Below are 50,197 nucleotides of genomic sequence, written 5' to 3' on the forward strand. Positions count from 1 at the left end.
GCTCGACTTGCATGTATTAGGCACGCCGCCAGCGTTCGTCCTGAGCCAGGATCAAACTCTCCAAGAAAGTTGATTAGCTCATTTGTTACGTTGGCTCATGTTCTAACTATATATAATAGAAGAAACACGATTAATATTGTTTGTTTGCACGATTTTGTTTGTTTAGTTTTCAAAGAACAAGCTCATTACTCCGTTAGAAGCAACTTTATTACTATATCATTTCAGCGAATCGTTGTCAATGTTTTTTAGCAATATTTTAAACACCAACAAGTTGTTAACTTGTCATTAACGACTGCTTTAATATAATACCACCACGCCTATGCCGCGTCAACAAAAACCTAGAATTATTTTTCCATTTCCGACTTTCTTCTATAATATAAGTAGAAAAGCCGGCCCAGTTACCAGGGCCAGCTTCCTTTTACTTTGTAATCTTAACGATTCCTTCTTGCTTCAATTCCACTTGACCCTGGTTATTAAGTACAACTTTTTCACCTTCGGCTAAGTTCGTGAAAACAATCGGAGTTATTGTAGATGTTGCATGTTCTTTAATGTAATTTAAATCAACTTTTAATAACGGCTGCCCCTGTTCAATGATGTCATCTTCAGAAACTAACGTCTCAAAACCTTGACCTTTTAAATTAACAGTATCAATACCAACATGAATTAGGATTTCACGCCCTGTATCAGATAAGATACCAATGGCATGTTTAGTTGGGAATAGGTTGACGATTTTTCCATTTACCGGTGAAACCACCGTTCCTTCAGCTGGTACTATCGCAAAGCCATCGCCCATCATTTTTCCAGCAAACACCTGATCAGGCACTTCAGTAATTGGCTTTATTTCCCCTTTAAGTGGTGCTGCAAACACTTCATTCTCACGCGCTTTTTCAATTGCATCTGAATTCACATTACTTTGTTCCGGACTTTTTTCCGCTGTATCAACAGAAGTGGTACGAGGTCTCTTACCGGACATAATATCTTTCATTTGACCCTTAATGGTTTCAGAACGTGGTCCGAAAATTGCTTGAATGTTATTTCCTACTTCTAAGACTCCAGCTGCACCAAGTTTTTTCAATTCAGCTTTGTCCACATTTTTAATATCATTAACCGATACACGAAGACGTGTAATACACGCATCTAAATGAGCAATATTATCTTTTCCACCCATTGCATCTAAAATATTAGCTGCTAAATCACCTGAACCTGATTTTCCTGTTGCCGCTTGATCTTCTTCTTCCTCAAGTTCACGACCTGGAGTTTTTAAATCAAACTTGCGAATCGCAAAACGGAAACCGAAGTAATAAATAACCGCAAAGACAAGACCTACTGGAATAACGATCCAAGCATTTGTTTGTGGGTTGATTAATCCAAATAAAATATAGTCAATAAGTCCACCTGAGAAGGTCATCCCGATTTTTACATTTAACAAGTGCATAGTCATAAATGATAATCCAGCAAAGATTGCGTGGATACCAAATAATACTGGCGCAACGAATAAGAACGAGAATTCAATCGGTTCGGTAATACCAGTAAGGAAAGAAGTTAACGCCGCAGAAGCCATTAAGCCTCCCACAAACACTTTCTTTTCTGGACGAGCTTCATGATAGATCGCTAATGCAGCAGCAGGAAGTCCAAACATCATGAATGGGTATTTACCTGTTGTGAACGTACCTGCAGTTAAATTTTGAACACCATCTTTAATTTGTTCCATGAAAATACGTTGGTCACCACGAACAAGGTCACCCGCAGCGTTTGTATAGCTTCCAAATTCATACCAGAATGGCGCATAGAAAATATGATGCAATCCAAATGGAATTAATGAACGTTCAATCACCCCAAAGATAAAGGCAGCAATCGTTTTGTTCGCATCAACCATATTCGTAGAGAACGCATTTAAGCCTGATTGAATTGGCGGCCAGATAAGGATCATTAACAATCCTAAAAGAACAGTACTTGCAGCAGTTACAATCGGAACGAAACGCTTACCAGCAAAGAAACCTAGATATGATGGCAATTCAATTTCAAAGAATTTATTATACATGTAAGCGGCAATTAGACCGACGATGATACCTCCGAAAACACCCGTTTGCAGCGTAGGTATTCCTAGTACAGAAGCATAACTTTGAGGATGCTTCGCAAGTGCATCTGCATCAATGCCCAATGCAGTCCCCATTGTTGCATTCATAATAAGGAAACCGACAATCGCAGCAAGCCCTGCTACACCTTCTCCCCCTGCTAGTCCAATCGCAACCCCAACAGCAAATAATAATGATAGGTTTCCGAATATGACACTACCAGCTTGTTCCATAATCCTTGCAACCATCGCAATCCCGCTATTATCTAAGAATGGGGCGATGTCAATTAGTGTTGGGTTTTGAAGCGCATTACCAATTGCCAGTAAGATCCCAGCAGCTGGCAGAATCGCAACTGGTAACATTAATGCTTTACCGACTTTCTGTAAAACACCAAAAGCATTTTTAAACATATAAAGTCCCTCCTATTTTTTGTTTAGCTCATAAAGCGGTTACATATTTGTTAGAAGTAACAACAAAAAAGGCATGAGTAAAGGTCCAATTGAATAAAGCTATGGGTATAGATTACCCCAATAACTTGAGTTCAATTATACTTTTTACTCATGCCTGATCGAATCAGTAACACGTAAAAGAATAAGTGCTATTTATATTTTTTTTGAAGTCGTTGTAAATGCATCGTTAGATATACTGCTTCTGCATCAAAGACTTTTAATTTTAAGGTTTGTTGCATCACTTTTATGAGCTTCCATGAAAGATTATAGCATATAGGATATTCATCTTTCAATAGGGAAGAAATTTTTTCTGGCTCATCCACTTTTTCACCGTTTACAACTCGTTCAATCGCAAAACGGAGATGGCGAACAAGTCTCATATAATCGATTCCTTCTTTATCTATTACTAGCTCCAACTGTTCTTCAACCATATCGACCAGTCTGCTGACAAGTTGGGAATGTTGGTTTACATCAGATAGGTCTTTATTGGTTATTGCACTGTGAATATGCAAGGCGATAAAGCCAACCTCACCGATTGGAAAGCTAATCCCAGTGTTATCCTTAATAAGTTGGACAACTTCTTTAGCCACTTCATACTCATGACGATATAGCGCCTTTGTCTCCACTAAGAAGGGATTTTTCATTTCCATCCCCTGGGAAGCCCGTGTTAAGGCAAACATTAAATGATCAGTTAAGGCAACATGAATATGTTCATTTAACATCGAATTTGTTCGTTGCTTGATTAACTCAATCGATGCGATGATCACCTCTAAGAAATCGTTATCAATAAAAGGGAGCAATTTAAGATAATTTTGTTGCTCCTTTTCATTTTTTAAGACAAAGAGCTTTTCAGCAGAGTCCTTCTCAATTAAATCACCATGTTTGCGATTAAAGCCGATCCCCTTACCAATCAAAACTACTTCACCATAGGAAGGATGTTCAGCAATCAATACATTATTATTTAAAACCTTTTCAATTTTCAGCTGCGCCATTCCCTTTTTCCCCACTTCTCCCATTTTACCTTTGTAATTACAGAATAAAAGACAGAAAACAGGAAGTCAACGACAAAGTTCGACAACATTATGTCCTACTAGTTGGTAAATTATTCGAACGATAATTTTTGACAAAATAAAAGGAACTGTGGTGCGCCCACAGTTCCCTTTAACATTATTTTAAGAAAATAAAATATAGAACAAAGATTACAAAGAAAAAGTACATAACTGGGTGAATTTCTTTTGTACGACCCTTGATCATCATTGTAATTGGGTAAAAGATAAAGCCAACCGCAATACCTGTTGCAATGCTGTAAGTCAGCGGCATAGCAATCATTGTTAAGAATGCAGGAACAGCAATTTCAAAACGCTGCCAATCAATTTTCCCTAGTGAAGATACCATTAACACCCCAACAATAATTAACGCAGGTGCTGTTACAGGTGCAGTAACCACTGATAATAACGGAAAGAAGAACAGCGATAAGATAAAGAATCCAGCTGTTACTAAGGCTGCAAATCCAGTTCTAGCACCAGAGGCAACCCCTGCAGAGGACTCAATGTAAGATGTTGTAGTTGATGTACCTAATACAGCACCAACAGTTGTTGCAATCGAATCCGAAATTAGCGCGCGTCCAGCTCGAGGCAGCTTATTGTCTTTCATAATTCCCGCTTGGTTTGCTACTGCAACAAGGGTACCTGCATTGTCAAAGAAATCAACAAACAAGAAGGTAAGAACAATTCCAAGCATGGCTGTTGTATAAAAAGAGCTATCTCCGAACGAAGAGAATGCTGCACCAAACGTCGGTGATAAGCTTGGAACAGAATCAACTACTTTAGTCGGCATATCAATTAAGTTAAAGATCATTCCTACGATTACTGTGATGACCATACCATAAAATACAGCTCCGTTAATACCTCTAGTCATCATAATTACTGTTACGACGATACCAAAAATAGCAAGTAGTGTAGGCCCGGCTGTCAAATCGCCTAATCCAACTAGTGTTGCATCATTATTGACTACAATCCCAGCATTTTGTAATCCAATAAAAGTAATGAACAAGCCAATCCCTGCACCAACAGCATGTTTTAAATCAACTGGAATCGCGTTAATGATTTTTTCGCGCAGGCCAGTAAGAGTCAATAAGAAGAAAAATACACCTGAGATAAGAACTGCTCCAAGGGCGTGCTGCCAAGGAATTCCGCTCCCTAATACCACCGTATAAGCAAAGAACGCATTCAAGCCCATTCCTGGAGCTAATGCCAGCGGATACTTCCCAAGGAGTCCCATGACAATTGATCCTAGTGCAGATGCAAGAGCTGTTGCCACAAATACTGCACCATAGTCCATTCTTAAGGCATCAGGATAGTCCTTTATGGAAGCTAATGATAATGTTAATGGATTAACAACTAGTATATAAGCCATTGCTAAGAAGGTCGTTAGTCCCCCAATAAACTCACGGCGATAATTTGTCCCATGTTTCTCAAATTCAAAATACTTATGCATTCTTTTGCCCCCTAAGGTTCTTTCTTTATTGTTTATGCAAAAAAGCTCCGGTTTATTCTACCGGAGCTGACGTAAGGCAAGTGCAATAAATAGAGGAAAAGAAAACATACCTCTTATATTAAACACTGCCTCGTAGTCAAGCCATTTACGGTGGCTCGGTAGAAACTTTTGGGCCATATCCCCAAGATTATACGATGCAATTATTATTACCTTCTCTTAACACGTTTTTTATTTTAGCAGGAAAGAAACCTCTTGTAAACAAAAAATACGAACGATATTAAAATAAATTTTAACATCGTTCGTGAATATGGATGTTCCTGATATAATTAGTCGCTTTTTCCAAAAATAAATAAGAACTGGAACCAATAATCGGTTCCAGTTCTTTGCTTTTCTTATTGTCAGCGCCTAGGCGCTTCCGCTTTTCTTATTCCCACTCAATCGTTGCTGGCGGCTTACTTGTAATATCATAAACGACCCGGTTGACATGAGCTACTTCGTTAACGATTCTTGTTGAAATGACTTCTAAAACATCCCAAGGGATCCTTGCCCAATCGGACGTCATTCCATCAATGGAGGTCACAGCACGAATTCCAATCGTGTAATCGTACGTTCTTGCATCCCCCATTACACCGACGCTGCGAATGTCCGGTAGTACAGTGAAATATTGCCAAATTTCTCGGTCGAGACCGGCCTTTTTAATTTCCTCGCGAAGAATCCAATCCGATTCACGAACAATCTCCAGTTTATCCTCTGAAATGGCCCCAAGCACACGAATGCCAAGACCTGGTCCAGGGAATGGCTGTCTCCAGACGATATCATCCGGAATTCCCAGCTCAGTTCCAAGTGCCCGGACTTCATCCTTAAATAAGGTGTTTAGCGGTTCGATTAGTTTAAATTGCATATCTTCCGGTAATCCGCCTACATTGTGATGGGACTTAATGGTTTGTGCAGTCGCCGTACCACTTTCAATAATATCGGTATAAAGCGTACCTTGGGCCAAGAACTCAATACCTTCCAGTTTTGTCGCTTCATCGTCAAATACATAAATAAATTCATTACCAATAATTTTTCGTTTTTTCTCAGGGTCAGAAACACCTTCTAACTTCGATAAGAAACGGTCTTTGGCATCAATTTTGATAACATTCATGTGGAAGCCTTCTGAAAAAGTCTTCATCACGCTGTCAGCCTCATTTTTCCGAAGCAAGCCATGATCGACAAAAATACAAGTAAGTTGATCACCGATTGCCTTATGAATCAGCACAGCAACAACGGATGAATCCACCCCGCCGCTTAAAGCACAAAGAACTTTTTTATCGCCAACCTGCTCACGAATCTTTGCCATTTCCATTTCAATGAAGTTACCCATTGACCAATCGCCAGTGCACTCACACACGTTAAAAACAAAATTTCTTAGCAACTCATTCCCATAAACGGAATGACGTACTTCCGGGTGGAACTGAACAGCATAAAGTTTTTGCTCTTCATTACTCATTGCTGAAATTGGACAGGTTGGATTTGTGCCATCAACAGTAAAACCTGCAGGAGCTTCGACAACAAGATCACCGTGACTCATCCACACGGTTTGCTCATTTGGCAGTCCGGCAAATAACGCTGATGGATTCTGTACCGTCATCGTTGCTTTTCCGTATTCACGTTCTTTCGCTTTTTCAACTTTCCCATTAAAATGGACGGTCATTAATTGCATCCCGTAGCAAATACCGAGGATCGGCAGACCCATTTCAAAAATGGCTTCATCACAGCGGAAAGAATTTTCATCGTAAACACTATTTGGCCCGCCGGAGAAAATAATCCCTTTTGGGTTTAACTTGCGGATTTCTTCAGCTGTAATCGTATGCGGATGTAATTCACTGTATACCCCGAATTCACGGATCCTGCGGGTTATTAACTGGTTATATTGACTTCCAAAATCTAATACAATAATCATCTCATTCTTGCCTGGCAAAGCATCCACCTCAATTTTCTCAAGTTATAGTTATTATGAACCTTTACAGCAAAGGATATAAAAAAAACTAGAATTCTCCCCTCCAAAAAATATCAGGAAGGCAGAATTCTAGTTTTCTCGTAAAAAGACCACAGAAAAATCCTGCCTTCATAGTCAGGTCATTATACGGTGACCCGGTAGAGACTCTCGAACCAAATTTTCGAGGATATATGAAGGAATCGTACTATATTTTGAATAGTACAAGCATCTTTTTAGGCAGGTGCTTGCGCTAAACATGAATTAGTACATATTGTAACAATAGGTGGTTTTTCCGGTCAAGCAATTGTCTTTTTGATTAAATTTTCCCATAATTCATGCGATTCTTTCCAAGTGCCCTTTGGCAATTGCTGATGATACAGATAATTTTCATAAATAGCCGTTAGTTTTGACATTTCTCTTGTCGAAAAGAAGGAATCAATGTAACGGGCATAGTTTCGTAGGGTTTGGTTTTCCTTCCGCTTTAATCCGTAGCGTTCAAACTGTTCCAACAAAGCTAAGTAGGCAGCACTGATGTTTTCGTCCTTTTTCTTAAATCGGTAAATGACTAACAGTCCATATGGAAACCACTTACCGCGACTGCGGTAAAGAATACCAACTACTGCAGCCACTATTATGATTATGAAAACCATCCGCTTCCAATTGTTTTTCACAAACAATTGGGTCTCTTCCCAGACCCTTTTAACATCAAAGAAAGATTTCGAATCATTTGCTTTATTAGGATCCTTAATCTCTTTCTGCTGAGGCTTCTTCACTGGAGCTGGACTGGCTTCTTGATTATTGGATGATGTTGGGCCATTCGTTTCGTAATTGATGATAATTTCATTTGAAAAGCCCTTGGTTGGCTCAAATGGAACCCAGCCTTGGTTCGGAAAATAGACCTCAACCCAAGAATGGGCATTATTATTTGTTACCTCATACACTTGAGTCCCTGAAGTCTCATCACTATATTGGAGGAAATCTCCGCCTGTGAACCCTTTTACCCAGCGCGTTGGAATCCCGAGTGTTCTCAGCATCACCGCCATCGAAGAGGAGAAATTGTCACAATAACCCCTTTTTGTCTCAAACAAAAATTGATCCACATAGTCATCTTCGGTGTCAGGCACCGCAACATTTTTCTGGTCATAAGTGAACGCAGATTTTCCAAAATAACTTTCGATCGCTTTTGCTTTATCAAACCAATTGGTTTTTGTGGCCGTAATCTCTGCTGCTAATTCTTTCACTCGTGGCGGAAGATTCTCCGGCAGGAGTGTATATTTTTGATAAAATTTCTCGTTGATGATAGTTGGGTCATAGCTCGTTGTTTGGACTAAGTCTGAAGCTTTATACTTTGGTTTTTTATATTCAACAGTAAAGGCCTGCGGTACAGCAGGGACATTGTCAATAGCTAATAGGCTGATTCGCTCATTCGTCGTATCGATTTCATATTGACTGCCCTCTGGAAGCAGCTTTAACACTTTGCTAATTCCGGCTGGATACATAAGAAAATTGAAATGATAATCTGGACTTGTCACCACCCGCGAAGTCTCTATAATGGTCTCTACGGTGTCAGGCACCGAAAAGACAGGCACAAGGTCTTCCTGACGGAATGAAATAGGTGTGGTGCCAGAGGCCAGCCAGCCTTTTCCTGTATACACGTCCTTCGTTTCCATCTTCCAATAATTTTTTCCGTTCCCTTCATACTGAAAGACTCGGTTGTTATCCCCTATAAAAGGACCGCCTAGTTCCGCATCATTGGTTCCATAACCGATACGATTGACACTTCTGGCCTTGTCTTCAGGAACCTTATCGTTATTGGCTGTTAGATATGGAACTGGGTCCGGCCAAATCGGCGCAGCTTTCGGTGCAGCGATGCCAACTAACACACTTAAGGAAATCATAACCGCCAACGGCACCATCCACCTGCGCAGAAACGTAGGTTCAGCGCTGACATTTTCTTTTTGAATAATTCGGAAGTATGTCAGCATACCCATTACTGCAAAACCAGCCACCACCGTTCTGACAATGGCATATTTAGCAACATACGGTGTAAATGTATCTAAAACCGTAATATAGACTAAGGTCATAAAGAAAAATATAAAGATTCTCTTTCGGTTTAAGATCCAATAATTGATTAAGTAAACCATTAGCCACAGCAAGATAAAGAATAACAATGTCCTGAACTCATTGGATAAGTCATTCCAGTTCCTTGCTGCAAGCACACGAAGGTTATCAAAGATATCTTTAAAGAAGGCCGTAAACCACGTTGAATCAAAAAACCCTTCTTCATAATGAAGCTGGTTAATGGCAAAGAAAATAAAGATCGTTTTGAAACTATAGTTCCAAATCCATTTCAAATGAAAGTAAGATACAGCAAACGAAATCACGATAAAGATAAAAAACATCTCAATATGATTGGTTTCTGTTAATTGTTCAATCGGACGCAGCCATTCACTTAATAATAAAAAACTAAAGGCATATAACAAAAAGGATGAGAAATCTCTTTTGATCAACGGAAGTTCACCTCCGAAAAGGCTGCCGTGAATTCGCCTTCCTGAACCAAGACAACCCGTACTCCACGGGCATTGGCAATTGCCATCAGTGAGCGTTCCTCATCCATCGGCGCTTCTTTCTCCCCTTTAATTAGAAAAAGCGTAATTGTTCCTCCCTTTCGCTGACCTAAGAAGCTTGCTTTTTCAATCAGTGGTTTCGTAATTTGTGCAGTGATTAGCATAAACGAAACCGTTTGCTGAATGAGAAGACCGTCGGTATCTAACACCTTTTCAAATGGTAAGGTACATTTCGCCTCTATTTTTGCCAGATGAAAAAAAAGATGCTGGAGATGCTGTTCTCCGCCGCGAATCGGGAAAGAGGCTCGCTCGTTGCTCATTGTTAACAGACTGGTCTGGGCACCCTTTTTCAAAATAGCCCGCAATAACGAGGCTGTAAAGGAGACAACTGGCTCAAACTGCTTCGTGGGTACACAGTCCATGACCACAAAGACATCATGTGATTGCCGCTGTTCGAATTCCTTTGTCATGAGGATATTTCGTTTGGCGGATGCTTTCCAGTTGATCCAAGAAAAGCGATCACCCGGCTGGTAATCCCTCACCCCAGTCGCCATGGATGTATCGCGCTGGACACGTTCCCTTGAAGCCGTCAGGCCCGAATCATAGTGATTTTCAAATGACCGGTATAATAGCTCTGTATACGCCGGATAGACAATGATTTTGCCCTCCATGGCAGCCTTTTTTTCCTTTTCAAATAAACCGAGCGGATCTCCAATTCTTAAAGTAAAAGATTCGAAAAAATGTTCTCCGCGCGGCAGCTCATCAATGATATATTCATAGGAAAATTCCTTTTTTAAGCCCGGAAGAAGCAGGGCTTTCGCTCTCTTTTGCTGAGGAGCAAATTTCAAGGATTCATCTAACTGATCCTCAATCAATAAATAAAAAAGCGGAAATGATTTTGCTCTTTTTACTGTAACAATTACCTTTAAAGGCTCTCCGGCATTAAAATCTGTTTTTGGCAATATTCTTGTTACTTCAAGTTCGTTTAAGGAGTAAAAAAAGATGGCCACACCATAAATGGCAAAGGGAAGAAAGCTATAAAATAAAAACCAACTTACAAATCCTCCTTGAAACATGGCATAGGAGAAAGCTAATAAAATCAAAAAAAGCAGCAGAATAAACTTCCAAACTTTTTTCAATATCATCCTTGTTTTTTTCATTTATTTCACTAACCTTTGAACTGGAACCGGTACTCTGGCAACCACCTGGTTCACTAAATCTTCAGCCGAAATCCCTTCAAATTTTGCCTCCGACTTTAAAATAATCCGGTGGGATAAGACAAATCCTGCTAAATATTGAATATCATCTGGGAGAACATAATCGCGGCTATACATGTACGCATAAGCCTGTGCTGCTTTCATCAAGGCAATTGAACCCCTTGGACTAGCCCCAAGGTAGACACTGCCGTGGCCCCTTGTGCGGTTAACGATATCAACGATATAACGCTTCATCGTATCATCAACAAACACATCTTTGATTTCTTTTTGTAAATCAAGAAGGCCTTCAAGGTCAATAACAGGAGTTAACTCCTCAATCGGCGGGACCTTTTGTGCTCTGTTCAACACTTCCATTTCCTCTTGTAAGTCTGGATAACCCATTCTCATTTTTAATAAAAAACGGTCCAATTGGGCCTCGGGAAGCGGATAGGTCCCTTCGTATTCAATCGGATTTTGCGTCGCCATAACAAAGAATGGCTTGTTCAGTTGATGGGTCACACCATCAATGGTGACACTTGCTTCCTCCATCCCTTCTAAAAGGGCAGACTGGGTCTTCGGGGAGGTCCGGTTAATCTCATCGGCAAGTATGATATTCCCCATTAACGGGCCGGGGCGAAATTGAAATTCCATTTCTTTTGGATTATATATAGAGACTCCGGTTACATCGGATGGCAGAAGATCCGGAGTGAATTGAATTCTACGGAAATTGGCATTCACTGACTTGGCCAACGCACGGACCATCATCGTCTTCCCAACACCTGGTACGTCTTCTAAGAGGACATGGCCCCCAGCTAAAAGGGCAACCAAGCTAAGTTCAGCAACGTCCCTTTTTCCAATCATAACCTTTTCTATGTTTACTAGTATCTTTTCTATCGTGGGATTCTTTTGATCAACAGACAAGGTGACTCCTCCTCGGACGGGTTATACCTATTTTGGGCCATTCCATTTATGTATTCTATAGATTCCTAAAATATTCCTTTATAGCAGACGAACAATATTCAAAACTAGTTAAAAATTAGACGGAGATACTAAAAAATGTTTCTCTAAGCAAAAAAGCCTCCTTCAGCAAATGAAGCAGACTAAACAATTTTAAGATTGGGCAGGTTATATCATGAATTTCACTTCTGTTTTACATCATAATTCTCCTGAATAAACTCCATTTCTTCCTCAGGTGAAGCTTTGCCGTTGGCTTTTCCAACCGTGCCGCCCTGCAGCTCCCAAATGGCATTGTGATTCATAACCACGTAATCGAAATTGCCTTTATCCCAAGATTTTAATATAGTTAAATAAACATCAGCATTCTCATATTCTTTTTTATTGGCTTCGACCACTTGTAGTAATCTTTTCACCCGCTCAGGCGTTAAAGGCAGTGCGCCCCACTTTTTGTCAGCTAATACCTTTTGGTGTGACATATTATGTATGGCTTGCTGAACATCGTTTTCACTCATGCTAAACGGAAATCCACGTTCAACCTTTTTAGTTTGTTCATGGACTTGAACTACCTTTTCACCCTTCGGTGCAGTTCCTACGCTAACAGAGACATTTTCCTTATCAAAATATAAATAACCCCCTATCAAAACACACGCAAGTATAACTGGTATCCATATTTTTTTAGGTATTTTTTTCATCGTTTCCCCTGCTCCTCAAAATGAGAGGTTTGGAGCATCCCTCCGCACCTCCAAGATAGGCTTAGATTTAATAATTCCACATTTCCCCTATATTTCCCTTTAAAACCTCTTGAAAAATGGTAATCTATCATAAAAAAGCCTACTCTATAAAAAGAGTAGACTTATCGTTACATTCCTTCTCTTAAATTGGATTATCTGGAAATTCATTATAATATTTATCGATTAACTTTTTATCATGTTCATCATCAGGTACTTCTCCTAAGTACTTATTTTTCCAAATAATCATTTGGTCACTAAAACTATATTCTGTATTAAACCAATTTGTATAATCATAATGCATCTTAAATTTCCCATTACTCTCAAGAGATAACGTAAATGAATACCAAAGTTCCTGCTGATTTTCTTTAAAAATATTTCTCAATTCATCGCTCAATGCAAACAGCTTTCTTTTATTCTTTTTAAATTCTTCTTTATTAATAGCATAGTTAAATGGGATTTTCACACTATAATGAAAGGATTGTTTACTTTCTGGTGTATTATAAAAAAAATAAGTTCCCCCTCCAGATTCTGATATTTGAGCATAAAAGTAAAATTTCTCCCATTCTTCCGGAATCATTTCATTAACTGTTTCGGCTATTTCTCTATATAACTTATTCATTTCTTTTTCCACTTCGAATCAACTCCCCGCACCATTTCTAATCATCTTCTCAAATATCCCTTTTCCTTCTATTTCATAGACTATCTCAAAAAAACTTGGTCTTAGTGAACTTCCTGAATAAACCGGCTCAATTTTTACAGATACTTTTTTCGGTGGAATTTCTTTCAAAGCTTTTGCCCATTCCTTCTCCACTTTATACCACTCTCCACCCGAGCGATTGATTTGTCTATTCTGAGCAATTAAATTGTCAATATCTCCAGATCCATGGAATTGGGTTCCTATCAAGTGCCCGCCATCGTCATCCAATAGCCTGTCTTCTCGGCCCGCTGCCACTTGCATTCCAGGTTTTCGTGTGGAAGTAGGAAGAGTAGTAGACTCAGCAATCACCCAAGCGAAAAACTTGACCCCGCCGCGGAGAATGGGCTTTTCGTTCCATCTTTTATTGCTGCCGAAGCACTTTTCAAACGTGTAACTGTTAGCTGACCAGCAGTTTTTACCATGTGATCGATATGAGTCATTCCTTGATGGATACTCCCTTTAACTCCTGTCCGCAATCCGATTGTTCCGATACTCTCCCCAAGATGGGCGAGACGGACCGTGCTTGAGAATTTCGTTAACCCAAGTTATCTCATTGAAATTATAAAAAGGATTCAAAGCTCATTTGACTTTGAATCCTGGATTTATATCTTGTATCTTCCTAAACGATACGAAAAACCATAGCCTCTTAAAATTATGTTTTTATATTAGACTACGTTTCCTTCTACTTTCTGTAATACTATACATTAAATCAAATATTTCTTCTTCTGATCCTCGTTGAACGATATCCAAATCTTGTCGTTCACCTATCATATATATTTCCCAAAAATCCCCTTCTCTAAAACATCCTATTGTATAAGGTACATTTGAAACCATACCTATAACAATTTGCAATTCATTTAAATTTATGTTTTCTTTTTCGACTCTTTTTTCGTATTCTTCATTAGTCACTTTTTAACCCCTATAAAAAAAGAATAATAAATTTATTGAAACAATATTTTTTCCGTTCTCAATCTTTTAATAAAATTTTCAAGCGCATCACTTTCATTATCAAATACAGTTATGGAACCTTGGACAACACTAGCTCTCTCATCGGTTACATATACTTCCCAATTATTATTATTACCACTTATCCCTACTTCATTTTCTCTTAAAGGATGATCATTATACCAATTAAAACGTTGCAGCCCTTCATTTTTTATTATTTCCTTTGCTTCTTCATTCGTCATATCATGTCCTCCTTAGGATAACTTTAAGGTTAGTTAAATTATAGTTTATAAATTATTAGTAATTACTATAGCAATGGATTCCTTACCTTAAATTAGTATCACTTAACTTCCTTTAACAGTCCCAATTCTTCTAACCATCCTACAGGTAATGGAAGTTCATATTGTATTCCTCCACCTGACGACCCAAAACCTTCTGCAATTCCCCCTTGATGTGTAACTAATTTACTGTAATCCCCATTATAATATCTTAGTACCTGAGCTTCTATTTTTAATTTCAGTTGAGGATTGTTACACTTAGCAACATATTCCTCTAGCTTTGAAAAATCGCCCGTTACTTCATATTGATGATATTTTGAGAGGTCTTCTAAATATGGTAATGATCTTTGGTCATAAGTGAATGGAGTACCTTCTGGTACAGGTGAAGTGTATCTGCCATTTGCAGGTCCATATCTATCAAGGGTTTCAGCAGGTTTGGGCACATATACTTCTTTAATTGCATTCCCATCAGCATCAAGTACATAGCCTCCATTTGGAACCTCAGACCATTTGATTGAACCGTCCTCATTTAAAACTCCTGGATTCTTAGGTATTTGTATATCTTCCGGCCATTTTCCAGTTTTTAAATATTCCTCGGCATAGTTTGTATTAGAGTAACTATCATTATTCTTTAAATATTTATATAAATCTTCCTGTGAACAAGTAGTTTCTGTTAATAAGGTATCAACAGTTTTAATAGCTTCCTTAGGACTACTCTTACCGAGATTAACCCCATCAATCCGGCTCAATACATCTTTCAGCTTATTCTCCACCGCATGAGAATTCTCAACAGGGATTCGAACCTTTCCAACATCGCCAGCATCGCCAATTGACAAGCCCATCCGCCGCGACGGGGTAATGTTTTTCGCCTTTGTTATAGCAGAATCTACTAACCTTCCTGCTTCCAGTGTATCTTTTGCCAGTTTATTTTTCACCACATTGGTTGTATCTATTATTGCCGATGACGCACTCTTCAAACGTGTGACCGATTGCTGGCCAGCGGTTTTTACCATGTTATCGATATGATTCATGCCTTGCTGGATACTCTCTTTAACTCCTGTCCGCAATCCGATTGTTCCGATATTCTCCCCTAGATGGGCAAGACGGACCGTGCTTGAGAATTTTGTTAACCCACTCACACCAGGAACAATATCCAATGGAGCTAACAGTCCACGAAACCAGCGCTCCCCTGTCCCCAGCTCCCGACCTGACACCCAGTCCTTACCTGACACAGCTGTACTCAATTCCAGCGCCCCATAAGCAGCCCCTAATGCCAAGCCGGCTGGAGGACAAATAATCGTCGCCCCCACAATAACGGCCAACGCCCCGATTTGAACCCAAAATTCCTTGTCTTCTTGTTGGTTACGAATCGATTCATACTCAAAGGCACGCGTATTTAGAACACCTTGTTGATATTCTTCTTGCGAGAAATCCTGGTCTGGATTAAGTTCTTTCCAGGCATCGTATTCAAGTTTCATTTGTTCTGCATAATAATTATCTCCACTAAACAAGTCATCCAAGCTTACTTCCGTTTTAGGAACTTCCAACGATTGAGCAGGACCGTAACCGTAACCTGCATAGACATACTGAGTCTCTGTCGCCCCGACTCGATTCGTCGTCGTATAGCTGGAAATCGTTAAATCCCGCATCGCCTCGACAAAGGCATCCATATCTTCATAGAAAGGCTGATCAATTGTGCGGTCAACAATCTCTCCGACCTTCCCGGTAAAGTTATGTAAAATCTCGAAGTCTTCAAATAATCCCTGGTACTTGCTTTTTTGACTGGTGTGATGAAAGGTTATGACCCCGTCACTATCATAGTTCGCGATATCAGACTCAGCATCCTCTAAATTATCACTTAGATCCTTTAGGGTATCAATCATGCCTTTGCCCCAGCGGCCAAGGCCAATTAAATCGCCAATGCCGTCTTTCATCTTTTCCCAGTCTGATGGGATATATTTTACATCCATTCAATTATACCCCCAGTTTCGCAATGATTTGCTCAGCAATCGCTTCGTCTGCCTGCATCATCGTATTTAGGATATCAATCACCAACGCAGCCGCTCGGGAGTAATTGTCATATAAATCCATTACCTTCTGATTCGCCTCCGCATATACTTCCATGGCTTTTTTTGCTTTTCCTTCTGTGTAATAATCAAGACTTCCGAGCTTTTCAATATTCGGGGCAGCATTAGTCTCTAGTTCCGTAATAATTGCTTGTAAAAAGGTGAAAATTGTTGTCATCTCATCAGGATTTACATTGATGAGCAGGCTAGAACCGCCCCCATCAGCTTTAAGCATATGACTTCTCCTCCTTATAAGGGAAATCCATTTCGTCAAATAGGACCTTCAAAAACCAATATTGACTAGCATGGTAATATTTTTTATTTACCGTATCGACCATGATTAACTTTTCGTCTTTCGTAAAAATGAGCCACTGCTGATAATAGTGCCAATTAAATCGGTCTTTATGTTCCTCCTTAAGATGAAAGAATTCTATATTCATAAACATCTCTTCCGGCTCAAAACACTCTGTCTCGCGTCTTTCCTGATTGGATAATTCTTTTTTTAGGAACGCTTTTTCCATTTCAACCGGTTCTCTTACCATCACCGGAAATTGTTCACTTAACATTTTTAGAAGTGTTGCTTTAGAGGTGATACGTAACTGATAAGACCCTTGTCTCTCCAACTCTACCAGCACAATAACCTCATCTCTTTCACGTTCACGGAAGGCAAAGAGAAGATTATTGATACGAACGTATTTCTGGCTTTGATGATAAAATTCAAGGGTTTGGATGACTAGCGCCCCAGACTTTGTGATCTTTCCAGCGGGTGAGATGATTTTCTTCTCAATCAGCCGGTTATGAGCCTCTTTAAAGACTTCTTCGCCTTTTAATTGGTATACTTCTTTCTCAGGCAAGCCAAAAAGAACATTCCCACCAAAAGCTGCCGCTAATAGGTATAATTCAGCCACCGAAAACGTATCTGTTGACCGTTCCATCATAAATTCCTCACTTCCCTTACTGAGCCGTCTTGAAGGAAATCATCGAAGTAGCCATCAAGGTTGTTTAACGCTGTTGTTTGTTTTTTGACGGCAGATTTTAGGTCATGATGATATTTCTGAATGATTTCTAGATAACTTAAGAATGAATCTCTAGATTTCCCGCTCCATTTAGCCGAATGCAGGTAAGAAATTAGTTGTTCACAAGATTCATAGGTTTGTTCAATCGATTGCTCTAACGCCTTCGCCGCAGCCTTCGCTTCATTTACCTTATCCCCATCAATTCTAACGGTCCCCACTGATCAATCGCTCCAATCTCTCCTGTAGCTCTTTCAATTCCTTTTCTCTTTTTACTCTTTCCGCTTCCGCCTCTTTAATGGCCAAATCCTTATAATGAACATATCGTTCATATGCCTTATTTTTCGCTGAAACCAGTGAACTCCGCTTTTCTTGATCTGCTTGAAAATACTGTTTTAACTTTTCCGTTACATCTTCCCTGCTGGTTTCAAAATCATTTGAAGGTATATCTGAATGAGATAGATACGGAATCGTACCTAGATAGGAACTGTACGCTTGATTTGCTTCTGAAACCTTATGATCGTGTTCCGAAATGGCACTCTTGAGCTTTTCATATAGCTCATAATAATCATCTCTTTTTTTCTCCGTATCACTTTTAAACCAATCAAACATGGACATTCACTTCCTCTCTATTTACGTATGGAGCCGCAATTTTGATTTTCTCTGCCTTGCCTTGTCTAATGTAGTAAGCTTCATAAGGAAGTAGGTTTTGCTCTTTATAAGGACGACTCAAGACCTCAAGGATGCTCTGATCCGTAATTCTTCCAATTAATATTCCCGCCTTTTGTTTCTTCACTGTTGTGGCGATATCGTCATATTGTCTTTCTAATGCGCCATGGACGGCTCCGATCACAAAATAAATTCCTGTTCTCGCACCCGTATCAATCAGATTAGCCAGCATCGATTGGCTCGTAAACGACATCGATTCGATGATGAATGAGACATCCGTGATAAAGACAATCATTGGGCGAATTTCCTTAAGGAAATCATTCCTTGTTGCCCGTCCGTTAGTAGCTGTTTGCACTTGACGGAAGGCATCTTCCCTGGTTTCAAATAATTGTTGGAGCCGTTCTACAAAGACATCCATTGTTTCTGCATGATCCGCGTAAAGATTCACATTTTCCTTATAAACTCTAAATCTCGAAGAAACATTATCGATTAATCCCACATCAATGTGCTGATTAATCGAGATACTGGAAATCAGTGTTAGATATGTTTGTTCAACAGCGTCCATGCGATCGCTTAAGATTAATGTGTTTTGATCTTCAATGACAGATAACTCCATTGGCTCTACATTTTCAAAATCGACAGCAAACGGGATACCGCCATTGTTTACGATCGCTTTCGTCTCTTGTTTTTCAATAAAAGAAGTAAACTCAATAACATCTGGAACCATAGGAATTGGTAATGGCAGTTCCCCATGCCAGGCATTCCGCATCTCTTTACTCTCTTCTTGTATCCGATTAATAATCGAGAGCGTGTCGTCACCTTCGACAGGTAATGCCGTTTGAAATAATGTTGGCTGTTCTAATTTAATCAAGCCTCTTCCAGGAACTTCTTCAATTTGTAAATCCGTTCTTCCCACAATATTACGAGACTCCATTCCATCAATCATAAATAAAGAGATTTGATGTTTAATATTGGCAAGAACCGGGGCTCTCAGCACACTCTGACGTCCCGCACTAATAGCCATATGAATTCCTACACTAACACCTTCCCTGGCAATCTGCGCAGCCATTTTTTCAAAATCATCTCGATAGGCAGCATCATTAATGGAATCGAACGTATCAATAATTAAAAGAATAACCGGAACCTCTTCACCACTGACTTGTTCATACATTTGAATATTAGCGACACCATATTTACTTAATCGTTGCTTGCGTTCTTTCAATTCCTGCTGCAGGCGGCGGAAAAGCTTTCCTAACTTTATCTCTTCATCCCCCATAATCGTGTCTGCTGTATGCGGAAGTTCCCTCAATGGCAGCAGCCCATTTGTTCCGAGATCAATCAAATAAAAGTGGACTCGTTTAGGACTATGTTGTCTAGCAATATTCATGGCCACAGTTTGCAAAAAGGTCGACTTCCCATACCCTGGACTAGAAAAGACAGCCATATGACCATCCTTTGTAAGATTTAAGGTAAGTGGTTTTTGGGCCTGCATTTCCGGGAGATCTACAAAGCCAAAGGTCACCTCCAACGGTTTCTTATCTCCATACCATGCCTCTTTGTAGTTCCTCTCAGCAAAATCAGAAAGGAAAATCCGCTCTTCTAACGGCGGCAGCCATGGTCTAGGCAGATCCGCGATACGGTTTTCTGCTGCATAGGCATGGATATAATCCACAACTGCATCCAGTTCGGTTGGAACCTTTGTTATCTCCCTCTTATTCGATAGACCACTTAAGTCATCCGAGAGGATGTCGTATTGTCCAAGCTCATTAATGGCATAAATGGTCGTATCCAGTAAGTCTTGTTCATTTTTATTTGGGATATAATCAGCACCGCTCCATGCACTTTGAAAAAGTTCATAAATTTCATTGTTCCCTACTTGTAAATAAGAACGGCCAGGCAGTGTAATATTCGCAGCATCCGGCGTTTTTAAGATTTCCATCGAATCACTGGCGTTTTGTACCTTGAGTGCAAGTTTAAATTTAGAGTTGGACCATATTTGGTCATCCACAACACCACTGGGTTTCTGGGTAGCCAGAATCAAATGAATTCCAAGTGAGCGGCCAATACGGGCTGTGGAGACCAGTTCTTTCATGAATTCAGGCTGCTCGGATTTGAGTTCGGCGAATTCATCTGAGATTAAGAATAAATGGGGCATTGGTTCACTTGCCTCACCTGATTTATAGAGCTTTTGATATTGATTAATGTGGTTGACATCATGCTCGCCAAAAACACGCTGGCGCTTTTGTAATTCTGCTTTAATCGAAGCAAGTGCACGCATCGATTGCGTACCGTCTAAATTTGTAATCGTTCCTAATAAATGCGGGAGATCTTTAAATAAATTGGCCATTCCTCCGCCTTTGTAATCAATGAGCAAAAACGCAGCTTCATGCGGATGAAAGTTTACCGCAAGCGAAAGAATATACGACTGAATGATTTCTGATTTCCCAGAACCCGTTGTTCCCGCGATTAAACCATGCGGTCCATGTGCTTTTTCATGGAGGTTCAAATTGACAAGATCTTCTTTCCCCCGCAATCCTAGTGGAACAGCCAAGCTTTTATAGGTTTCATTTTTAGGCCAACGCCACTCAATACCGAGCTCCTCCACTTTCTCTACACCGTACATTTCGAGAAAAGTCACGCTTTCTGGTATTGAATTCTTTAGACTTTGCAGATGATTAAGCGATGCCAGCGCGCGAGAGAAATCTTCTTTATTAAAATCTTCCGGAAATTGATCCGGTGCGAATCTCCGATTGACCAATTCACCCTTCTCAAGAATCATCACTCCAGTTGAGGCATCACGAATATCAATGACCGTTTTCACATGTTCAGGAAGAGACTGCATAACATCTTGGACGAACACAAGTGAAACGCCTAATTCACTTGGGTCTTCATTAAAATATTCCATCACAGAATGATCCAAGATCATCTTTTCATCTGTGATCAGCACCACAAAGTGAGGAGTAAAATGCATTTTTTCACTCTTATTACTTTTCTCACTAATCGCGAGCTTGCGCGCTTTTAAGATCTGATAAAGTGAGTTAAGCACTTGATCACGGGATCTTTCGTGATAAACAAATCCCCTTACGTTTAGCTCTCGTAAACTAGCATGCGGGAGCCAGCGCATCCATTCCCATTTTCCCTTTTCTTCTTCCGGAAAGATCGTGACAAACTGCACATCATGGTAACTATGAAATAAAGACGTCTGCATCACCAGCATTTGTAGCTGTTCAAGCACGAGCGAACGCTGCCCGATGTATCCAACAGGTCCGTTTATAAGTGACGTCGCTGCCGGGACCTCCTCTAATGTGAGGTACTGAGCTCGAAGCTGGCGGGCTGCATCTACCAATTCATCCTTTACAAGGGTAAACTCCTCGATATTAAACTCAATCTCGAAGCTCGAATCAATCCGGCCCAATCCAAGACGATACATAAGAAAGTCATGATGTAAGCTGGTCTTTTCATACACGCGGGAATTCACTTTCATGGCCATATCCCGTAACTGCTGCACGTCTGGAAAATGATAATGGAGTGCATGCCGCTGCTCTTCACTTACCTGATATAATTGCTGTGTTTTTTGTTTCAAGTACTCTCGGTAGCTTGTATCCCGCTCTTTAATATCCATACTGTATTTCTTCAAACTTTTTAGATAGGATGTGATGGAAAAAATGACCGTGGTTACTGTCATGGCAAGCATAATGATGATATAAAACCCATTTGACATAAATAATGAAACCAATATCATTGCTGCAATCATCACCAGCGGCGGAACGATCACCCGTGCCAGTTGCTCACTCGGTTTTCCAGGCTTATTAGAGGGGTTAGCAATTTTTTGTTTTTCCTCAGGCTCACGGTAGATAATCCTTGGTGAACGATGATAATCAGGGTAATGACTGCCGAATTTCTGGTCAATGTCAAATAAACGAATTAATTTAGTTCCGATGATTGATTCTGCTCCGAGAATTTCAAGTTCATCCTGGCCAAGCCTCATCATCATTCCTTCAAAAAAAAGCTGGTCTCCTGGTTCTAGCTGAACTACACCCTTTGTTCGAATATAATTGTGGTAAACCTCACCTTCAAAGACCTCAAGTTTAAAAGGATCTCCTAACTTCTTACGAATAAGTACAAAATCCAGTGTTTGGCTCTCGATTCTTACATCATCGTAATCATTAGCACCAAACGTAATACTAAAGTTTTGTGTTGTATCGAATACACACCGCTCAGTCTCTTCCATCAAATACATCCGGATGGCATCATCATGAGTGTTAAATGTAAGGCATTCGTTTACCCGAAGCTGTTGTTCACCGATTGTGCACGCAGCACCATCCCACATAATGGACAATCCTGGATGTAAATCAATAAATGTCATCGTATTGGAAAGATCATTTCCAACTGTTATTGTTTTTGGTTCATTTATCGTTAAATGGCATTTATGCAAATGATCTTTATAACTCAGAAGTAATAATCGTTGTGTCATCTTTCTCTCCCTCAGTTCTGCGGGTTTAGTATGGATTCCAGACCATATTTGTCAGCATATGTATCATATTGGTCTTGATATTTTTGAACTTTCTTTTCACGTGCTGTCCCACTTAAATCAGGGTCATTTTTTGCCTGTTCTATTTGCTTAATCAGTCCATACATAATTAATTGGGGATCATCAATATACTTTGCAAGATCGATAGATCTAGCAAAATCACCCCGGCCATTGTAAATCCAATACAATAAATAGTTAGGATCACTTTTTATACTAATATTTTTCAAGATTACCTCTTTCTGATCATCAGAAAGCTTTTCTGTTTTAATGAAGGAATACGCAAGAACATACTTACTCGTATCTGGTAATTTTTCTGGTGTTTGATCTTCTAAATCATTAATGACATTCCCATAATCTATAGATAAAAAATGACGATCTGCTTCGAGGAGATCATTTTGGAAAGGTGTTTTTACAAAGCTAAAATAGACGAGCGGAACAGCCAATATAACGACCAGTGCAATCATGCTAAAGGTTAATTGTTTATAAAGGCGAAACCTCTTTTTCGGTACATTTACTATGTTTTTTTCTAACTCCTGCTTTTCCTTAGTGTACTGTTCTTCCAAAAATTTGACTAAAGAAGCGAATTCCTGCAGTTCACCCACATGACGTTCAAACGCAGAATCCTTGGCATTTGCTAATGAACCAGAATAGAGGTCATCGTAGGTAAACTTTTTTGAAAATAATGCGATAATGATACATTTATATTGGAGAATAAATTTATCTTCATTCAGTTCATATGGGGGAATTAACTCCCGGATACCGCGAAACACGATTGATGGTAAAAGATTCTCATCAAAAATCAGATTGTCGGGATGTAAGAAGAAGGTCATGCGCGTGGTTAGGATTGTTCTGAATCGAGCAAGATTACACAAAAGGCGTAGTTTTTCTTTTCTGCTTAGCTTTTGTATGTCATCCCATGTGTGAGCCCGTGGATCGACTTCAAATGAAAAGGTAAACTTGTCGTCTCCTTCTTCAACGATTGCAGGAACGAATAGATCTGAGTCATGGTTAATTAAAGCCAATTGGCGTACATCTTTTACTCGTGTTTGGGATTTCGGCAAGTCGAGCTGCCATTTATTATTAAGAATGAGAAACTTGTATGTCATGGACTCCAATTGGATGCTTTTTTCATTCATGGGTTCTAACTCCTTTTAAGAAACAGGCGCTATCTTCCCATCAGACAGGCCTGTTTCTATATACTTATAAGACTAGTAAAAGGTCTCCATTGGTTACCGGGTAATCGATAAGCCGGTCGTCATCTGCCAATAAGAGTTCCTTATTAGAGAGCTTTACTGCAAAAAGAGGTGCTCTTTCAAGATCCAGATTTAAGGATTCGGCCAAGTTCACCAGCAGTTGTTTTATCGGTTGATGAGCAGGGATTCTTACGTCATATTGCCCTTGGCCCCATCTGCTAAAATCAACGGTCACGTTAACATGTGTTTGACTAGGCATGATGTTCCCTCCTTTAACCGTGCATTTTTCTCATCATTGTCAAAAAACCGCCACAGCCAATCACGACCATTCCTAAAAATGTCGTGATTGTTTTAGTGTTTAGAAAACCATCATGTTGATTATCCAGCTCGTTCTGGGCGGAAGCTGTATTATATTGAACGGAATAATCACTCGAAAACAATACCGATTCAGTTTGCTTCAAGGTAATATCGGACTTACTCGGCGTAACAAAAAGCCCTTGTTGTAAATCAGAAGTAGATTGTTCCAGTTCGATTTGTTTCGTTTTAAGGGCAGCCTGAGTTTGTTCTTTGAACAGGTCAGGGGCCAATCTTTCCAATTCTGTTTCTTGATAATCCTGAGTGTCTAATGTCTTCCTATCAACTGCATCTTGGCCAATCCGATCCGTTTGCAATCGGATTTTCCCGCTATGGTCAAGGGTTTCATCTGCTAAAGGCTGGAGTGAGAACATCAATAGAAAGCCTGCAAGAACAGCGATAACGCTAAAGAGCCTCACTAATTCCTTCATGATGAACCTCCTCGCTTTTAACGGACCGATTAGTGACAAACAAATGACCCACTATGCTGACAACAATTAAGGCTGCTAAGCCAAAAATAATCCACTTCGTTTCAGCTGTTCCACTTCCAAAGTTCATTAATAACGTCTCAATGTATTGCAAAGGTGAGTAGTCTCTTAATGCCGCAGCGGCAGAGAATTGATCAAAGTGACGCCCGAGCGCCTCTGTTAGGAATAAATAGAGGCTCAAAATCACCAAAAGGATAAACATACCGGCCATTTTCAACTGCCGTAATAAATATGATGCTGCCAAGAGCTGTGTGACCATAATTAACGTGATTAAACTGGTCCATTGCACGAACTCCCCTTCACTCATTTGCAGCATATAGGCAGACAGCAGCCCAATTACGATTCCCTCGATGAGACCCATACTTACCGTTATAATGGTAAGCGGTATATTATTGACGACTACAGATTTTTCACCTGCAAATGTATCATCTTGTTGACGTTTTCGCTCATGAGTAGAGAGAACATAAGCGGTAAATAACGCGACAATAAAACAAATCAAAACAACAAAGTAGGGTGTAAAGGTATCACCTGCAGCGATGACTCCAGCATTCTTGGTTTCGACCGGATTTGAAAGAAAGCTTAACAACTCTTCATTCGGACGGTCACCTATGCGGCTATTGGCCAGCACTCCTGCGAAATTGCCAGCAAAGTTTTGATCCTCTGCCAATTTAGTTGTTAAATTATTCGAAAGGTCCCCGGCCTGTTTTACTAAATTCGTACCACTGGCTTGAATTTCCTTCGCTTGTCGATCGATCGTATCGAAGGTTTGATAAACCGAATCAGCGGAAGCTAAATTAGACTTTGACTGATCCGCAAGGGATTGACTTGCAGCAAGCAGCGAGTTAAATTCATTTCCTATCGATAAAACGACCTGTTGTTCTTCATCCCCATTCAGTAAAACCTTTGCTTGTGCCGTTTGTAAATTAAGACTATCTTCACGCCATGCTCCCAAATCTTTTAACGTCTCGGAAAGATTCGTATTTAAAGTTTCTGCTTGTGCCGTTGTTTCCTTTATCTTTTCCGACATTTGCGCCGCATTTTGATTGGCATTATCAACCAGCAGCATATATTCATCTATTTTGCCTTTTACATCTTCTGTTTCTCCGCGAATTTCCTCTGTTATTTGTTCAGCAACATAAGCGGCTAATACATCCACAATGTCTTGCTTATTAAATAAATAATAAAGAGAATCTGCTGTTGCCATTTCGGCCAGATTGGTTTGATTCAAATCATTTACTAGGTCCGGACGATTAAATAACTCCATGCCCATGCCAAAGTATAAATTATACAGCGTCATTAACTTATGGAAATCACTGACGGTATCACTGGAAGCATTGATTAGAACATTGGTCGAGTCCCCAGTGAGAGGTGACATCACTTGGTGGGTAATATGATTATTTAAAATTTCCAATCTCTCAATAATACTTTCGTTATCATTGTCATTTGATTGAGTCACGTTTTGTGTATCGACCGGCTTTTCATCACTTGTACCTTCGCTCGGCTCTTCAGCTGCGACTGTCAATTCACTTTCTTCGGACGGTACGGATGGATTTGATTCTTTTTCAAGTTTAGCTGAATTTGCCTGTGTTGTTTGCGGTTGTTCTGGCTGTTCTGGTTGATCTGGCTCTTCTGGTTGATCTACATCGGTAATATCTTTCTGATCAAGTTCCCAACTCCATGTAATCGGCTGGAATACATCAAGGATTGCATCCTTATTATGAAGTGCCACATTAACTTTCACAGTAAATTGCCCTTTATCTGTTGAAGGCAGTTTGATTTTATCCTTATGGAGAAATGGCTCTGTATAATCCTTTTCCTCGCTATTTGGTAATGTTAATAACACTCTCTTAATCTCAAATTCTTTTGGAATCGAAAGGGTAAATTCCTGCCCGTTCTTTTTATTTTTATCCAAGTGTACGGTATCTGACAGAGTTACCCCCTTTGTCATTAAATCACTTTTTAATTGTTCTACCGTTTTTGACAAAGGTATCCCATTTGCAACGCGATTGGGAGTATAACCAAACTCTTGATTGTATTTATTGGTTACAGCTATGACATTTTTCAGCTGTGTAATCGTTTGATTACTTAAGCCTAAGCCGTCTAAATCCTTACTATCCATTGTCGGCAATTGATCGATTTGCTTCTGTAATGTTTCCCGAGCATTTTTATCTGGAGCCGCAAACATATGATTTAAGGATACATTTTGCTCCTTACCGGAACTATTTTTTATCTCGCTTTTAAGCTTGTCGGTAATTGCTTGCTGCATATCTGATGCCAATGTTTCCGACAGCTCTGTATTCATTTGATCCATTTTATCCTTCGTGTTCTTTAAGTATGTTTGAAGGGCAACTGATTCAGTTAATATTGTCGCGGATTGATCATCATTTTTGTGAAACTGATCGTTAATCGCCTTATTGGCTGACGTTAAATAATCTAATTGCTGCATGACATCGCCATGATTCATTTCACGATCTAACATATTAAGACGTCCGGAGAAATCTTTAGTTAAAAGGCCATTTGCCGCTTTAAATTTCGTAAAATCCACTAGGCTGGATTGGTAGGTATGACTTGCGGTTACATCCTCAACCAAACTAGTTGAGAACCCTTTTAATAGATCCTGTAAGCCCGTAAAACTCTCTTTCGATATCACTGTGTTACTCTCAACGGCTCCAAACTGATTGGTGTAACCGGCTAAGGGACGATGGATGGATTGGTTATAGAAGTTCGTATATACTTGCTCCTTATTTACCAATGTACCAATATTGTCCTGAGCATCATGTAAATTGCCGATGACACTGGCAAAATAGACATCAATAATTTGGCGGTTAAAATCTCCTAAGATAGTGCTCGCCGTTTTCTCGGCTTTTGCTTTTATATTGCTGTTTTCCGAAGCATTAATTTTGTAGTTCAATACCACCTGTTCTGGCGATTTCGAATCAATTGATAATGCCTTTTCTGTAAAATCATTCGGAATGACAATTATCATGTTGTAGACATTCCGCGCAAGGCCGCTTTCAGCGACTCCACGGCTGACAACATACCAGTCATGTGTATCATCTTTCTCAATGTTCTTGATGAATTCAGCACCGAATTCATAGTTCTTATCATTAAATTGAGCACCTTGATCCTCATTAACCAATGCTACAGTCATTTTCTGCTCATCAGTACTGGCTTTGCTATTTGAAACTTGATTCAATGCCAGATAAGAGATGCCCGAAGATAATGCAAGGATTAGAACTATAAATAACAAGGCACCCCGCTCAATCCTTTTCATTTACTCAACCCCTGAAATTTTTAATAGTAATAAAGAAATGATTTCTATTTTTATATAAAAACAAATTAATATGTTGGGAATTTTTTAAATTTGCATTTTACGACAAATAAAGAATAAAAGCCACACAACGATTGTCGCGTGGCTTTTGATTTATTGGGAACTAGTCCCGAATGACTTATTCCACTGATCCAATGTTAATCTTCCAGATGTCAGGCAATCGGATTAATTAAGCCCAAAATTTTGTGATAATTGCTCATCTTGTTGAGCAACTGCATCCGCTGTCTTGTTCAATTGTGTGTTGATTTCTTGCATCAATTGAGCAAAATTTTGTACCTTTGGCTTCAATTGGTTAAACTGATCATCGAATCTTTGGAAGGCACGGCCTTCCCATTCACCACGAAGTTCATTTTGTAAATTTGTTAAGTCTCTTAAAATTTGCTCAATTTGTTGTGAACTTTGCCCATAGCGAGTTGCTTTAGCTTTTAACTCTGCTGGGGTCATACGAATTTGTCCAGCCACTTGTTCTCCATCTCCTCTACCTATAGTTTGCCCTAGAATCGATTTATCACTTTTTCCAGACCAATATCACTACGTTGGAAGTATATTCCTATCTATTTTTTATCATAGGTTCATACAACATTCAAATCACCCCGGATTGGAGTAGGCTTATTTCTAGTACTTTCTTTCTATTTATTTTTGAAATTAGGGATTTTTAGGAGGAACATGTGAAAAATATAATTCTTTCTCATCAAGACAATGGGTTGGTTTTTAAGCGAAAATTAAGGGAATATAAAAAATCGTAGAACTTTTTGCCTGTTTTCGGGAATGAGTTGGGTTCCTTCTCCAGTTCCAAATACACAAACTTTACTTGACAAGAAAACGTAATCGGTTAGCATTTTGATGTTAAGAAGTGAAAAAAGAGGCTTCTCAAAAATTGGATTAATGAGAGGCCTCTCTGATTATAAAAATTTTTTCAATAATGAAATATCTTTATAAAAAAAGCTCCTTGAAAAAAACCTGCCATGTTTATGGCAGGTTACAGATAATCGCAGGGTCTTATTCTCCTACTATTCTTGCGTCCTTAAGCATCTCATCTGTTAAGGTAATTCCTTCTTCCTGGGCTGCTTTTTTGTTAATGAATAGCTCAAGATTTTCCGGGAAGCCAACAGGAATTTCGCTTGGTTTTTTTCCTTTGAGAATTTCCACTGCCATTTTACCGGTAGTGTAGCCTAAATCGTGATAGTCAAATCCATAAGATGCGAATGTTCCGCGTTTTACAGAATCACCTTCACCAACAAAGGTTGGGATATCCTTGGCATTGGCAACAGTTATAACTGACTCAAGGGCAGCAACAACGGTATTATCCTTTGGAATGTATAATACGTCTGCACGACCTACCATTGACTCGGCCGCCTGCTTTACTTCAGAACTAGCTGTTATCGTGGTTTCAACTGACTCCAGTCCGGCTGCCTCTATTGCTGTCTTCGCGTGTTTTACATTTACAACAGAGTTGGGTTCTCCATTGTTATATATGATGCCTACTTTCTTGGCATCAGGAATAAAGGTTTTAATTGCGGCAATCGTGTTCTTTATCGCGTCAGGATGTGTATCAGATGTGCCTGTCACATTCCCGCCTGGCTTTTCTAAGCTTTGGACAAGCTCGGCTCCCACTGGATCGGTAATCGCAGTAAATAAGGTTGGAATATCCTTCGTCTGATTGACCACCGCCTGAGCACTAGCTGTGGCAATAGCCAAAATAAGATCATTCTTGTCTGCGACTAAATTTTGAGCAATGGACGTATTATTGTTCATGTCACCTTGAGCATTTTGATAATCAAGCTTCAGATTCTTTCCTTCTTCATAGCCGGCATCCTTCAGTGCTGCGATAAAACCCTCACGAGCTGCATCAAGCGATGGATGTTCAACAATTTGCGTAATTCCTATTTTTACAACTTTCTCTTTTTCCTCTCCTCCTGTTTCCTTACTTCCCCCACTGCACGCGGAAAGTAACAATAATAATCCACACAATACTAATGCTAAACTCTTTCTCATCTGTAATCCTCCCCAAAATATTCCACTATTTATGTAGTTTCTCGATGAACAATTAAGAAAGCGATTTCCTTTATCGATATAACTTTTGAAAATTTATAATATTCAGATTCTATCATGTCCACCAGTCTAAGACAATAGTAAATTTCATATCTAGAAAGCAGCACTGAGAAAATAAATAAAGGCTCTTATCGTAAACGTTGTTGCTGCTGTGTTCGATTCGTGGCCCATTCGGACAGCTTTCGTGATTTCAAAGACACTCGTGTCCGAACATCGATGCCGATAACAGCATAAATAAAAAAAGCACTAAACCTGATTAAGTAAGGTTCGATGCTTTTTCGAGAAATAATGATATTACATTATGCCTTCCATTCATCTAGAAATATAGATTAAATAATAGCTTCTAACTTTGTCGATATATACTTCAGAATTTGTAGATATTTCCCGGGAATTTGTTGAAATTTGAAAAATAGTGAAATTTTAATTGAATGAGGTCGTGGGGTGAAATTTTATTTGTATCGGGTATCGCAACGGTTTCTTCTAGTCCTTTTTTATGTTGGTACCCAAGGCCTTTAGTATATCGCCTAGCGATACGAAACAAACAGCATATCGCCCCGCGATACAAAAGACATTAGAGCAGCCTAAAAGGACACATTATTTTCTAAATATCGATAAAAGTCCTCCCCATTTTACTCTAGGTTTTTCAATTGCCTCTTCTAAACGTTTATTAAAATCATTTTGTGAACGCCATTCTTTTTCCAGTTCGTCCCGTATATTTTGTATCTCTTTTTGTAAGGATTCACTTTTTTGTATTTCTTGTAGCAGCAATGTTTCGTAATGGGTATTTTGTTGTTCAATTAATTTTTCAATTTTAGTATTCGTTTTTTGCGCTGAATTTGCAATACTGGAACTGATCACATGGTGATCTTGCTGAAGTCGGGAAACCGAGGTCTTCAGCTGTGACATATCGTTTGTCAATTGAACATTCATTTCACGTGCAGCTGCAAGTTCATTGACTACAAACATTAAGACCTCTTTTAATTGCTTGGGGTCTTGGGGTAAATTCCCAAATATTTCCTGAGCTACAATCTCTGTTTCACTGGATCCTTCTAATCTTTCTTTTTGTTGATACACAATATCTTTAGCTGTATCGTCCAGGGGCTTGTCCGTATCGCGTAACGCTATAAGCGCTCCTATATCGGATTGAACAAAGATACGTCGATCGCCATCCTTCAAAAACTCATATCCATTCCGCTCTAAGATTTGGCCATATTTTCGAACAGTGGGCGTTGCAATCCCTACTTCTTCTGCCGCTTCTTTGGAAGAGAACGCACGTTCATTCGGTTGTATATCACGTCGCATATCGAACCTCCTTTTCTATTAAATATGAAGGATTTATGACTTATTTGCAAGAGTTATATCGCCCAGCGATACGAAACATAATTAAGAACAGGTCGGCTTTCTTGGATGCTGGCACGTGTGTTTATATAAAAGAATAACCCGCCTTATAGAAGGCAGGTTACAGAAAAAAATAAATTTTATTCCACTATCTTTAATTTTTCTTTGATCCAATCATTCCGTAATCCTTTATCGTAATCGATACATCATAAGTAATGGGAAGCTCACTAAATTTTTCATCCCAATTCCCCTTTACGCTTTTCCAGACATTGGGGTATTTTATTCGTAATTGATTGCCAAATCCCCCCACATCCACTCCCAATTCCTTTTGCATTTTTTTGGTGGTATTCACTACTAAGCGCCTCACTTCCTTCTCAGTCGCACTTTCGATTTGTTTAATCGTTTTGTCCTTAAAAGCAGGTTTAAAGTGAGGATTCCAATATTCAGCAATTCTTCCCTCGGACTCAATTTTTACATCAAACGAAATTCTACCACCAATAACATGCGGCTTAATTTTGCTTTTCATTGACTGAATCTGATAATATGTGGGTTTATCCGACTCTTTTTGGTAGGCTTTTACCGCTCCGCTTTTACCCTCTCCTGTTATCCAATTTATGCCTTCAATTTCTTCCTTATTAAGAATCCCAATCATCTTGTTGGTTCTTCCTTTGATTACGGCCGCTCCATCAAGTTCAATTTCTCCCTTTTTTATATCTATCAGTTGTAAGAGGAAGCTGGTCTGCGAGTTCGATTTCCCCCATATTTTCATTAATGAGATGTGCCTCAAAGCTTTCGTTGTAAGTTCCTGTTCTGCAATTTCTACCAAGCGTATAGCAGGAATGACTTCTGGTTCCTTTGATTCTAGAGTTCGTGCGGCTGCTCCTTTAGAAATAAAAACTAAGGTACTTCCTCTAATATCGATATCCCGAAAGAACAAATCTGTTATTTCTCTAATTGGCTCTTCACGAGCAAGATTTTGCCCAATAATCACTGCTTTTTCATGTGCCCCAGAAATAAACCCTTCCCTTCGTAATGTCGTTTCCCAGCCAATTGGTTCTAGTGAATTTCCTGTCGCAGAGACATTAATATAAGGTTTTTGTTGTGGCAATTTGTTATTTGAATTACCGATTGCATTTGGTATTACATATTGAAGAGTTGATCGTATTTTTCCATCTTTTGATATATCTACTGCTGTGCCGACAGCGATATTTAAATCTTCAATGGACTTGCTGCTCCAACAGCCTGGCAGCAGAAAAAGCAAAAGGATCGAGACAAATGAATTTCTTAGTATAGGTTTACATTTTTTCATATTTTCTTTCCTTCACCTTGGAGATAGCGAAAAGGAACAGCGGCATAATAAAAAATAAATAAAGGGCGAATTTACCAATCACATCTGACATTTTAAATACCTCATTTATATTTTTAGGAATCATAGAAACTAAATAAATGATCGGCATTAAACTATAAATAAACACGGGACTATTTTTCGAAAAAATCTGATTTAATCCTAGAGTAGCAATAAATAATGCAATGACATACGTAGCGAATATTTGCATAATCCAAATGACAAGAATGAGGGAATCGAATCGTTCAAATAAAAGGCCTTTGATTTCAAAGCTTCGAATAAACGTAAGTACAGGCCATGTTTGTGTCACCACCGTGTCTACTGACATGGTACCTACTACGATTACCACGGTAATGGTATAAAAGATAAAGGGTATTCCAACTCCAAGTAATGGAACTTTTGTTACCTTGGTCTTTTCCTTCATAAACATATAAATAAAGAGGAGAATTTCGAAGCCTGCAAAGGAAAGAGAGGAAGTTGTTAACCCCTTCAAGACAGGTTTAACCCCCGATCCCAGCACCGGACGTAAGTTATCCACCTCAAATAATTCGATGCCTAAAAACATGACCATAAGGAGAAACAGGACAGTAATTGGAAAAATAATTTCTAATAACCGCGCAATGGCATTTACCCCGCCCTGAACTAAGTAAAGACCGATCCACAAAAAGGGCATCATGATAGCCCATGTTGGTGTTCCCTGAAGTAGGAATAATCGGGTAGTTTCAGCCATAGTTCGAACCTCATAAGCGGACAACGCAATATAGTAGCAGATAACTGTTAAACTTAGCAGCGATCCTATCCATTTTCCAAGTAGTTTTTGATTAAATTGATAGAAACTTTCATTCGGGTATCTTTGGCATAATTTTAATATGATTATTGCTACAAGAGTAATAATTACTCCACTAACAATTATGGCGATCCAAGAATCGGGAGTTTTGATTTTCTCTGTCGTGGTTCTGGGCAGCGTTAATATCCCTGCACCGAAAATAAAATTTGTAATAAACATTACTGCTTGATGAGAAGTTATTCGATCTAAAGGACTGGAGGTCATAATTGGTCAACTCCTTTCAAACCGTTACCTTTTTCTTACTGAATCTTTTGGATGCAACAGTTTTGGACGGCGTTTCATCAGGAATAGGGGGACCCGTATCATGAAGTCCTTCCAATCCGACAATCGAAATGATACAGCAGGGCTCAAATATGGAATGCCAAAACTTTTAAGCCTGACCAAATGGCTGCATACCAATAGGAAGAATAGTACGACTCCATATAATCCAAACACACTAGCAAATAGCATTGACGCAAAGCGAAGAATTCTTAATGCAATCCCTACATTATATTGCGGTAACGTGAATGAAGAGATGGCCGTGACAGCAACAACGATGACCATGATTGGACTTACTATTCCTGCTTGCACTGCTGCTTCTCCAATGACTAAACCGCCGACAATCCCTATCGATTGTCCAATAGGTTTCGGTAAACGAAGCCCGGCTTCTCTTAATACTTCTATTGATACTTCCATTATGAGTGCCTCAATTAAAGGGGGAAAAGGAACTCCCTCTCTGGTGGCTGCAATGGAGAAAATGAGCTTTGTTGGAATTAACCCTGGATGAAAGGAAATAAAAGCAATATATAAAGAAGGAACAAATAAAGCAATAAAGGCTGAAAAATAACGTAATATACGAATTAATGTCGCAGCCATCCATCTTTCGTAATAGTCCTCAGGAGACTGTAGCAGCATATGGAAGGTAACAGGAACAATTAAGGCAAAAGGTGAGCCGTCCAACAGGATAGCTACCCTTCCTTCCATCAAAGCCCCCATAACACGATCAGGTCGTTCTGTACTTTGCACTTGCGGGAATGGACTTAAAAAATTATCTTCGATTAATTGTTCAATATAGCTAGAGTCATGGACATCATCAATTTTTATTTTGTTAATCCGTTGCTTAACCTCTTCTAATAAATGAGGGTCTACAATATCTTTCATGTAGATAATGACTAGTTCCTTTTTGGAGCGCTCTCCCACCTGAGAGCTGATGATCGATAGGTTTTGATCTTTGCCATGCCGCCGGAGAAGAGCTGTATTATCCTTTAAATTTTCAATAAAGCCTACCCTGGGTCCATGTACTAATGCCTCAGTAGGCGGCTCATCAATATTTCTTGTTTTAGCATTAGAAACGCCAGCCAGGAAAACGTCTTCTAGACCATCGACTAAAATCGCAATTGACCCAAACATTATTCCGGAGGTTATATCCTTAAGAGTACGAGCTTCACTTAAACCGCATACAGAAAGGGCTTGATTTTTAATATACTCCTTTAAGGAGGAATTTTTTAGAGGATCGCCGGTATCTTTTGGTGAAGCCCACATGAGATCAACCAAAATATGATTATTAATTACATCCGTATCTGCCAACCCATCTATAAAAATAATAGCAATACGTATGCCCGTTGTTCCCATTTGAAACTCACGAAATTTCACATCTGAATTATGCCCAATCTCTTGGCGAATTAAATTTAGATCTTCCGTAAGATTGCCAGTCATTTCATTAATAGATTCTTGAAATGGCTGTTTATCCTGTTTTGCATTTTTTGCAGATTCTTCAATTTTCATCCGGTTTTTGTTTAGCCTCCGCCATCTCATTAATCATCACTCTTCTCTAATGAATGAACCCATTTGAAAAATTTAAAAAATCCAAGTGGAACTATAAATGTAATAAATGCTTGTACGAAAATGATATAGTCCGGTATGACAGAAAGGATTTTCTTGAACATTAAAATCTCTCCTATAAATGCTCAAAAGTATTTTCGTTAAAATGTTTTAGAACACACGATTGTATTGTTTGCCTTTTATGTTAAAATTAACCGATTATTGGAATAGTAATTTACTTTGATAAAAACATGAATAAATTTTAACAGCACAAAAAACCACTCCCTAATTTTTATAGGAAGTGGTTTTTGCTATTGATGCCAATATAAATGTAAGCCTAACTATACATTGTCCCTTGCAGACTACATGCGTATCACTAGCCTATTAGCTCCTCAACTTCCCCCTTAGTTGGAAGGGCGGAAATTGCTCCTTTTCCTGTTGTAGTGAGAGCCCCGCTTGCATTGGCAAATCGCAATATCTCTGTTTGATTGCCCCGTAATACTTCCTCGAGATTAGCCGGGGCTGCTTTCAACTCTAGCAATTGATATAAAAATCCGCCCATGAATGCGTCACCCGCTCCCGTAGTGTCCACTGGTTTAACTGAGTATCCTCTCGATTCAATCTTTTCATCCTTTAAAAACAAATCTGCGCCAGCAGCTCCCTTTGTGTAAATAACTGCCTTCACGTTTCCAACGAACAGCGATTGTATCGCAACGGACTCCTCTTTTATTCCCGTAATAAAATTTAGCTCTTCATCAGAAACCTTTACGATATCCGCAGTCGGTAAGAATTCGCGAATCGCCTTACGACAGTCATCTGGATTTTTCCAAAGCGGCAGCCGCACATTGGGGTCAAAACTGACCAGGCCATCCGCCTCTGACACAGCTCTAATTGCCTTTTTATGGGCCTGTTTCATTGGGCTTTCCACAAGATCAACCGAGCAAAAATGGAGTATATCCCCAGCTTGGAACCACGCTGGCTCGATCTCCTCCTCTCTTAACAGCAAATCAGCAGAAGGATTACGGTAAAATGAAAAATCACGTTCCCCGTTTTCTTTTAACGAGACAAAAGCCAAAGCCGTATTCGCTTCACCAGTCCGGTATACTTTGTCCATCTCAACACCAGCCTCGACAAGCTGCTCGACTAAAAAGTCACCAAACGCATCGTTTCCTAATTTAGAAATCATCGCTGCTTTCTGCCCATATTTAGCAACGGCCGCAGCCACATTTGCCGGCGCGCCCCCTGGAGCTCTCTCAAAAGAAAAAACATCCTTTAAGGCCACCCCTTTTTGAAGTGGAATAAAATCAATTAATACCTCTCCAATCGAAAATAGCTTTCCCATTCTTTCACCTCAAGTAAGTCTAAAAAGTCTATATGATATCCCATTTAGCAGCCTTTACTTTCGTTTGACCACCACGAGCAAACACGCGAATTCCATTACTATTTTCACCAGGAAAAATCCTTGCGGTAAATACTTCTTCCCCATTATTTACAAACACTTCAACAGAGGAGACATCAACAAAGATTCGTAACGAAATCTTTTCAGCATCCAACATACACTTCCGAATGGTACCAAACTCCTCAGCAAAGGATTCTCCCGACCCAGTCCGGTCAAATACAACCTTTTTCGCAACCGCATCATATTTAATCACGGTTTTCTCTATTTCTCCGACCCGAAGCTCTAAACCAAACTCCTCTGCTGTACTATCAGAGAATTCCACAAGAAGCTCATACACGTCTCCCTCGAAGTGATCCAAACTAACATTTTCATTATCAACTGCTTGACTGGTTTCCACCTTTTCCCCGCGAAGCAATACTAGCTCAGGCACTGGCTGCTGAACCAGCTTTCCGTCTTTAACCGATAGCTCACGAGGGAGTGTTAAGCAGTGTGCCCACCCATTTTTATCAGTAGGATAGTCAATCTCCGGTAATCCCATCCAGCCGACTAAAATACGTCTCCCTTGATGATCCACCGTCGATTGTGGTGCGTAAAAATCAAACCCGCGATCCAACTCATGAAATGCACCATGCTTTAACTCGATATTCTCTAAATCTATTGGACTTCCAAGTACATACCCTGATTGATAAATGTTTTGATAGTGGTCGCCTTCCGCTTTTAACCCTTGTGGGGAGAAAAGGAACACACCTTGCTCGTCCAGCTCAAAATAATCCGGACATTCCCACATATAACCGAATTCTTCACCTAAACCAGTCTTCAATTCACCCGCAAACTGCCAATCTTTTAGATCAATAGAGCGATATAAAACGACACTTCCTGTCTCATTTTCCCTTTGAGCACCAATCACCGCGTAGAAATGATCCCCCTGCTGCCAAACCTTTGGATCACGAAAATGATCGGTATAGCCACTAGGAATATCTGCAATCACCGGTGCATCCATTTTCACAATGCTTCCATCCGGACTCATTACAGCCAAACATTGATACGGGTGTCGATTCCAATATTCATCGCGTGTGTTGCCAGTATACATTAGGTATAATTTCCCATCATGCTCAATGCCACTTCCGGAATACGCCCCATGACTATCAAATTCATTCGATGGCGCAATGCCCATTCCAGCATTATCCCAATGAACAAGGTCTTTAGACTTCGTATGATACCAATGCTTCAACCCATGGACCGGCCCAAGCGGAAACCATTGATAGAATAAATGATATTCCCCGTTAAAATAACTAAAGCCATTCGGGTCATTTAACAATCCTGTCGGCGGCTGAATATGAAAAGACTGCCTCCATGGGCATTGATTCACTAGTTTAGATAACGCTTGAATTTCCTCTTCGGTCACATCGTCCATGCTTCTGTATCGTTGTTCGGTTGTCCATTCCATGCTGATTCACTCCTAATACAGAAAGGAGAATCACTGGATTCCCCTTTTCATTCTTTTTTATGCTGCTGCTTGACCAGATGATTTTTTAACTGCTATTTTCTCTTCTCTTTTTGCTAAAACAATCGTAACGATAAATGCTACGGCAAACGCAATGGCCATACCGATCACATAAGAAATAATTGTATCTGGACGAATCGAGATAATTCCTGGTATACCAGCTGCCCCTAACGCTGTTGCTTTAACTTTGAACACTGTAACAAAGCCAGATCCGACAGCAGAACCAATAATGGCACCGATAAATGGATAGCGTAATTTCAAGTTAACCCCAAACATCGCTGGTTCCGTAATTCCTAATAAGGCAGAGATTCCAGCTGCTGAGGCGGTTCCTTTGATCTTGGCATTTTTCGTCGTCTTTAGCACAGCGAGTGTTGCAGCTCCTTGCGCAATGTTTGACATCGCTGCAATAACAAAGATAAACGATCCACCCGTTTTCACAACATCAGCAAGCAATTGCGTTTCTACCGCAATAAAGCTATGGTGCATACCTGTAATAACGATTGGTGCATAAAGTAAACCGAAGATGATTCCGCCAATGACACCTGTTGTGTCATATAGCCAGACAATTCCATCTGTTAATAGATTACCAGCTGAGCGTGTAAGCGGTCCTACCAATGTGAACGTTAAAACTCCGGTAATAAAGATAGACAATAACGGTGTTAATAGATTGTCTAAAGCAGAGGGAACAACCTTCCGTAAAGATGTTTCAATTTTTGCTAGAATAAAAGACGCGGCAAGAACAGGAAGTACGGTTCCCTGATAACCTACTTTTTCAATCTCTAACCCAAAAAGATTCCAAACCGGGACTTCATTTTTCAGTAACGCAGCACCGTAACCGTACCCATTTAATAAGTCCGGATGAACCATTAGCATTCCAAGTGTGGCCCCAAGGAAAGGATTCCCTCCAAACCGTTTCGTTGCTGAAAAACCAATTAAAATCGGTAAAAAGACAAAGGCTGCATTGGCAAATGTATTGATAAGTGCTGCTAAATCCGCCATTTCTGGATTGGCATCCACTAAGGATTTTCCTTCAATAAACAAGTCTGGAGCCGTTAAGATATTGTTGATTCCCATTAGTAAACCACCAGCGACGATCGCTGGGATAATTGGAACAAAAATGTCTGACAGCATTTTGACGAATCGCTGAATCGGATTCAGTTTCTTCGCCGCCGCGTCTTTCACATCACTCGTTGACATTTCCGTTTGACCAGACATCTCTGCCAAGTGCTTGTAGACCTCGTTCACCGTTCCAGATCCTAAGATAATTTGAAATTGACCTCCTGTTGCAAAGGTCCCTTTCACGACATCCATGTTATCCAATTCTGACTGATTAACAATTGATTCATCATGTAAAACTAGACGTAAACGTGTGGCGCAATGCGCTGCAGCTGATACGTTTTCCTGACCACCAATGGCATTAAGAACTTCCCGCGCAATTTTTTTATGATCCATCTTAATCCCTCTCTTTTCCTTTGATTTGATTTAGGAACCGGTTCCATTTTTGAGTAAAAATAAATCCCGACCGGAACCGGTTCCAAAATGTGCTAAAAAAATAAATAATTAAAAGAGAAACCGAATTCAATTGTTACCAAGTGAAAAGGTTCTCTTGATTGGAACCGGTTTCGTTGTTTTTATTATAGTGGACGATTAAAGAAATTGTCAACGCTTTCCCGCTCAATAATTTCAAATTTAGAAATAGTTACTCTTTCGACAGGGCGTTCATTGACTAACTCTACGATATGTTTTGCAGCCGTTTCCCCCGCTTCTTTATAAAAAAACTTCGCTGTCGTTAAGCCTGGATGCATGATCTCTGTCACATCATATCCGCCAAAACCCGTTAATGCTATATCTTTAGGAATCGTTAGCCCCTCTAAATACGCAGCCTTCATCACCCCAAGGGCAATATTATCGGTCGCACAAACAATGATTGAAGGCTGGAATTCATGGATGATTTCCATTGCACTAGCTTGCGCTGCTGGAATCTTGAACAATGTCTCATAGAATCGAACTTCACAATCCTCTACTTCTTGAACCGCCTTTTTAAAGCCTTGTTTTCGCTTCACCCCTACTGAAATATCCCGTTCCGTTACACCTAGATATGCAATTTTCCGATATCCTTTTTCAAGAACATACCGCCCCATTTCATAACCAGCGCAAAAATCATCATGAATTAGACTATAAAAATCCTCATGCTCTTGTCCTATTAGCAGAACAGGAACTTTAACGGTTTCAAATGCCTCGATATGCTGCCTCGTGATTTCGGTAGCAAGCAAAATAATCCCCGCCATCTTTTGATTAGCAAAGCTATAAATGCTTTCAATCTCTCGCTCCAGATTTTGACTTGTATTAGAAATCATCATTTGATAATTCAGCTGTTTTAATTTCTCATCAATACCAATTAACGTTTGCGAAGAAGCGTAGGAATCAAGCCGCGGGACAATCGTGCCAATAATATTCGTTTTCTTCGCTTTCAAGCTCTGTGCAAATGGATTCGGCGTATACCCGGTGTCCTTTATCGCTTGTTCAATTTTTTTCTTCGTCGCTTCCCCAACAGAGCCGCCATTTAAAAACCGAGAAACCGTACTCTTTGCCACACCCGCAAGCTTGGCAATATCTAAAATTGTACTCATGATTCTCAACCTCATTACATATCAAATTCATATACTCATTATAGTATCATGAAAAGTCAACCGCATTAAATTTTAAAGCCAGGATCTTGATGATTTATGCGCGTAAATAAAACATAAAACAGATGCTGAGCACCTGTTTTATGTTTTGTTAATCTTGATATTAATTAATCTAAAAACTAAGGTCTTCACCGTTAGTTGCAATCACTTTCTTATACCAATCAAATGATTTTTTCTTTGTTCTTTCTAATGTTCCGTTTCCTTCGTCATCCATATCTACATAAATAAAACCATATCGTTTTTTCATCTCTCCAGTTCCTGCTGAAACTACATCGATGCAGCCCCATGGTGTATAGCCCATTAAGTCAACACCGTCTAAAGTAACCGCCTTTTTCATTTCTGCAATATGATCCCGGAAGTATTGGATCCGATAATCATCCTCCACATATCCATTCTCATCTGCTTTATCAATGGTTCCCATTCCGTTTTCAACAATAAAGAGTGGTTTTTGATATCGGTCATAAAGTTCAGATAAAGTGTATCTTAGCCCAATGGGGTCAATTGCCCAACCCCACTCCGTTTTTTCTACGAAAGGATTTACATCTCCCATTTGTCCGCCTGTATCGGTATTCTGAACAATTTCAGTATGGTATACACTGCTGCGGTAATAACTAAATGATAAAAAATCGGAAGGATGCGCCTTGATTATTTCATCATCCCCTGGTTCCTTTTTTATAGTTACCCCCATTTCTTCAAAAAGACGGCCAGCGTACGATGGGTAATACCCTCTCATCATGATATCGGAATAGATCAGAGCTCCTCTTCGGTAATCCAAAGCTCCAAATACATTTTCCGGCTTACAATCTTTCGGGTAAATGCAGCTTAATGCAACCATACAGCCAATCTTTGCATCCGGAATAATCTCGTGACAAAGCTTATTGGCACGTGCACTCGCTACAAACATATGATGCTTTGCTTGATAACGTACCTGTGCAGCAGCCTCCCTGGTTCCCATAAAGGCATAACCATTTAATACATTAATTTCATTAATGGTGATCCAGTACTTAACTAAATCTTTATACCTTGTAAAGACTTCTTTACACATTCTTAAAAAACAATCAATCGTCTCACGTCCGCCCCATCCATTAAAATGTTCAGCCAAATAAGCAGGAGTTTCAAAATGATAAAGAGTGACTAATGGTTCGATATTATATTTTTTGCATTCTTTAAAAATATCTTCGTAAAATTTTAGCCCCTCCTCCTTTGGTTGTTCCCCTTCAATTCCACCTTTTGGGAAGATACGGGACCAACTAAGAGATAGCCGGAAACACTTAAACCCCATTTCTCCCAAAAGAGCAATATCTTCTTTGTAATGGTGGTAAAAATCTACCGCTTTATGGCTTGGATAATAAACATTTTCATCAATATAGCCTGATGCGCCTTCTGGTATTGTATCTACTTTCGGGTCCCCGGTAGGTCGTCGGTTTACCATTGTTTTTGTGCCATCATTTAACTGGATGGTAATTTTTCTTGGACGGTCTGCAGAACCATTTGTTATGAAGTCACTTGTTGCCAGCCCTCTCCCGCCTTCATTGTATCCACCTTCATATTGGTTTGCAGCAGTAGCTCCACCCCATAAAAAATTTTCTGGGAATGTTTTTTTCATTTAATTTCATTTCCTTTCTAAGAACGAGTAAGCGAAATAATCTTTAATAAAAAAAGCCCAATATTGGGCAATTAAAAAATGACATACCTTTTGCAAAGTTACCAACAATGTTTAACTTTTGTATGTCCTCCTGAAAGATGATCTTGTTTTAAGCCTTTTTGATAAGTTTATGCAATTCAATGATTTCTCTCGCTAAATCTTTTAGAGTCAATGAGTTCATCAAATGATCTTGTGCATGAATCATAATAAGAGGAAGATTAAAGTCATCTCCGCCCGCTTCCTTTTGGATTAAATCAGTTTGGACATGATGTGCTTCATTAAATGCAGAATCTGCTTCGGTTAGTTTTCCTTCCGCTTCATCGAAATTTCCCTCTTTAGCTGCATACATCGCTTCCATTGCTAAGCTTTTTGCATTTCCTGAATGAAGGATAAGTTGAAATGCATGATTGTAAAGTTCCTCTTTATTCATGATTAACAGCCTTTCATATGATTTACTAGGAGAGGAACAATATCCTCTCCTGTCAATTTTGGGTCCCCGAACTAATACCCAGTCTTTTTTCTTAGGCGATACTTTCCTTTGTTTCGCCTTTATTCATTGCATCTTCTTCTCTCTTTTTCGCTTTATCATATATTCTGAAGAATGGAAGATAAATGACAAAAGAAATAGCAATGTTAACTAAGTTCATGATAGCACCTGAAATATGTCCGCCAGAAGCAAGATATCCTGAGATAATTGGCGGCATGGTCCAAGGCACTGCAATACCGGATGGTTTTGCGACTAATCCCATATCCATTCCTAAGAAGGTGACAATAACAGTAACGATTGAAGTAAGGACGAATGGAATAATCATGATTGGGTTTAACACGATTGGCATACCAAATATTAATGGCTCGTTAATGTTAAAGATACTTGGAGCAAGCGCCAAACGACCAAGACTTTTCATTTGTTGAGATTTAGCAAACATAACCATGGATAGAACCAAACCAAATGTTACACCTGTTCCACCGATGTGAACAAAGTTATCCCAGAATTGTTGTGTAACAATATGCGGTAGAGGCTGTCCAGCTTGATAGGCCGTCATATTGTCACCCATCGCACCAAACCAAATTGGTTCCATTACACTTTTAACAATGTTTGTACCGTGTAATCCAGTAGCCCATAATAAAGTTACGAATAATTCAGCAACAATGGTTCCACCTAGAGTAAGACCTACCAACTTTAATGGGTCACCTAAAAGGGTCGTAACTAAACCGTTGATACTTTGATAAGGAGTCATTTCAACAAGTAAACGGATTACCCAAACCACAAGAAGAACAAAAAATCCTGGAATTAATGCTGCAAATGATTTACCAACACTAGGCGGTACACCCGCTGGCATTTTAATAACAATATCTTTTTTGACAACCCAACGATAAATTTCTGTTGATATAATGGCAAACAGTAACGCAACAAACAAACCTTTACTGCTCAAGAAAGCTTTTGAAATTGCACCAGTTACCAAAACTCCTTCTTCAGCTCCAGTTGGAGTAAATAAGAAACTAAATGGTGTTGTCAACATGAAAGCAGCAACTGAAATTGCACCCGCACTCATCGCGTCAAGCTTATAGCCTTCTGCTAGTCGGTAAGCCACGGCGAACGCTGCAATAAGTGACATGATATTGAAAGTTGCATCTACTGGATAACTTAATTTAGCAGCCCATGTTGGGCCAAAAATAGAAGTCATCCAATCAGCATAACCTGGAATCGGTAAATTAGCCACGATCAAGAAAAATGAACCAATGACAATGAATGGCATGGTCGCAATAAGACCATCACGAAGAGCCAATAAGTGTCTTTGCGCACCAATTTTTCCTGCAACTGGCATGACTTTCTCTTCTAGAAAGCTGTTGAATTTACTCATTTTCTTTTCTCCCTTTATTATTTATTATTGGCTAGATTTATAGCTGTTTTTAAAACTTCTGCACCGTTACATGTACCATAGTGGATGGGATTGATGGCATCCACTGGTATGCCCTTTTCTTCACCTAACTTTTTCATATTTGAAAGAAGGTATCTAACTTGAGGTCCTAAAAGAAGGACATCCGCATTGTCAATATGTTGATTGACTGAGTTAGCTGCAACTGCCCAGATTTTCCCTTCCACCCCTTGTTCTTGGGCTGCTTTTTCCATCTTGGTTACTAATAAACTTGTACTCATTCCTGCTGCACAACATAATAAAATATTCATTGATTTATTCCTCCTATTATCCGTAAAAGTTATTTTGAAAAATAATCTAAAGTGTTTTAACCTCTTTATGTTTTATAGTTTACGTTGAAAGCGTTTAATTTTACAGAAGGGTTTTTTCCGTTAGGTAACGGAAATATAATAAAAATTATGATGAAGTTACTGTCATGTAAATTTTAGACCCAATATAAAAAAGGGAATTCCTTTTGGAATACCCTCGTTCTTTCCTATGGCATAAGTTAAGATTCGTTTAATATCTTTATAATTTCTTCAGCTGATTCACTTTTAATAACTTTTTGGACCGTTGTACTGTTTTCAACTAGAGCAATGAGCCTTTTATACATACTATCCAGATCACTCTCAGGTACTTTTCTTATGTTCAACAAGCAAATAAATTGAACCCTATGTTTGTCTGTCCATTCGATTGGCCTCTTTAATGTGCACACGGTCCAAAATGTTTCATCTGTTTCCGGCGTAAGTGGATGAGGGATGGCCACCAGATTCCCAAAGCTGGTGGGAGCAACCGCCTCCCTTTCCAACACCAAATTCACATAATCTTTGGAGACGAGTTTTTGTTTGTATAATTCATCACACATAAAACGGATAACACTTTCTTTATCCTTCAAGTCTTTATGAATAAACACTTTGGATCTATCTAAATAGCTCTGACACTCTTTTCCAGACGATACTCCCTTCCGAATATTGGCAATATCTCCTTCCCCTAAAAAGGTATTAACGACTAGTACTGGAACGCCTATCTCTTCTTTTACAGGGATCGTACTAATAATAAAATCAATAGACGATAGATCGTATTCTTTTAATTGATAATAATTGGTTGTAGCCACAATATCGAGTTCATCATTGAATTCATTTCGTAAGCGATAAAACAAAAGCCTTGCACTGCCCACACCAGACGCACATACCACGAGTACCCGTTTTGCTTTTTTCTGCCTTGTCTTCATTCTTTCTAATGCTACCCCTATATGTAAGGCAATATATGCAATTTCGTGTTCTCCTACCTCTCTCTCCAAATAATCGTCGATGCATCTGCTCGCAATGGCTGCCCCCTCAAAGGCACTAGGATATTTTCGTTTAATTTCCTCTAATAATGGATTCCGAATGTTCATGTTATAGCGTAACCTGTTCATTGCTGGCCGAATGTGTAAAGTCAGTGCTTGAATGAATTCGGAATCGTCTTGGAAATTCCAATTTAATTCAGTTTTCAATCTTTCCAACATGCATTGAATGATGGTGCCTAGTTCATCAAATTTACTAAATTCATTCAACGTATTCTTATGAATTAATTTTGTCCCCAACAAATGGACAATAATATAGTCAATCTCAGATTTGGGAAATTCCAAACCCGTAAAATCCTCTACCTCTTTGACAATTTCATTTGCCACTATTTTTTCAAATGGATATTTTCCTATTAAATCTTGTTCAAGGTTTTCAATGACAAATCCTTTTTCAATTCTATTGCATCCAATTGTGATATGGGTTGCCAAATTTTCGAGTGCAATGTCAGATACCTCAATTTTGTATTCATTCACTTTTTTCATGATCGTTTCCTTTACCCTTTCAAACAAATTTTGATCCAAAAGTTGAAAGGAATGACTGTCAATGTTTAAGTTGCTGTTTCGCCGTAAAATATAATTCGAAAAACATAGCCGCTTCATATATTCATCGCCTTCTGCCTGCGAACCATGATGCGGTCTTGTAACTAACTTTAGATGATAATTTTCCAATAATTCACGGACAATTTTTAAGTCATTTTGAAGCTTTGGCTTGGAAACGAATAGCTCTTCTTCAAGACTTTCTAATTTTATAGGTTCCTTTTCTAATAAAAATCTTTTTAACATATACAAAACCCGATTTTCCTGTTCAGAAAAATCAGATTGGCTTTCATTTATTGCATCATTCGCATTAGAAATAAACTCCTGCTCAAACACTTCAGTATCCTTTATATCTAATAGGTAACCTTTTCCTCGAACCGATTCAATCATGATTCCTAGCGAAGTGGATTGTGATTGAAGTTCCTTGATCTCGGTACGAATGGTTCTATCACTCACACCGAGCTCTTTTGCTATCCATTCGGCTGTAACAGGTTCCTTCTCTTTCATTAAAGACAACACGATGTCTTTTTGTCGTTTTGAAACCATTTATCTACTCACCTTTCTTAATGAGTTGATCTTCATACAATTAACTGCTGATTCAATAATCATAGCAGTTTATCTCTTAAAATGAATGTTATATCTACCAGTCTAAAAGTTCAATTTTTTTATTATGTAAATGAATTCACATAATAATGGATAGGTTTGGCTTTTAGGATGATTTGAAAAAACGGCACATCTCAAAATAACCCCAAAAAGGAAGTAGAGTAGTTAATTGCTCAGTAGTATGCGATACAGTTTTCCTTATGAAAAACTAAATTTTAAAGAAACTTATAAACGAGTTACCATTTGTACATTCTAAAAGAGAAAGGAGGGGGCTTTATATTGGTATGGATTTTTGGACTCTATTTATTAAATACTATTTTTATGATCATTATGGCGATCCGCGAGGTAAGGCGACCAGCAGTGGCTTTAAATTGGATAACCATTAGTTTTATCTTCCCTGTGATTGGTTTTGGGCTCTATCTTATTACATCAAATCCGATACGTATGAATCGAAGTAAAAAGCCAGCGATTATTTCTTCTGAATCAGACATGCTTCCTGATTCTTTTGGCAGCTCAGCTCAGCAAATAGCGAAAGCATTGAAACATTTAACCGGGAATGGAGTAAAGTCAGGTCAAGTACAAGTACTTATAAATGGGATGAATACTTATGAAAAACTTATGGAATCTATACAGAACGCCCAAAAAACGATTGACCTTGAATATTACATCTATAGAGACGACGAAATCGGAAGGTACATGACGGACTTACTGATTGAACGGTCATTGGAAGGTGTACATATCCGGTTTATAAGAGACGGTTGGGGGAGCAGGAAATTATCCAAAAATCAGGTTTTTCGGATGATGGATGCTGGAATAGAATGCCGGACTATTTTTCCTTTACGTCCCCCTTGGATATTTTCAACATTGAATAACCGGGATCATTGTAAGATTGCCCTAATCGACGGCAAAGAAGCGTTTACCGGTGGGATTAATATTGGGGAAGAATATACTGGATTAAAGCCAAATGTAGGCCACTGGCGTGACACTCATGTAAAAATTGTTGGGGAAGCTTCAGCTGATTTGAAAATGGTTTTCGAGAACCATTGGAAGATTGCCTCACCAGAATACATTAAGGGGAATTCTGGAATGAAAACAATAAAGGGTGGACCCTCAATCATTCCTAAAACCAGCAGGTTAAAACCATTTACCATGATGACAGAATGGAGCACAGAGCTGGGCACGGTTGAACGAACAAAGACGAATAAAGTTCCGGCTAATGAGAAAATGCACCAAGCCTATGTTCAGACAGTAGAAGGGAATCCAAGTATTCCTACACCTTTTATTAGGCAAGCTTACTTTATAGGGTTAACACAAGCCACAAAGACTGTTGATATCACCACACCCTACTTTGTACCAGATCAGGATATTATTATGGGGCTTAAGACGGCTGTGCAACGTGGAGTACGTGTAAGATTGCTGGTTCCCCATCAAGGGGACCAAAAAATGGTAGAACGTGCAAGCTTTACTTATTATGGAGAATTATTGGAGGCAGGGGTCCAAATCTACTTATATAACAAAGGAATGCTACATGCGAAGACGATGGTTATCGATGGGGAAGTAGCAGAAGTGGGAGCAGCAAACTACGATATGAGAAGTTTTCGTTTGAATTACGAAGTGAGTGAATTTATTCACAGTAAAGATGTGGCGAAAGATCTTACAGAACAGTTTGAGCAAGACCTTTGTGATTCTGTCCCATTGCGAATGGATGATTTATTGCAACTCTCGCCTTCACAGCGGTTAATGCAGCAAGGGGCCCGCCTACTTTTTCCGCTGTTATAGCTATTAACTTTTATTTTGAAAATAATCATAATAATACATTCCATAAGCCCTCAGACGATTCAAATCTGAGGGCTTTTTTGAAAATTTAATTAGAACCCCGGGAAGAAATACAAACGAACAGATCAGTTTGGATTTTATTATGAAAAGGTCGGAGCAGGAAATTCATCAATTTTGATACGAAGTAAACTATAGGGTTTCTGTCGTAAGTCTTTTCCATAATGAAATCTAGGCTGTCGATGTAATTGGTTCACAATGACATACAAATATTGATCCGGACCAATTGAAAAAGTATCCGGCCACAAAATTCTCGGATCATGTACGATAGTTTCCATTTTGCCATTGGGCAATATTTTACGGATACTGTTGTTTTCATAATCTCCAGCATAAACCGTTCCCTTTGCATCGGTGATCATTCCATCAGACGCACCTTTTTCTCCCCAATACTCCACATGATAAGGTAAATCCATGTCCCGTATATTTCTGTCTCTCAGGGCTTCTGTTGTGATCGAGAACAGATGACGACTGGTTAGTGGACAAAAAAATAATACACTTCCATCAGGAGAAATCGCAATACCGTCAGACGCCAGTCTAAATGGAGAAGTACTGCCATCTTTATTTCGATTCATCAACACTTTTCCCTCTACTTTCGGTATGAAATAGGGATCGGGTGAAGTTGAATTTGCCCCATTTAACCGTCTAAAGGCATTTCCATTTGATAAATCTACGACGATTATAGCTCCTGGTCCTCTTGAAGAAGAATCCGTTATATAGGCATAACCTGCTTTCCCAACACGAAAATCAAAACGGACATCATTCAGATAAGTGGTAGGCAGGACAACATCATCTGTAAAGGTATATACTTTTCTTATTGTATTGGTTTCTAAATCAACGGCGACTAATTTTGCCCCCCCTTTAATAGGTTCAGAAAAATTAGGTGCCGCTGTATCTAATACCCAAACCGTTCCCCTTCCATCAGCTACTACACTTTGGACACTGATGAAAGTCATTGTGATATTCCCAGGGTCAACCACATTAGTTTGTAAATTAGGATAAGGCTGCAATTGATCCTCAACAATTTCCGCCACCGTAAATTTAACATCGTCTCCCCATTTCGGAAAGCAAGTGAAAATACGACCAGTTTCTGAAACAGTAACACCTGTAGGCATAGCTCCATAAAATGGATAAACTAATTCGAAATCACCGAAATATTTTTCACTAGGTAACATAGGTTTCATAATATCCTCCTCAACCATTCAAACGTATTGTCAAAACTTTTATATTAAAAAAGTTAATAATCCTTGATTTAAAGGGATTTAAATGCAAAAAACTTGCCACCCCCGTGAAATTAGGTTAAAAGTGAGGTTACCACACCGAACACCTAAT

41 protein-coding genes, 1 rRNA gene and 2 riboswitches are annotated in these 50,197 nt (G+C 39.3%); of the genes, 1 reads left to right on the forward strand and 41 read right to left on the reverse strand.

Translation table 11 applies throughout. The annotated features are described in order from the left end of the window. The 40 genes from M3610_RS24235 to M3610_RS24420 all read right to left on the reverse strand — a co-directional run. A 16S ribosomal RNA gene (locus M3610_RS24235) occupies positions 1 to 67 on the reverse strand; the annotation flags it as partial. Positions 68 to 418: 351 nt separating this feature from the next. Next, positions 419 to 2,485, reverse strand: a complete 2,067-nt coding sequence (ptsG, locus tag M3610_RS24240; RefSeq protein ID WP_251463181.1) for a glucose-specific PTS transporter subunit IIBC — start codon at positions 2,483 to 2,485, stop codon at positions 419 to 421. Between the two features lie 188 nt (positions 2,486 to 2,673). Continuing rightward, complete coding sequence (gene glcT, locus M3610_RS24245) at positions 2,674 to 3,516, reverse strand: glucose PTS transporter transcription antiterminator GlcT (RefSeq protein WP_098573459.1); 843 nt, start codon at positions 3,514 to 3,516, stop codon at positions 2,674 to 2,676. A 175-nt stretch (positions 3,517 to 3,691) separates the two neighbouring features. Then, on the reverse strand, positions 3,692 to 5,020 hold the full coding sequence (locus M3610_RS24250; protein WP_098573447.1) for an NCS2 family permease: 1,329 nt from the start codon (positions 5,018 to 5,020) through the stop codon (positions 3,692 to 3,694). 113 nt (positions 5,021 to 5,133) lie between these two features. Beyond that, positions 5,134 to 5,235: riboswitch (purine riboswitch) on the reverse strand. Positions 5,236 to 5,444: 209 nt separating this feature from the next. Then, positions 5,445 to 6,965 carry a glutamine-hydrolyzing GMP synthase gene (guaA, locus tag M3610_RS24255; RefSeq protein ID WP_098573461.1) on the reverse strand — a complete coding sequence of 507 codons (1,521 nt, stop codon included), beginning with the start codon at positions 6,963 to 6,965 and terminating at the stop codon, positions 5,445 to 5,447. A 148-nt stretch (positions 6,966 to 7,113) separates the two neighbouring features. Next, positions 7,114 to 7,216, reverse strand: a riboswitch (purine riboswitch). An 81-nt stretch (positions 7,217 to 7,297) separates the two neighbouring features. Beyond that, positions 7,298 to 9,511, reverse strand: coding sequence for a transglutaminase TgpA family protein (locus tag M3610_RS24260; RefSeq protein ID WP_251463183.1), 2,214 nt, complete (start codon positions 9,509 to 9,511; stop codon positions 7,298 to 7,300). Further along, the gene (locus M3610_RS24265; protein WP_251463184.1) at positions 9,508 to 10,728 is read right to left on the reverse strand and encodes a DUF58 domain-containing protein; all 1,221 of its coding nucleotides are present in this window, start codon (positions 10,726 to 10,728) and stop codon (positions 9,508 to 9,510) included. The genes M3610_RS24260 and M3610_RS24265 overlap by 4 nt, the downstream gene beginning before the upstream one ends. After that, the gene (locus M3610_RS24270) at positions 10,729 to 11,685 is read right to left on the reverse strand and encodes an AAA family ATPase (RefSeq protein ID WP_251463185.1); all 957 of its coding nucleotides are present in this window, start codon (positions 11,683 to 11,685) and stop codon (positions 10,729 to 10,731) included. It lies immediately after the preceding gene. 218 nt (positions 11,686 to 11,903) lie between these two features. Beyond that, a complete protein-coding gene (locus M3610_RS24275) occupies positions 11,904 to 12,413 on the reverse strand; it encodes a DUF6241 domain-containing protein (protein WP_098573457.1) in 510 nt (169 codons plus the stop codon). Positions 12,414 to 12,594: 181 nt separating this feature from the next. Beyond that, positions 12,595 to 13,083, reverse strand: coding sequence for an antitoxin YezG family protein (locus M3610_RS24280; protein WP_251463186.1), 489 nt, complete (start codon positions 13,081 to 13,083; stop codon positions 12,595 to 12,597). A gap of 6 nt (positions 13,084 to 13,089) precedes the next feature. Continuing rightward, entirely contained in the window at positions 13,090 to 13,458 is a 369-nt protein-coding gene (locus tag M3610_RS24285) for a DNA/RNA non-specific endonuclease (RefSeq protein ID WP_251463187.1), read from the reverse strand. After that, positions 13,455 to 13,589, reverse strand: a complete 135-nt coding sequence (locus M3610_RS28105) for a hypothetical protein (RefSeq protein ID WP_257148651.1) — start codon at positions 13,587 to 13,589, stop codon at positions 13,455 to 13,457. Before M3610_RS28105 ends, M3610_RS24285 begins: the two co-directional genes overlap by 4 nt. 220 nt (positions 13,590 to 13,809) lie before the next feature. Beyond that, on the reverse strand, positions 13,810 to 14,058 hold the full coding sequence (locus M3610_RS24290; protein WP_098576706.1) for a hypothetical protein: 249 nt from the start codon (positions 14,056 to 14,058) through the stop codon (positions 13,810 to 13,812). Positions 14,059 to 14,090: 32 nt separating this feature from the next. Further along, a complete protein-coding gene (locus M3610_RS24295) occupies positions 14,091 to 14,336 on the reverse strand; it encodes an Imm59 family immunity protein (protein ID WP_098576705.1) in 246 nt (81 codons plus the stop codon). A gap of 98 nt (positions 14,337 to 14,434) precedes the next feature. Next, positions 14,435 to 16,342, reverse strand: coding sequence for a TNT domain-containing protein (locus M3610_RS24300; RefSeq protein ID WP_098576704.1), 1,908 nt, complete (start codon positions 16,340 to 16,342; stop codon positions 14,435 to 14,437). A gap of 4 nt (positions 16,343 to 16,346) precedes the next feature. After that, complete coding sequence (locus M3610_RS24305; RefSeq protein ID WP_098576703.1) at positions 16,347 to 16,673, reverse strand: hypothetical protein; 327 nt, start codon at positions 16,671 to 16,673, stop codon at positions 16,347 to 16,349. Beyond that, on the reverse strand, positions 16,666 to 17,376 hold the full coding sequence (locus M3610_RS24310) for a DUF5081 family protein (protein WP_251463188.1): 711 nt from the start codon (positions 17,374 to 17,376) through the stop codon (positions 16,666 to 16,668). Before M3610_RS24310 ends, M3610_RS24305 begins: the two co-directional genes overlap by 8 nt. Then, the gene (locus M3610_RS24315; protein WP_098576701.1) at positions 17,373 to 17,672 is read right to left on the reverse strand and encodes a WXG100 family type VII secretion target; all 300 of its coding nucleotides are present in this window, start codon (positions 17,670 to 17,672) and stop codon (positions 17,373 to 17,375) included. The genes M3610_RS24310 and M3610_RS24315 overlap by 4 nt, the downstream gene beginning before the upstream one ends. After that, a complete protein-coding gene (locus tag M3610_RS24320; RefSeq protein WP_180230278.1) occupies positions 17,659 to 18,069 on the reverse strand; it encodes a chorismate synthase in 411 nt (136 codons plus the stop codon). The genes M3610_RS24315 and M3610_RS24320 overlap by 14 nt, the downstream gene beginning before the upstream one ends. After that, positions 18,056 to 22,594 (reverse strand): type VII secretion protein EssC, encoded by a 4,539-nt coding sequence (essC, locus tag M3610_RS24325; protein WP_251463189.1) that lies wholly within the window; start codon positions 22,592 to 22,594, stop codon positions 18,056 to 18,058. The genes M3610_RS24320 and essC overlap by 14 nt, the downstream gene beginning before the upstream one ends. An 11-nt stretch (positions 22,595 to 22,605) precedes the next feature. After that, positions 22,606 to 23,787 carry a type VII secretion protein EssB gene (gene essB, locus M3610_RS24330; protein ID WP_098576698.1) on the reverse strand — a complete coding sequence of 394 codons (1,182 nt, stop codon included), beginning with the start codon at positions 23,785 to 23,787 and terminating at the stop codon, positions 22,606 to 22,608. A gap of 64 nt (positions 23,788 to 23,851) precedes the next feature. After that, positions 23,852 to 24,103: an EsaB/YukD family protein gene (locus tag M3610_RS24335; RefSeq protein WP_251463190.1), complete on the reverse strand. Its 252-nt coding sequence runs from the start codon at positions 24,101 to 24,103 to the stop codon at positions 23,852 to 23,854. A gap of 13 nt (positions 24,104 to 24,116) precedes the next feature. Further along, the gene (gene essA, locus M3610_RS24340; RefSeq protein ID WP_251463191.1) at positions 24,117 to 24,629 is read right to left on the reverse strand and encodes a type VII secretion protein EssA; all 513 of its coding nucleotides are present in this window, start codon (positions 24,627 to 24,629) and stop codon (positions 24,117 to 24,119) included. Beyond that, positions 24,604 to 27,960 carry a type VII secretion protein EsaA gene (gene esaA / locus M3610_RS24345; protein WP_251463192.1) on the reverse strand — a complete coding sequence of 1,119 codons (3,357 nt, stop codon included), beginning with the start codon at positions 27,958 to 27,960 and terminating at the stop codon, positions 24,604 to 24,606. Before esaA ends, essA begins: the two co-directional genes overlap by 26 nt. A gap of 222 nt (positions 27,961 to 28,182) precedes the next feature. Further along, the gene (locus M3610_RS24350) at positions 28,183 to 28,479 is read right to left on the reverse strand and encodes a WXG100 family type VII secretion target (RefSeq protein WP_026565218.1); all 297 of its coding nucleotides are present in this window, start codon (positions 28,477 to 28,479) and stop codon (positions 28,183 to 28,185) included. Between the two features lie 537 nt (positions 28,480 to 29,016). Further along, the gene (locus M3610_RS24355; RefSeq protein WP_251463193.1) at positions 29,017 to 30,012 is read right to left on the reverse strand and encodes an ABC transporter substrate-binding protein; all 996 of its coding nucleotides are present in this window, start codon (positions 30,010 to 30,012) and stop codon (positions 29,017 to 29,019) included. Positions 30,013 to 30,663: 651 nt separating this feature from the next. Next, complete coding sequence (locus M3610_RS24360; RefSeq protein ID WP_251463194.1) at positions 30,664 to 31,371, reverse strand: hypothetical protein; 708 nt, start codon at positions 31,369 to 31,371, stop codon at positions 30,664 to 30,666. A 190-nt stretch (positions 31,372 to 31,561) separates the two neighbouring features. Then, on the reverse strand, positions 31,562 to 32,716 hold the full coding sequence (locus M3610_RS24365) for a Ger(x)C family spore germination protein (RefSeq protein ID WP_251463195.1): 1,155 nt from the start codon (positions 32,714 to 32,716) through the stop codon (positions 31,562 to 31,564). After that, positions 32,703 to 33,803 (reverse strand): GerAB/ArcD/ProY family transporter, encoded by a 1,101-nt coding sequence (locus tag M3610_RS24370; protein WP_098576691.1) that lies wholly within the window; start codon positions 33,801 to 33,803, stop codon positions 32,703 to 32,705. The genes M3610_RS24365 and M3610_RS24370 overlap by 14 nt, the downstream gene beginning before the upstream one ends. Before the next feature lie 24 nt (positions 33,804 to 33,827). After that, positions 33,828 to 35,393, reverse strand: a complete 1,566-nt coding sequence (locus M3610_RS24375; protein ID WP_098576690.1) for a spore germination protein — start codon at positions 35,391 to 35,393, stop codon at positions 33,828 to 33,830. Continuing rightward, positions 35,393 to 35,524 (reverse strand): hypothetical protein, encoded by a 132-nt coding sequence (locus M3610_RS28110; protein WP_098576689.1) that lies wholly within the window; start codon positions 35,522 to 35,524, stop codon positions 35,393 to 35,395. The genes M3610_RS24375 and M3610_RS28110 overlap by 1 nt, the downstream gene beginning before the upstream one ends. 251 nt (positions 35,525 to 35,775) lie before the next feature. Beyond that, positions 35,776 to 36,741 carry a carbohydrate kinase family protein gene (locus tag M3610_RS24380; protein ID WP_098576688.1) on the reverse strand — a complete coding sequence of 322 codons (966 nt, stop codon included), beginning with the start codon at positions 36,739 to 36,741 and terminating at the stop codon, positions 35,776 to 35,778. 28 nt (positions 36,742 to 36,769) lie between these two features. Further along, complete coding sequence (locus M3610_RS24385; RefSeq protein WP_098576687.1) at positions 36,770 to 38,245, reverse strand: sucrose-6-phosphate hydrolase; 1,476 nt, start codon at positions 38,243 to 38,245, stop codon at positions 36,770 to 36,772. Between the two features lie 57 nt (positions 38,246 to 38,302). Beyond that, complete coding sequence (locus M3610_RS24390) at positions 38,303 to 39,754, reverse strand: sucrose-specific PTS transporter subunit IIBC (protein WP_098576686.1); 1,452 nt, start codon at positions 39,752 to 39,754, stop codon at positions 38,303 to 38,305. Positions 39,755 to 39,936: 182 nt separating this feature from the next. Next, positions 39,937 to 40,932 carry a LacI family DNA-binding transcriptional regulator gene (locus M3610_RS24395; RefSeq protein ID WP_098576685.1) on the reverse strand — a complete coding sequence of 332 codons (996 nt, stop codon included), beginning with the start codon at positions 40,930 to 40,932 and terminating at the stop codon, positions 39,937 to 39,939. A 169-nt stretch (positions 40,933 to 41,101) separates the two neighbouring features. Next, complete coding sequence (locus M3610_RS24400; protein ID WP_251463196.1) at positions 41,102 to 42,595, reverse strand: family 1 glycosylhydrolase; 1,494 nt, start codon at positions 42,593 to 42,595, stop codon at positions 41,102 to 41,104. 148 nt (positions 42,596 to 42,743) lie between these two features. Next, entirely contained in the window at positions 42,744 to 43,064 is a 321-nt protein-coding gene (locus tag M3610_RS24405; protein ID WP_098576683.1) for a PTS sugar transporter subunit IIA, read from the reverse strand. A 91-nt stretch (positions 43,065 to 43,155) separates the two neighbouring features. Continuing rightward, complete coding sequence (gene celB, locus M3610_RS24410; protein WP_098576682.1) at positions 43,156 to 44,496, reverse strand: PTS cellobiose transporter subunit IIC; 1,341 nt, start codon at positions 44,494 to 44,496, stop codon at positions 43,156 to 43,158. Positions 44,497 to 44,513: 17 nt separating this feature from the next. Further along, on the reverse strand, positions 44,514 to 44,822 hold the full coding sequence (locus M3610_RS24415) for a PTS sugar transporter subunit IIB (RefSeq protein WP_251463197.1): 309 nt from the start codon (positions 44,820 to 44,822) through the stop codon (positions 44,514 to 44,516). Between the two features lie 236 nt (positions 44,823 to 45,058). After that, entirely contained in the window at positions 45,059 to 46,978 is a 1,920-nt protein-coding gene (locus M3610_RS24420; RefSeq protein WP_251463198.1) for a BglG family transcription antiterminator, read from the reverse strand. A gap of 336 nt (positions 46,979 to 47,314) precedes the next feature. Between M3610_RS24420 and M3610_RS24425 the strand changes: the two genes are divergently transcribed. Then, complete coding sequence (locus tag M3610_RS24425) at positions 47,315 to 48,814, forward strand: phospholipase D-like domain-containing protein (RefSeq protein WP_098576680.1); 1,500 nt, start codon at positions 47,315 to 47,317, stop codon at positions 48,812 to 48,814. A 137-nt stretch (positions 48,815 to 48,951) separates the two neighbouring features. Here M3610_RS24425 and M3610_RS24430 read toward each other — a convergent pair whose 3' ends face one another. Further along, entirely contained in the window at positions 48,952 to 50,049 is a 1,098-nt protein-coding gene (locus tag M3610_RS24430; RefSeq protein ID WP_098576679.1) for an L-dopachrome tautomerase-related protein, read from the reverse strand. Between the last annotated feature and the right edge of the window lie 148 nt (positions 50,050 to 50,197).

Source organism: Neobacillus sp. MER 74 (assembly GCF_023714155.1).

What these genes read in the sequence shown, in the direction of transcription:
- ptsG (WP_251463181.1), bottom strand. Translation starts at nt 2,485, where the DNA reads ATGTTTAAAAATGCTTTTGGTGTTTTACAGAAAGTCGGTAAAGCATTA.
- glcT (WP_098573459.1), bottom strand. Translation starts at nt 3,516, where the DNA reads ATGGCGCAGCTGAAAATTGAAAAGGTTTTAAATAATAATGTATTGATT.
- M3610_RS24250 (WP_098573447.1), bottom strand. Translation starts at nt 5,020, where the DNA reads ATGCATAAGTATTTTGAATTTGAGAAACATGGGACAAATTATCGCCGT.
- guaA (WP_098573461.1), bottom strand. Translation starts at nt 6,965, where the DNA reads ATGATTATTGTATTAGATTTTGGAAGTCAATATAACCAGTTAATAACC.
- M3610_RS24265 (WP_251463184.1), bottom strand. Translation starts at nt 10,728, where the DNA reads ATGAAAAAAACAAGGATGATATTGAAAAAAGTTTGGAAGTTTATTCTG.
- M3610_RS24275 (WP_098573457.1), bottom strand. Translation starts at nt 12,413, where the DNA reads ATGAAAAAAATACCTAAAAAAATATGGATACCAGTTATACTTGCGTGT.
- M3610_RS28105 (WP_257148651.1), bottom strand. Translation starts at nt 13,589, where the DNA reads ATGACTCATATCGATCACATGGTAAAAACTGCTGGTCAGCTAACAGTT.
- M3610_RS24295 (WP_098576705.1), bottom strand. Translation starts at nt 14,336, where the DNA reads ATGACGAATGAAGAAGCAAAGGAAATAATAAAAAATGAAGGGCTGCAA.
- M3610_RS24300 (WP_098576704.1), bottom strand. Translation starts at nt 16,342, where the DNA reads ATGGATGTAAAATATATCCCATCAGACTGGGAAAAGATGAAAGACGGC.
- M3610_RS24305 (WP_098576703.1), bottom strand. Translation starts at nt 16,673, where the DNA reads ATGCTTAAAGCTGATGGGGGCGGTTCTAGCCTGCTCATCAATGTAAAT.
- M3610_RS24310 (WP_251463188.1), bottom strand. Translation starts at nt 17,376, where the DNA reads ATGATGGAACGGTCAACAGATACGTTTTCGGTGGCTGAATTATACCTA.
- M3610_RS24320 (WP_180230278.1), bottom strand. Translation starts at nt 18,069, where the DNA reads ATGTCCATGTTTGATTGGTTTAAAAGTGATACGGAGAAAAAAAGAGAT.
- essC (WP_251463189.1), bottom strand. Translation starts at nt 22,594, where the DNA reads ATGACACAACGATTATTACTTCTGAGTTATAAAGATCATTTGCATAAA.
- essB (WP_098576698.1), bottom strand. Translation starts at nt 23,787, where the DNA reads ATGAATGAAAAAAGCATCCAATTGGAGTCCATGACATACAAGTTTCTC.
- M3610_RS24335 (WP_251463190.1), bottom strand. Translation starts at nt 24,103, where the DNA reads ATGCCTAGTCAAACACATGTTAACGTGACCGTTGATTTTAGCAGATGG.
- essA (WP_251463191.1), bottom strand. Translation starts at nt 24,629, where the DNA reads ATGAAGGAATTAGTGAGGCTCTTTAGCGTTATCGCTGTTCTTGCAGGC.
- esaA (WP_251463192.1), bottom strand. Translation starts at nt 27,960, where the DNA reads ATGAAAAGGATTGAGCGGGGTGCCTTGTTATTTATAGTTCTAATCCTT.
- M3610_RS24355 (WP_251463193.1), bottom strand. Translation starts at nt 30,012, where the DNA reads ATGAGAAAGAGTTTAGCATTAGTATTGTGTGGATTATTATTGTTACTT.
- M3610_RS24360 (WP_251463194.1), bottom strand. Translation starts at nt 31,371, where the DNA reads ATGCGACGTGATATACAACCGAATGAACGTGCGTTCTCTTCCAAAGAA.
- M3610_RS24365 (WP_251463195.1), bottom strand. Translation starts at nt 32,716, where the DNA reads ATGAAAAAATGTAAACCTATACTAAGAAATTCATTTGTCTCGATCCTT.
- M3610_RS24370 (WP_098576691.1), bottom strand. Translation starts at nt 33,803, where the DNA reads ATGACCTCCAGTCCTTTAGATCGAATAACTTCTCATCAAGCAGTAATG.
- M3610_RS24375 (WP_098576690.1), bottom strand. Translation starts at nt 35,393, where the DNA reads ATGAGATGGCGGAGGCTAAACAAAAACCGGATGAAAATTGAAGAATCT.
- M3610_RS28110 (WP_098576689.1), bottom strand. Translation starts at nt 35,524, where the DNA reads ATGTTCAAGAAAATCCTTTCTGTCATACCGGACTATATCATTTTCGTA.
- M3610_RS24380 (WP_098576688.1), bottom strand. Translation starts at nt 36,741, where the DNA reads ATGGGAAAGCTATTTTCGATTGGAGAGGTATTAATTGATTTTATTCCA.
- M3610_RS24385 (WP_098576687.1), bottom strand. Translation starts at nt 38,245, where the DNA reads ATGGAATGGACAACCGAACAACGATACAGAAGCATGGACGATGTGACC.
- M3610_RS24390 (WP_098576686.1), bottom strand. Translation starts at nt 39,754, where the DNA reads ATGGATCATAAAAAAATTGCGCGGGAAGTTCTTAATGCCATTGGTGGT.
- M3610_RS24395 (WP_098576685.1), bottom strand. Translation starts at nt 40,932, where the DNA reads ATGAGTACAATTTTAGATATTGCCAAGCTTGCGGGTGTGGCAAAGAGT.
- M3610_RS24400 (WP_251463196.1), bottom strand. Translation starts at nt 42,595, where the DNA reads ATGAAAAAAACATTCCCAGAAAATTTTTTATGGGGTGGAGCTACTGCT.
- M3610_RS24405 (WP_098576683.1), bottom strand. Translation starts at nt 43,064, where the DNA reads ATGAATAAAGAGGAACTTTACAATCATGCATTTCAACTTATCCTTCAT.
- celB (WP_098576682.1), bottom strand. Translation starts at nt 44,496, where the DNA reads ATGAGTAAATTCAACAGCTTTCTAGAAGAGAAAGTCATGCCAGTTGCA.
- M3610_RS24415 (WP_251463197.1), bottom strand. Translation starts at nt 44,822, where the DNA reads ATGAATATTTTATTATGTTGTGCAGCAGGAATGAGTACAAGTTTATTA.
- M3610_RS24420 (WP_251463198.1), bottom strand. Translation starts at nt 46,978, where the DNA reads ATGGTTTCAAAACGACAAAAAGACATCGTGTTGTCTTTAATGAAAGAG.
- M3610_RS24430 (WP_098576679.1), bottom strand. Translation starts at nt 50,049, where the DNA reads ATGAAACCTATGTTACCTAGTGAAAAATATTTCGGTGATTTCGAATTA.